We start from the raw sequence: 49,660 nt of genomic DNA, 5'->3' as shown, positions 1-49,660 counted from the left end.
GCCGTGGCTGCCCTTCAGAACCGGGGCATTAAGGTTGCCATGATCACCGGCGACGCCCGCCAGGTGGCCCAGGCCGTGGCCGAAGAGCTGCACATTGACGAGGTCTTCGCCGAAGTGCTCCCGGCGGACAAGGACAAAAAGGTCGCCGAACTCCAAGCGCGCGGGCTGAAAGTGGCCATGGTGGGCGACGGTGTCAACGACTCCCCGGCACTGGCCAGGGCCGAGGTCGGCATCGCGATCGGAGCCGGAACGGACGTAGCCATGGAATCCGCCGGGGTGGTGCTGGCCGGCAATGACCCCCGCGCGGTGCTGTCCATGGTGGACCTGTCGCGGGCCAGCTACGCGAAGATGTGGCAGAACCTGATCTGGGCCACCGGCTACAACATCCTCTCCGTCCCGCTGGCCGCCGGTGTGCTGGCCTTCGCGGGGGTCGTATTGTCCCCCGCGGCCGGCGCCGTACTGATGTCCGTGTCCACCATCGTGGTGGCGTTGAACGCCCAGCTGCTGCGCCGCGTGAAACTCAATCCCGCCCAGGTGCGTTGAACCAGAGAACCACCCGACAAAGGCCAAGTCGTTAGGCCTAACCACAAGCCGTTAGGCTTGAACCAGCAGGCCCGCCCACACGAGTAGGAGGAGCGCCGTGGCAGCAACAGCATCCAACCCCTTCAGGGCGCTCCTGCTGCGTGCAGGGCTGCTGACCGGGCTGCTGGCTGTCATCGCCGGGATTTTCGGGATGCACATCATGTCAGGCGCCCACACCATGCCCGCGGCAGCCTCTGCCGGCACGGACATGCCCCTGACCCAGATCCAGGGCTCCCATGCCGACCGTGGGGACCATGGGGACCACGCGGCAGCCCAATCCCCCACTACCGATGCTCCGGCGGCAGCGGCGTCCGGGACGGCGTCCGCATGCGCGGCCGACGGCAACTGCCCGGCCATGTCCGCGATGGATGTGGTCTGTGTCCTGTCCCCTGCCAGCCCCTCCCTGTCGGCGCCGCTGCCGGGCACCACGCCCTTCCCGGCTCTTGACGTCACCGGCGGCGCCCTGGTCACCACCAGCTATTCCTATCTGCCGGGCAGTCCTTCCCCCGACGATCTTTGCATCAGCCGGACGTAAACTGCTCTGCGCCGTGTCCTGCCCGGCGCACCCTGCGTACCCGGCGCACCCTGCGCAGCAACCCGGCGAACGCCGGGGCCGCCAACCGGCCCACACTCCCCTTGCACACATCCGCAACGGCGCCAGACGCCGGCTGATCCTTCGAAGGACCCTGATTTTAATGAAAAAGACCCTGACCATTTCCGCCGTTTCCATCGCCGCAGCGATTGCCCTGGCCGGCTGCTCCACCGGTACCGCCGGTTCCGACGGAAGCAGCACGCCGGGCATGAACCACGGTAGCTCCGGAATGTCCTCCAGCTCGGCACCGGCGGCTGCCGACGTCAATGAAGCCGACACGACGTTCGCCCAGATGATGATCCCGCACCACGCCCAGGCCGTGGAAATGTCGGACCTGATGCTGAAGAAGGAAGGCATCCCGGCGGCCGTGACGGACCTGGCCACCAGAATCAAAGCTGCCCAAGGGCCCGAAATCGAGAAAATGACCGGCTGGCTCAAGAGCTGGAACCAGCCCACCGAAATGCCCTCCGGCATGGCCGGCGGGCACAGCATGTCCGGCATGATGGGCGAGGAGGACATGACCGCCCTCGATGCAGCCCAGGGCACTGAGGCGGCCAAGCTGTTCCTGACCCAGATGATTGCCCACCACGAAGGCGCCGTCATGATGGCCAAGACCGAAAGCGCCGACGGCAAGAACCCCGAAGCGGTCCAGCTGGCCAAAGACATCGTGACCGCCCAGGAAACCGAAATCCAGGAAATGAAGGGCCTGCTGGCCACCCTGTAGCAGCAGCCCCGAGGCACCGGCCCGGCCACGGGCCGGTGCCTCATCACCCACACTTTCCGTTCCGCCACTTGGAGTTTCCCATGCCCGCTGGTTCTTTCAACCGTTACCGTCCCGCTGCGGCCGCCGCCGCGACCGCACTTCTGCTCACCATCGCCGCCTGCACGCCCGCTTCGTCTCCCACGACGGATGCCGGTTCCACCGGCGCGTCCTCATCAGGGGCAGGATCGCCCCTGCCCAGCAGCCACATCCACGGCCTCACCGTGAACCGCGAAACGGACCAGGTTCTCCTGGCCACCCACGATGGTCTGTACGACGTCACCGCACAGCCCGCCGCCAAAATCGGCGGCACCAACGACCTGATGGGCTTCACTGCGGGCCCTGACCAGGGCGTGTTTTACGCCTCGGGCCATCCCGGGCCAGGCTCAGACCTGCCTAACCCTGTGGGCCTGATCAAATCCACCGACGGCGGCGCGACCTGGGAGCAGCTCTCCCGCCAGGGTGAATCGGACTTCCACGCACTCACGTCGGCCAAGTCCGGCATCGTTGCCTTCGACGGGTCCCTGCGCACGAGCCCGGACGGGAAGACCTGGTCAGCTGTCGCCGCCCGGTTCATCCCGGCGGCCCTCGCCGCGGACCCGTTTAGTGACACGGTCCTTGCGACCACCCGCGACGGGGTGCAGCGCTCCACCGACGGCGGCAAGACCTGGGCGCTGGCGCCGGCCGCCCCGGTGATCCAGTTCGTGACCTTCGCCAGCCCCACCGAAGCCATCGGCGTGGAACCGGACGGTTCCGTCCATTATTCGGCCGACGGCGGGGCCACCTGGTCCCGGACGGGACGGATCGAAGGGGAGGTGCAGGCGATAGCGGCGGTGGAGGGTTCGGGCGCGAACCCCTGGGTCTGGGCCGCCACCTCCACCGGGCTGGTCGTATCGACGGACGGCGGGGCCACCTTCCGGCCCTCGGACGCCGGCTGACCCGACTGCCTCAAGGATCTGAGATGAACCCGCCAACTATCCAGATGGACCGGCGACGCTTTCTGGGCCTTTCGGCCGCCGGTGCCGCCGCCGCCTTGGCCGCGTGCTCAGGGCCGGGCAGGGTCCCTCCACCAAACCGGGTGATGCCGGACGACCCGGTGGTGGCCGCGTACGAAGCGCAGCGACTGCATACCGGAACAACACTGAACCAGACGCTGGAAACGGGGGCGTTTGAAAGCAATGTGGCCGGGAAACCGGTCACCACTTGGGGGTACAACGGCAGCCTGGCCGCGCCCGAGATCCGCGCGCGGGTTGGGGACCGGCTGAACGTGGCGCTGACCAACAAACTCAACGAGCAGACCAGCATCCACTGGCATGGCCTCGCGCTGCGGAACGACCAGGACGGCGTCCAGCACATCACCCAGGAGCCGGTGGCCTCAGGGGCCGGGTTCAGCTATGACTTCCGACTCCCCCATCCGGGTACCTACTGGTACCACTCGCACATGGACATGCAGCGTGAACGCGCCCTGTACGGAGCGCTGATCGTTGAGGACCCCGCAGAGCCGCTCACCTATGACAAGGACTGGGTCATCGTCCTCGATGACTGGATGGACGGCATCACCGGAACCCCGGACGACGTCGTCAACGAACTTTCCGGGGGTATGTCCGGAGGATCGATGAGCAGGGGTATGAAGCACATGCTCATGGGCTCCCGCAGCGACTTCCTCGGCGGAGACGCAGGCGACGTGAGCTATCCATACCACCTCTTGAACTCCAAAGCACCGGACCAGGCCCAGATCCTGCCGGCCACGGCGGGTCAGGTCATCAGGCTGCGGATCATCAACGCCGCCGGGGACACCGCCTACCGCGTCGGTGTTCCCGGTCAGAAGATCACCGTCACCCACACCGACGGGTTCCCCGTCCTACACCAGGACGCCGACGCGGTGGTTCTCGGCATGGGCGAACGCATCGATGCCCTGCTGACAGTTGCCGAAGGGTTCACGCCCCTGTTGGCCCTCCCTGAAGGGAAAACCGGGCAGGCCCTCGGCTTCGTCAGCACCGGCACCGGCAAGCAGCCGCTCCCGGCGGTGCTGCCGAACAGGCTGGAAGGGACGGTCCTGGACGGCGCCCAGCTCCAAGCCGACCCCAAGGCTAACCTCCAGGACCGCACGCCGGACCGAATCCACGAGCTCAGACTCACAGGCGGAATGGAAAACTACGACTGGGGTATCAACGGCCGCCGCTTCGAGATGATCAACCCTTTCGAGCAGGCGTTCGACATCAAGGAGGGCGAACGCATCGAAGTGAAATTCATTAATGACACGGACATGTGGCACCCGATGCACCTGCACGGTCACACCTTCCAGGTCGGTCCCGGCGGCGCACGCAAAGACACGGTCATTGTCCGCCCAAACGAGACCGTGACCGTGATCTTCGATGCCGACAACCCGGGCCAGTGGCTGGTTCACTGCCACAACGCCTACCACGCCGAACGCGGCATGATGGCGCTCTTCTCCTACATTAAGTGACCCGCATCCGTGAGACCCCGCCCGCATCTCTCCGGGAGCACACTCCACAGCAAAGGAATGTCCGCATGAGCAGTACCAAGAAGCGACGCACAGAACACCAGGCCATCGTTGCGGCCGTCCAGGCAAAGCAGCGGACCAAACAGCGCCGGTTCAATATCCTCCTTTATGGCAGCTTCGGCCTGGTGTCGGCCGCCATCATCACCGCCGTCGCCGTCGCCGTCACCGGTTCCATCCAGGAACGCAACGCCGCCGCCGAAGCCGCCAGGAAACCCATCGACGGGATCCAGACGTTTGCTGACCTGTCCCGGAACCACGTTCAGAACGCTGTTGACTACCCGCAGCAGCCCGGCGTCGGAGGAGACCACGCAGCCGCCTGGGCCAATTGCGGCATTTACACCGAGCCGGTCAGCGAACAACGGGCCGTCCATTCCTTGGAACACGGGGCCGTCTGGCTCACGTACAGCCCGGACCTGCCGCCGGACGACCTCGGGAAGCTGACCGACCTTGCCAAGGACAGACCCTACGTCCTGCTCAGTCCGGACAGTGACCAGTCCGCGCCGGTCACTGCCACCGCCTGGGGTGCCCAACTCTCGCTGCAGGACGCCAGTGACACACGGGTCGCATCATTCATCAGCGCATATGCGCAGTCCCCTGATGCCCCGGAGCCGGGTGCAGCCTGCTCCGGAGGCATTGACGGCTGAGCTGCGGGCGGCCGGGCGGCTCAGAGGAACGTGGACGGGTTAACGGTCTGGCCGTTGACCATGACCTCGAAATGCAGGTGGCAGCCGGTCGAATTTCCGGTCGTGCCCACTCCTGCGATCTGCTGGCCCTTGGCCAGGACCTGCCCGACGGAAACGCCGATGTTGGCCAGGTGGTTGTAGGTGGTCTTCAGGCCGTTGCCGTGATCCACAACGATCCGGTTACCGCCGCCATACTGGCTCCACCCGGCCTCGGTGACGGTACCGGCGCCCGCGGCGAAAACCGCCGTGGTGCAGGCTCCAGTCAGATCTATTCCAGTGTGCATTTCACCGGCCGCCCCGGTGAGCGGACTGACCCTGTACCCAAACGTGGAGCTGACGTTCATCGAGGCAAGCGGGGCCCGCAGACCCGTAGCAGCGGGGGCGGGGGCTTCGGCGGCCGGGATCGCGGGCGCCTGGACGGTTCCGGCCGGCTGGGCTGCGGGTGCCGCTGGAGGTGCCGGCTGGGAGGTGACCTCCGGACTGTCAAAGGCCAGTCCCGCGGTGGCCGCTGCCGCGACTGCGGGTTCGGCGGCCACAGCTGCAGTGGCGGCAGGCCGGTCCTGGGCTGCACCCAGGGCGCCGGGATCAGCCTGCGCCGCGGACAGCACGGTCAGGGCAATCATTCCGGTAACGGCTGCCGCCACGCTGAACTGCTGGCCGCGGAGCCGGAGGCTTGGTTCATGGCAGGCAGCACGCAGCCGGGCTGAAGACGATGATGCAGGAAGGGCACGGCGACGGCCGTGCTTGAGGCGGGCAGACAAAATAGTGGTCCTCTCGGCGCCGGCGAAGTTAGCTGTCGGATTCGGACGAGTGGACTGTCCGGCTGCCCTGCGGACGCCCTTAGGGCAGTCGCAGGGTCGGCTTCACCCCAAGGTGCTCCATGGCACCGTCTGTGGGTCCTCCGCCCCCGCCTTGAGAAAGAAGTTCATGGACCGCCGGCGGGGTTTGGCGAAGCGGTCACACCCATACCCACTGAGGGCATGTACGTCCTCAAGTCTAGAGAACGACACGCATAAGTTACAAATTCGTTATGAAACCTTGAGGTCCTTGCTCCGGAAACAGGTATAAGCACGGGGTAGCTGGCCCGTCCGGGGTCGCGTTACGCTGTGGGAAGACCGGGCTGCCCACCAAAAAGGGAGTCGAGAAACGAACTGCCACAGGGCCCCTGCAGCAGCACACGCGAGCCGGTCCGCTGCATGATGTTCCCGCCGCTCAAAACCTTGGAAGAGAGAGAACAATGACTCACGCCAGCGCCCACAAAATGCTCGACGCTTACCCGAAGGATCTGGGCAGCATCGACCAGCACAAGCTCGCCGAATGTATCGCCGCCTGCTTTGAATGTGCGCAGGCGTGTACCGCCTGCGCTGACGCGTGCCTGAGCGAGGACATGGTGGCGGAGCTGACCAAATGCATACGCACGAACCTTGACTGTGCGGACATCTGCGCCGCCACCGGCAACATCGTGTCCCGCCACACGGGCTACGACGCCAACGTCACCCGGGCCGCATTGCAGGCCTGCGCCATCACGTGCAAGGCCTGCGCCGACGAATGCGAACAGCATGCCGGCATGCACGGCCACTGCCGGGTCTGCGCAGCGGCTTGCCGCCGCTGCGAAGCCGCCTGCAACGAACTCCTCGCCTCGCTCGGGTGAGTATGTACATCGTCAGGAGCCGCCTCCTCCGCTCCCGGTATTTGCGTGAGGCGGAGGCTGCAGCGCGGTCATGGTCACTTTGACCAGCCGAAGCACCGCATCCCGGGACGTCAGGGCGCTGGCCGCTTCAAGAGCGTGAAGGCAAAAAGCAGCGAGTTCGTCCGGCGCGACATCCTGACGGAACCTGCCCGCCTCGGCACCCTGCCGCAGCAGGTCTGCCAGGAACCCCCTTAGGTGCTGCTGGGCAAGCCCCACATGGGCTCCCTGATGAAGCCGCACAAACTCAGCGGTCCCAGGGCCGGAGTGGGAGAGGAAAGCGTAGGCCTCCAACACGGACTCCAATTGCTGGCCCGGTCCCACCGCGCGGTTCCGGACCTGGCTCAGATGTTCCAGATGCGAGTTGATCTGACGCTCATGCCAGGCAGTGAGAATTGCTTCCACATCCGGGAAGTATTTGTACAGAGTGGCTCGACCGATCCCGGCTGCCTGCGCAATCTGAGACATCGTGACTGGTGCCAACCCTCGGTCCGCAACCAGCGACGCAGTGGCATCCAGGATGGCCGCACGGACAGCGTCACGGTGAGTCTCGATGGTCTCATTCCAGAGCTTGGGCATTCACGAAGCATACAACACGACACGCAATGAACACATCGTTATACTCGATACATAGTGTCTTGCAAAAGAAGCAATTGATGCCCCTGATACATGCACTGGAAAATGAGGACACCGATGACTGACCACCCAGAAGACCGACCCGCCGATTCCGCCATGGGTGGCAAGCTCAGCACCCGCCCCGCGCGTCCCATGCCCCGGTGGGTGAAGGCTTTCATCATCGCCGCTGCCGTGCTCGTGGTGGCGTTTGCTGTTATCCATCTCAGCGGAGGCGGAATGATGAGCCACACGCCGTGAAAGTGATGTCCCCGGGCCTGCGTAAAGTTGCCCTGACCACCCACATTGCCTGCTCTGTCGGCTGGTTGGGCGCCGTCGCGACGTTCTTGATTCTCGCGATCGCGGGGCTGACGGCCACCGATGCCGCGCTGGTCCGGGCAGCGTATCTCGGAATGAACGTCATCGGCTGGACGGTCATCTTTCCGCTAAGCCTGGCTTCACTGCTCTCCGGAATAGTCCAGGCCCTCGGGACCGCTTGGGGCCTCTTCCGGCATTACTGGGTCCTGATCAAACTCCTGATCACGTCGTTGGCGAGCGTCCTGCTGCTCGTGCATCTGCAGCCAGTGACCCGGATGGCGGAGATCGCATCAGCCTCGGACCTTGGGTCCATGGACATGACAGGGATACGGATCCAACTCGTCGCGGACGCCGGCGCAGCTCTGATCGTGCTGCTGGTAGCCACAGTGCTGTCTGTCTACAAGCCGCGCGGCCTCACCCGGTACGGGCAGGCCCGGACAGAAAAGCAGCACGCCCCCGCGCGGCCGTCCTGAGGTTGAAGAAGTCCGGATCCGCGCCGGGGCCGACCGTCAGGCACCAGGAAGGGCCGGCCCGCACTCCGCGGACCGGCCCTACCTGTTGCTGTTCATTGCCGCCTTCAGGCCAAGCAGGGCACTGGGGTTTTAGCCTTGCTGGGGCCCGCAGGGCGGGGAAGTGCGCGCTTAGCGCAGGACGCCGCAGGCGGCGGGGTCAGTGGCCTCTGCCGGGAGGTCCGGGTCAAGCTCACTGGCACCTTCAGGATCGCTGAAGTTGTAGGTTCCGTTGCCGTCGTAGTCCTGCCCGTGAATCACCAGGACGCCCTCGCCTTCGCGGACGGAGTCAGCGATCTGCTTGGCGGTACCGAGCCCGCCGGCACCGGGGTAGCCGGTCCCGGCCACATCAGTAAATTCGATGTTGTCCCGGCTGTAGTCATAGCTGCCGTCCTGGGAGACGGGGAACCGGGAAACGTCCAGGAAACTGGCGGGGGTGGTGTCACCGGTGGTGTTGAGCGAGACCACAACCGGGCCGTAGGCCGGAACACCCTCGACAGTATTCAGCCGTCCGTCACCGTTGCTGTCCAGCGCCAGCGTGGGGCACTCGTTCAGGGCCTGATTGCCGTAATGGATGTGCTGGGCGTGCGGGGCATCGGGCGTCAACCCGGTGGCGTGGACCTCGATGTGCTGGATCTTCTGGTTGCGGACAACAGCAGTGGCTGTGCCCGAAGCCCCGGAGCCATTAAGCTCCGTGAGTGTGGCTCTCAGCGTGACTGTCTTCTCCTCGGACTTTGGGCTCTGGGCCATTACCGGCATGGCACCCAGCGACGCAGCCGCCAGCAGTGCCACACCTGCACCACCAAAAGCTAACTTTGTATTCCGTTTCACGATTCACTCCTTGGTTAGCGCCCACAGGGGAATCCCGGTGGTCAAGTGTGATTCGTACCACCATGCCTCCAAGGATGGGTCTTCACTCGAAAAATCACGACGGCGGCATCCGGTGCTGGGGGCGTCGGCACCCGCACGTGTTAAGTTGAAAGACACGACGGGCCGCACCGGTCCGGCGCATCGGCTGGAAAGAGAAGTTCCGTGGAATCCCCCGCATCTGCCCCCGCACCCGTGAGGATCCTGACGGTCTGCACCGGCAACATCTGCCGCTCCCCCGTGGCTGAACGGCTGCTGCAGGCCGGGCTGGACCAGGTGAGGCAGGGCGGATTTGAGGTCACCAGCGCCGGAACCCGGGCCATGGTGGGCGATCCGATGCAGCCGCTGTCCGGTGACATTGTGCGCACTTTTGGCGGGAACCCGGACGGTTTCGTCTCGCGGCAGCTGACCAGCAAGATCCTGCGCGGCGTGGACCTGGTACTCACCATGACCTCCGGCCACCGCGGCGAAGTGCTCCAGCTGGACGCCTCCCTGCTCAAGCGCACCTTCACCATCCGCGAGTTCGCCCGGATGCTCGACGTCCTGGACGAGCGTGCGGACAGTGCCGCAAACGTTCCGGTATCGGCCGACGGCGGCAATCCCCTCAGTGCCAACACCGCCTTCTGGCGTGGGCTCCCCGCGCGCGCCGCGTCCGTCCGGCACCTGTCACTGCCGGCGGATTCGTCGGAGAACGACATCATCGACCCCTACCGGCGCAGCCCCGAGATCTACCGCCAGATGGAGGACGAACTGGCCCCTGCCATCGTTTCCATCCTGCGGCACGCCCGGCTGAACGTTTCCGCTTAAACCGGCGCGCCGCCGTCGTACGTTACGGCTCGGAAACGACACGCTCCGCGTTGTAGCCGGAACCGGGTCCGAGGGCGGACACTAAGTCATGGTGAGCACCCCAAACGGTCCTGATCCGATCGGCCCGGCCCCTTCCGGCCCCGAGCCTGCTGCGCCTGCCGCGCGGAAACGGCGCCGCGTGATCGCGGCGGTGCTGTCGCTGGTACTGGTGGCCGTCGTCGCCGTGTCCGCGCTGCTGTTCACCAAGCCTGCCGCGGAAGTTGCGGCCCCGGTGCCCACCATCACTGACACCGCCACCCCCACTCCGTCGGAGACGACACCGCCACCGCCCCCGGCACCGGCCCCTCCCCCGCCGCCCGAACCCATCGCGGAACTCCCCGCCGCGCCCATGAACATCCTGGTAATCGGCAGCGACAGCCGCGCGAACGCCCGGGAGCAAGCAGCCCACACCGCAGCCACGGGCGAATCGCAGGACCACCGCGCCGACACGCTCATGCTGGTCCATGTCCCGGCCGACCGCCGCAGCGTGCACGTGGTCTCCCTCATGCGGGACCTGTACGTGAGCATCCCCGACTACGGCTTCTCCAAGATCAACGACGGCTTGCAGGTGGGCGGAATCCCGCTGGCCACGCGGACGGTGGAGTCCCTGATGGGGACCCGCATCGACCACACCGTCATGCTGGATTTCAACGGGTTCAGGACGCTCACCGACGGGCTGGGCGGAATTGACGTGAACGTCACCGTGCCGTTCCAATCCACCCACGAAACGCAGCACGTCTTCACACCGGGAGTGAACCACCTCGACGGCCAGGCGGCACTGGAATTCGTCCGCGAGCGCTACGCCTTCGTCGACGGCGACTTCCAGCGGGTCCGGAACCAGCAGACGTTCCTCCGCGCCATCCTTGCCCGGCTGACCAGCGACGGCGCCCTGCACGATGTGACTGCGGTGCGGGCCCTGGTGAATTTTGCGGGAGGTTACCTCACGGTGGACCAGGGCTTTGATCCTGTGGGCGTGGCAATCCTGGCCTACGGCATGCGCGGCATCGACCCCAACGCCGTGGTGAGCCTGACCCTGCCGACGGCCGGGGTGGGCACGGCACCAGGAGGGGCGTCGGTGGTGTTCCCGGACTATGGCGGGATCGCCCAGGTGGCCGCGGCAATGCGCGAAGGCCGGCTGCCCGAGTACGCGGGCGGGTAGTACGCCGGGGGTGAATGCCTGGCACCAGCGGGCGGGCACCAAGTGAAACGGCCCCCGGCTGTGCCGTGGGCCGTTTCACTTGGTGACTTAGCTCCGGGTGGGGTCCGGGCGCAGCGGTGCGGGCCCCGGATCCGGGACGGGCAGTGGGCCGGGAGGTTCCGGCGTCGGGATGGGGCTGGGCCTGTCCGGTCCCGGGTGGCCGGGATGGGTGGGGTCCGGGTTAAAGGGGTCCGGGCCTGGTTCCGGCGGGAACGGCTCTGGTTCGTGCACTGGCGGGATGGTCATGGAACTTCCCCTCTCACGCTGGGCGGGTACGTCTTTGCGTGATCAGGATACGCCTGCCCGCCATCAACGCTCTCTCACATCCTGCAGAATTTTCCCGAACGCTCTCTCACTCCGGCTGTGAGTGCGTTCTTGATTGGCCTGCTTCTAGGCCGGACGGCGCAGTCGGACCGGGCGGGAAACCGGCGCCTTGGCTGTTTGGTCCGCTTCCTGCATCCGCGGGACGGCAAACGTCACAACCAGGCGGGCGTTCGCGTCGTCCGTGGACCTGATGGTCAGGCTTCTGGTGCCGGGCGGCACGGACGGGGTGAATACCTGCAGGTTCCGCGAGCCCACACTGGCCGAATCCCGCAATGTGTAGAGCGTGCCCCAATGGTCCTCGATGGCAATTTCCGGGATGGCCCTCCCGGCAGCGGATTCCACGTGGATGTTGGCCACCAGGCACGTGCTCCAGACTTCGACGGAGAGCACCGTGAACTCAGCGCCCCGTGTCAGGTGCAGGCCGTACGTGGGCGGCAGGAGCACCTTCCGGAGGATGCCTTTCGGAATTAGGTTTCGCATCATCGCCCCCAAAAATTACTAAGAGTGCTTACAATTAGCCCTCGATAATGACGCCCTGTCAAGGTCCCGCTCCGCGTTCTGTGGCAACCCCGCAAAAGCACGGCCAGGGGCACAAAAAAGTGGTCCCCGGCGAGGCCGGGGACCACCGTATCGGAAGGGTCGCCCGCAGACTGCCGATGCGCTGACTGGCGCTGTGGCGTGCCGAAACGGCTAACCGCCCTAAGAGGCAGATGAAAAAGAACGCGTCCGGATCCTCCCGGTAATGCCGTTCTAGCACCCGGCGGAGAACGGTTCAAGGGGTTCCGGCCGGTAACTTAGCGGCCGGTCCGAACGCTCTCTCACTTGATGCGGGTTTTCCAGCGACGCTCTCTCACCGGCGGCCGCATCGCTGGCGGGAACTGCGAGAGGGTTTGGCTGTTGGGCACCCAAAGTGAGAGAGCGTTTGGCGGGGCTACCCCGGTAGCGAACGGCGGCCTTTTTGTCGGCCCGGCTCTATATATTGAAGGCATGACCCAGACTCCGCTGCAGGATTCCGCCAGTTCGTCCGCCCCCGCTTCCCCCGCGCCCCCCGTGGCCAAGAAGGTCCCGCACCAGCGGACGCACCATGGCGACACTTTCGTGGACAACTACGAGTGGCTGCGCGAGAAGGAATCTGCCGAGGTGGTTGAGCACCTGAAGGCCGAGAACGCCTACCAGGAGGCGGTCACCGCCCACCAGGAGCCGTTGCGCGCGGCCATCTTCCAGGAAATCAAGGGCCGCACCCAGGAGACAGACCTGTCTGTCCCGAACCGCAAGGACGGGTGGTGGTACTTCAGCCGCTCGGTTGAGGGCAAGGAGTACGGCATCCAGTGCCGCGTCCGCGCCCAGGACACCGGCAACCCCGTGGCCGACTGGACTCCCCCCGCAGTGGAGGCCGGCGTCGAAATCCCCGGCGAGGAAGTGCTGCTGGACGGCAACATCGAGGCCGAAGGCAAGCCGTTCTTCTCGGTGGGCGGCTCGGCCGTCACGGTGGACGGGCACCTTTACGCCTATGCCGTGGACAACGCCGGCGACGAACGCTTCACCCTCCACGTCAAGGACCTCCGCACGGGTGAACTCCTACCGGACGTCATCGAGAACATCTTCTACGGCGTCAGCTTCTCCCCCGACGGCACCCGCATTTTCTACACCGTGGTGGACGATTCGTGGCGCCCTTACCAGGTCAAGTCCCACGTCCTGGGCACGCCGGTCACCGACGATGAGGTGATTTACCAGGAGGACGACGTCGCCATGTGGCTGGGCTTTGAGCTCTCCTCTGACAGGCGCCACCTCGTGCTGGGCATCGGCTGCTCCGAGTACAGCGAGACCCGCCTGCTGCGTTTCGATGACCCGACGGCGGCCCTGACCACAGTGATTTCGCGGGACGAGCGCGTCCTCTACGAGGCCGAGCCGTTCCTGCTCACCGGTCCTGACGGCGAAAAGTCAGAACGCATTCTGCTCACCCACAACCGCGGTGCCATCAACTCCATGGTCTCCGTGATCGACCCCGCCGAGCTCACCAAGCCGCTGGCCGAGCAGAACTGGAGCACCGTCGTCGAGCATTCCGACGACGTCCGCGTCAACGGTGCCGGCGTCACCTCCACGCACCTGATTGTGTCCGTCCGCAAGGACACCATCGAACGCGTCCAGGTGATGGGACTGGCTGGCCTCGGTACGCGCGCACAGGAAGCCCCGGTGGAACCGGCGTTCGACGAGGAGCTGTACACGGCCGGCGTCGGCGGTTCGGACTACGAGGCCCCGGTCATCCGGCTGGGCTACACGTCCTACTTCACGCCGTCGCGCGTCTACGATTTTGTGCTGCCCACCCCGGCGCAGCCCGCCGGCGAACTGCTGCTCCGCAAGGAAAGCCCGGTGCTGGGCGGCTACGACGGTAGCGACTACGTGGCCACCCGCGAATGGGCCGACGCCGCGGACGGCACGCGGATCCCCCTGTCTGTGCTGCGGCACAAGAGCCTCAAACAGGATTCGACGGCGGCGGGCCTGGTCTACGGGTACGGCTCCTACGAGCTGAGCATGGACCCCGGTTTCGGCATCGCGCGGCTATCGCTGTTGGACCGCGGCGTGGTGTTTGTGATCGCGCACATCCGCGGCGGCGGCGAGCTGGGCCGGCACTGGTACGAGGACGGCAAGAAGCTCGCCAAGAAGAACACCTTCACCGACTTTGTGGACGCCACCGACTGGCTGGCCAAATCCGGCTGGGTGGATCCGTCCCGGATTGCGGCGCTGGGCGGCTCGGCGGGCGGCCTGCTGATGGGTGCCGTGGCCAACCTCGCACCGGAAAAGTACGCCGCAGTGGTGGCGCAGGTGCCGTTTGTGGATGCCCTCACCACCATCCTGGACCCGGAGCTTCCGCTGTCCGCCCTAGAGTGGGAGGAATGGGGGAACCCCATCACGGACCCGGACGTGTACGCCTACATGAAGTCGTACTCGCCGTACGAGAATGTGCATTCAGTCGCGTACCCCAAGGTGGCCGCGGTGACCTCGTTCAACGACACCCGGGTGCTATACGTGGAGCCGGCCAAGTGGGTCCAGGAGCTGCGGAACAAGACCACCGGCACGGAGCCTGTGGTAATGAAGATCGAAATGGACGGCGGCCACGGCGGCGCGTCCGGGCGCTATGTCCAGTGGCGCGAGCGGGCGTGGGACTACGCGTTCCTCGCCGACTCCCTCGGCGCGGTTGAATTGCTCCCCGGGGCCGGGCTCAAATAACCCATTGGAACCCTGGATCTCGACAAGCTCGATCACCGGGCCAAATCCGGTGGTTGAGCCTGTCGAAACCCGGATCGCGCGACTCAGCCGTCATCCCTGCCGTATTCGGGGTGCTCGGCCAGCAGTTCGGCCAGTGTCTCGAGGTTGGCACGGACGGTCCGGGCCTGGGCTTGTTCCACGAACCGGTCGGCCAGTTTGCCGAACACCCCGCCCAGGCCGGATGCCGCATCGATCCGGAAGTTCAGGCGGGTCCCGTCACCTTCAGGTTCCAGGACATTGGTTACAGTGAATTCCAGCTTTCCTTCCACCGAGCGGGATACAAAGCGGGTTGGAGGCTGGAATTCGATGACCTCCGTTGTCCAGTCGAATTTCCTGCCCACCACCTTGCTGGCGCCCTTGACCCGGGTGCCGACTGCAACAGGCTCGGTCCCGACCGTTTCGGCATGGACCGCCGAGGAGTCCCAGACTGGAATGTTTTCGCCCTTTGACAGGAAATTGAAGACTTCCTGTGGCGGGCGGGCAATGTAGACGTTTTCTTCCACGGTGGGCATCGGATTCTCCTTGGACACGCCTGTTGCCAGCGCGGCATGGCCGGCAGCTAGGCACAACGCCAGTTTGGCCTTGGCCCAGCAGGCAGTCAATGGCCTGAGATAACCCACCGGTTGCTCCGTAACCGCCGTTTTCAGGGGTCAAAAGGGCCGTTACGGAGCAATCGATCGGATCTCGACGGGCTCGATCACCGGGAGCGCGCGCGCCATTCGTCCTCGAGGATCGCGTAGCCCAGCTCGGTGGCCCACTGGCCTTTGTAATGCCACTTGTCCACCAGCCGGGCCTCCAACCGCATGCCCAGCCGTTCGCACAAGGCGGCGGAGGCGGTGTTCAGGGCGTCGAGCTTTGCCTCGATCCGGTGCATCCCCAGCTCCCCGAACCCCAGCTTCAGCACCGCATCCGCGGCCTCGGCCCCGTAGCCCTTGCCCCGCGCAGCCGGCGCCAGGCTCCACCCGACTTCGCCCTGCCCGCTGCCCGACAGCCACTTCAGCACCACCTCGCCGAGGAGTCCCGGGCCGTCCACGGCCTCGATGGCCAGGCAGATCCAGTCGCCCTCCTTCTCGAAGACGAAGTTGGCGTACTTGCCCACGGACTCCATGCACTTGGTGTAGCTCTTGGCCTCCCCCGGCAGGAAGCGGGCCGTTTCGGGCAGCGAATGGTAGGCATGGAAGGCGTCCAGGTCCGCAGCTTCGAACCGGCGCAGGATCAAACGCTCGGTGCGGATGGGCAAAGTGATCTCAGGCATGGACTGAGGCTACCCCGCAGCCCGGTGATCGAGCTTGTCGAGATCCGGGTTTCGACAGGCTCAACCACCGGGGGTGGACAAGCTCGATCACCGGGTTTCGACAAGCTCAACCACCAACGACGGCGGCAGTTGCCTCTGCGATGGCGCGCTCCTCGTCGGTGGGCACCACCAAAACGGGAATGACGGACGCTGCCGAGGAAATCACCCGCGGTTCCTTGGACCCCAGACTATTCAGGCCGGCGTCGAGCTCTATGCCCAGTGCGTGCAGCCTGTCAGTCACGAGGGCGCGGAACTGGTGCGAGTTTTCGCCGATCCCCGCCGTAAACACGAGGGCCTTGGCGCCGCCGACGGCCACGTGGTACCCGCCGATGTACTTTGCCAGCCGGTAGGACGTGACCGCGAGCGCCATCGAAGCCTTGGCATCGCCGGCCTCTGACGCCTCCACCACCGAGCGCATGTCGTTGTTCCCGGCGAGCCCCTTCAGCCCCGATTCGCGGTTGAGCATGGTGTCGATGTCCTCCGGCGTCCACCCGTTCCGGCCCAGGAATACCAGGATGGAGGGATCGAGGTCGCCCGAGCGGGTGCCCATCACCAGGCCCTCCAGCGGGGTGAAGCCCATGGACGTGTCCACCGAATGACCGCGACGGATGGCCGTCACGGAGGCGCCGTTCCCCAGGTGGGCGATCACGCCGTCGAACTCGTCCAGGGGCAGATCCAGCAGCGCGGCGGCGCGGTGCGTGACGTACTCGTGCGAGGTGCCGTGGAAGCCATAGCGGCGGATGCCGTGGTTCGTGTAGAGCTCGTCCGGGACCGCGTAGCGCCAGGCATGCTCGGGCAGGGTGCGGTGGAAAGCGGTGTCGAACACGGCCACCTGCGGCAGGTCCGGCCACTTCCTGCTGATGGCGCGGATGCCCAGGACGCTGGCGGGGTTGTGCAGCGGCGCCAGCGGATTGAGCCGCTCGATGGCGCGGGTGATCTCGTTGTCGATCAGCACCGGCTCGGCGAACCGCTCGCCACCGTGCACCACGCGGTGGCCCACCGCCGCCAGCTCGAGGTCTCCGAGCTCGGCATGGATCGCGGCATCCACCAGTTCCAGCGCCTCCGCATGGTCCCGGGGGCCCTCGATTTCGCCGTCGCCATCACCGCCGTTGCCCATGCCGATCTTCTCGATCAGCCCCTCGGTCAGCACAATGCCGGCGGCCACGTCACGGACCTGGTACTTGAGCGAGGACGAACCGGAATTGATAACGAGCACAAGCATGGGGCCTCCTGAAGCCTTGGTGCCGCCGGGCACAGCTGACGAGGGGTGTGCCCGAGCCTGGCGCAGCGCTCCCTGGGATCCACTCTATAAGTTGCCGCTTGGATACTTCGGTTGCAAATGCTAATGATTCTCATTAGAGTGATCGGCATGCATATCACTGTGATCAGCTCCCTGGACGCCCTGTGCCGCCAGCAAGCCTGCCAAGACGCGGCCGCGGCCAATCCCGGCGCCGTGGTGGTCCTGCACGACCTGTTGGAGAACGGCGTGGTCATCCGCAGGATCTCCAGCCAGTCCCAATGCAGTTTACTTAGCACGGGTGTGTTAATGTTTCGGCATGGCGCGTAGTGGATGGGTGACCCCGGAGGGTCCGGAGCGGTTGAGTGACCACGTTTCTCTTGGTGTTTTGACGCGGGTCTTCCCGGCTGATGTGGTCGACGCGGTGATCGGGCGTACTGGGGCGTTGGAGCAGCGGAATCGGTTGTTGCCGTCGCGGTTGATGGTCTATTACGTGATGGCTTTGGCGTTGTTTTCCAATGGTTCGTATGAGGAGGTCATGCGGTCGTTGCTGGCCGGGATGGAGTGGCTGGCGGGCCGTTTCCGTGAGTGGACGATGCCGACGAAAGCAGCGATCTACAAGGCGAGGAACCGGTTGGGGTCCGCGGTGATGGTGGCGTTGTTCGCCGAGGTCGCGAAACCGTTCGCAGTCCCGGGCGGTCCCGGGTTCTACAAGGGGTGGCGGCTGATGTCCGTGGACGGGACCACCCTGGATCTGGCCGACACCCCCGCGAACGAGCGCGCGTATGGGCGGCCGGGGACGAAAACGGAGTTCAAGAGCGCGTTCCCGCAAGCACGGGTGCTGGGCCTGGTGGAGTGCGGCACCCATGCGGTCACCTCCGCAGTGGTCTCGGGCTGCCACACCTCCGAACACGACATGTATCCGGCCCTCCTCGCAGACCTGGCCAAGGACATGCTGGCCATGGCCGACCGCCGATTCTTCTCCTACACCGCTTGGAAGGACAGTGCCGCGACGGGGGCGGCGTTGTTGTGGCGGATGAAAGCCAACAGCGTGCTGCCCGTTCTTGAGGAGTTCGAGGACGGGTCCTACCTGTCGGCCGTGTATCCGTCCACCAAAGACCGGCGCCAGGACAGCAACGGGATCCCGGTCCGGGTGATCGAGTACGAGGTCACCACCGGGGAGGAGATCAGCACGTTCCTGCTGATCACCACGATCCTGGACCCGGCCGCTGCTTCCTCCGAGGACCTGGCCGGCCTATATGCCCGCCGCTGGGAAATTGAGTCCAGCTTCGACGAACTGAAAACCCACCAGCGCGGCCCCGACATCGTCCTGCGCTCCAAAACACCCGACGGGGTGCTCCAGGAAATCTACGGCTACCTGTGCGCGCACTACGCGATCCGGTCCCTCATCGGCGCCGTCGCCGCGGAATTCGACGAAGACCCCCTCCAGTTCTCGTTTACACGCACCCTCCGGGCCGCGCGGCGATCCCTCGCCGCGCGCCCGGCTTTTTCCCCCTCACAGGCTGACTGAAGCCTTCACCATCTTCTGCCGGGAAATCCTCCACGAACTCCTGCCCCCACGCCGACAACGCACCGTCCCCCCGCGCCATCAAACGCAAAATGTCCAACTGGCCCCTCAAACGAACACCAAAAACCACAAAGTAAACGGCATTGCAGCCAGTCCGGACTTGTGGAGCGCGCCGAGACGCAGCTGGAACACGGCTGCCTGAGCTGCACCGTGCGGCTGGACCTCGTGCCCACCATCGAGCGGCTGCTGGAACGCGGGGAGACCCAGGCCATCATCGGGCTCCCTCCGGCCGTGTCCGCGGAGGCCGCGATCGGCGCCCTGCGGCGTGGCCTTTCCCGCCCGGTGACGATTGATTCCGCTGTCCTTGCCTGCGCCCCTGACACGCTGGAGGACCACATTTGGGACCACCACACCCTGTTTGAGTCCGGGTTCACGCCGGTCCCGGAGGACCAGCGCACGGCTGGTGAATTCCTTATCGGCGAGCTGTCGTTCAATGACACCGTCCTGCTGGCGGAGGTGGACCTGTTTCCGGCCGACCCCGCCCTGCGGGTTCGCGGCGTGCAACTGGTCAGGGAACTGGCCCCTCACGCTGACGTGGCGGAAAACGCCCGCCTCATCCGCCCAGGCCGCCACAACTACCATGACGCCCTGAGCCGGACGGTCCCCGGTTCGGTGCGGATCCCGGCGTCGTCCTCAACGTCACCGTTCACTACCGTCACCCACCGGGCCCAACGGCCTCTGCACCCTGAGCGGTTCCGGCACGCCCTGGCGTCCCTCGCGGAAGGGTGCTGCTGGTTGCGGGGACGCCTGTGGATCGCCGCCGCACCGCAGTGCCGGATCGCCATCCAGGGCATCGGCCCGCGTGTCTGGCTCGAAAATACCGGACCGTGGCTGGCAGACCAGGACGCCGGTGCGGCGCCCGATCCCCTCAACCATGTGGACGCCCACCTGGACTGGCATCCGGAACACGGGGACCGCGGAAGCGTGCTGGCCGCGACCGGAGAGGGCATGGACCCGGCGGAAATTGCGCAGCTGCTCTCCGCCTGCGAACTCACCGACGCGGAAATGGAGGCCGGGTTCGCCGGTCTGACCGACCCGTTCCAGCTCGACCCCGCCCCGTTCTGAACGGCCCATCAACCGCCACTAAAATAAGGAGCAAGCCCATGAAAGTCAGAAATTCCCTCCGCGCCCTGAAGAAGGTTCCCGGCGCCCAGATCGTCCGACGCCGGGCCGCACCTTTGTGATCAACAAAAAGAATCCGCGGATGAAGGCCCGTCAGGGCTGAGGCTGCGGACCGGCTCACCCCGCGCCTGCCGTTGCGTCAGCCGCGGCAGGCGCTTAGAGTCGGCGGACACGTTGCACTACCCAGAGAGGGACTTCCATGCCGAACGACACCACTCAGCCCGACAACACCGAACCCGAGACGGAAGAACCCGCCTCGGGCACCAAGGACCCCACCGTCGTCGAGGGCGCCAACCCGGCCCTGGACGACACCGGAAGCCCCAAGGTCGACGAAGTGGGCGAGGCTGCTGAGCAACCCAAGGATCCGCAAAACCTGGACCTCACGCCCGAAGGACTCTCCGACGAGCCGGCCAAGGAAGAAGACCCGGACAGCGTGGCCAAGCCGGAAAACAGCTAACCAGCGCGGCTCCGGCACCGGTGATTGAGCCTGTCGAAACCGGGTCGAGGGGTTTCGACAAGCTCAACCACCGGTATTAGGCCCCTGCCGGGGACGGCACCTGCGCCTGGATGGCCGTGATGGCCACCGTGTTCACGATGTCCTCCACGGTGCAGCCGCGCGAGAGGTCGTTGACCGGCTTGCGCAGGCCCTGCAGGACGGGCCCGACGGCGACCGCCCCCGAGCTCTGCTGCACCGCCTTGTACGTGTTGTTGCCGGTGTTCAGGTCCGGGAAGATGAACACGGTCGCCTGTCCTGCCACCGACGAGCCGGGCATTTTGGACTCCGCGATGGAGGCGTCCACGGCGGCGTCGTACTGGATGGGGCCTTCGACGGCGAGATCCGGGCGGCGTTCACGCACCAGTTCGGTGGCCTGCCGGACTTCGTCCACGGCCTCGCCGGAGCCCGAGCCGCCGGTGGAGTAGGACAGCATGGCGACGCGCGGCTCCACCCCGAACTGCACGGCGGTTTCGGCGGAGGCGAGGGCGATGTCCGCGAGCTGCTCCACGTTGGGATCGGGGTTCACGGCGCAGTCGCCATAGACCAGCACCCGGTCCGGCATGAGCATCAGGAACACGGAGGACACGATCTTCACGCCGTCGCGCGTTTTGACGAACTCCAGCGCCGGGCGGATGGTGTGCGCGGTGGTGTGGGCGGCGCCGGACACCATGCCGTCCACCACTCCCAGCTGGACCATCATGGTGCCGAAGTAGCTGCCGTCCTGCATGATTTCCAGGGCCTTGGGCAGGTCCACGCCCTTGTGCGCGCGCAGCTCGGCGTACTTCTCCGCGAACCCCTGCCGCAGTTCCGAGGTGGCCGGGTCCACGATGTTGATCCCGGCGAGGTCGATGCCGTTGGCCGCTGCCAGCTCGCGGACCTGCGAATCCGGTCCCAGCAGGGTGAGATCGCAGACATCGCGGCGGTGCAGGATTTCGGCGGCCTGCAGGATCCGGACGTCCGTTCCCTCCGGCAGCACCACGTGCCGGCGCTGCCCCCTGGCCCGCTCGATGAGGTCGTGCAGGAACCGCAGCGGGGTCATCCGTTCCAGGCGCGGCAGGTGCAGGCGCTCCACGAGCTCGGCCTCATCCACCCGCTTGGACCACAGGCCCAGCGCGGAGGCCACCTTGCGGCGGTGCCCGGACCAGATCTCGCTGCGGACCTCGGAGACCCGCTTGGCGGTACTGTAGGTGTCCTGGCTGGCGGCAAACACCGGGAACGGCGCCTGCGCCAGGAGCGGGTAGATGTTGGCGTCCGGGGCCAGCCCACCGGTCAGGATCAGCGCGGACGGCACCGGGAACTCCGGCGAGAACGACGACGCCAGGCAGGCCACCATCACGTCCGCGCGGTCGCCCGGAACGATCACCAGGGCACCCTCGTCCAGCACATTCAGGAAGTTGCCCACATTCATGGCCGCCACCTTAATGTCCCGCACGTCGCGTTCCATATCCGCGAGGCCGGCGATCTGGCGCACCCCGAGCGCCGCAGCAACCTCGCCGGTGGTGGGCCGGGCGATCTCCTCCAGCTCCGGCAGGACGTACACGGGCCGGTTGGATGCACCCGGTTTGATGGCGGCCGCGATTTCCTCCACCAGGTCCGGGTCAGCGCGGTTCACCATGATGGCCAGCAACGTGCACTTTTCCGCCACCAGCTCCTTGCGGGCAACCTCGACGGCGGCCGCGGCCTCCAAGACGCTGAGCCCCTTTGCGCCCACCACGGCAACCACCGGCGCGGCCAGGTTGTTGGCCAGCCGGGCGTTGAGGTCAAACTCGACGGCGGCGTCCTGGCCGGTGAGGTCCGTCCCCTCCACGATCACCACGTCACAATGCTTGGCAATCTCGGCGAAGATCTCCACGCAGCGGGCATCGATGTCAGCGCGTTTTCCGTCTGCCAGGAGGGCACGCACTTCGGTGGACGTCAGGCCGCCACGGCAACGGTCGTCGTCGAGCGCGAAGCGTGATTTCATCAGCGCCACCATGGGGTCGTTGGCGGCGTCCGGGCCGTGGACCACCGGTTTGAAGAAGCCGATCCGGTCCGCGTGCCGGTGGAGCGTGTCCGCGAGGCCCAGGGCCACGAGCGATTTGCCCGATCCCGGAGTGGTCGCGCTGACGTAGATGCCTTTGGCCATGGTCCGCCCTTTGCTGTGCGTGGTGCCGGTCCCTCCATCCTTGCACTTCCGTGCCGGGGGTCCCACCGAATCAGGGGTACCCACAGACCGGTATGGCCTTGACACCGGACCCGCATCTGGGATTACCTAATGAACATTCGGTAAATAAAGCTGGAGGCAATGACGCATGGCTGAAGCAGCACTCTCCGGGGCCACCCACCCCATCCTGGAAAACGACTACGCCTCCGAATGGATGGGCATCGAAGTCCTCGCCGTCAGCGACGGGCACGCCACCATCCGCATGACGCTCCGGCAGGAAATGCTCAACGGGTTCGGTATGGCCCACGGCGGAATGATCTTCGCCTTCGCCGATTCCGCGTTCGCCCTGGCCTGCAATCCGGTCAATCCCACCCCCGAAGAGGCCGACAGCATCACCGTTGCCGCCGGCGTCGACATCAACTTCCTGAAGCCGGCCTACCGCGGCCAGGTGATCACCGCCGTCGCGGACCGCCGGTCCAGCTCAGGGCGCAGCGGGCTCTACGACATCCAGATTTTCGCGGCCGACGCCGACGCGCAGCCCGGTGCGCAGCCCGATTCGCTACCCAGTTCCGGCAACCCGGGGGAACTCATCGCCGAGTTCCGCGGACGCAGCCGCACCATCCCCAAGAAGTAGGACACCATGACCCTCCACGCCCCCGAAACGCCCCTGCCTCAGTCCACCGCCCCGGGCACAGATCCCATTCTGGACCGCGAAGAAACCATCTCCCGCGACGAACTCGAGGCCCTTCAGCTCACCCGCCTGCAGCACACCGTGGCCTACGCCTACGACCGCGTGCCGCTCTACAAGCGCAAGTTCGACGACGCCGGCATCCACCCCGCCGACCTCCGCGAACTCAGCGACCTCGGCAACTTCCCCTTCACCACCAAGGAAGACCTGCGCGCCGAGTACCCGTTCGGCATGTTCGCCGTGCCGCAGAGCGAAGTAGCCCGCGTGCACGCAAGTTCGGGCACCACGGGCCGGCCCACCGTCGTCGGGTACACCAAGCAGGACCTGGCCGACTGGGCCAAACTGGTGGCGCGCTGCCTCCGCGCGTCAGGCGTCCGGCCCGGAATGAAGGTCCACAACGCCTACGGTTACGGCCTGTTTACGGGCGGTTTGGGCGCGCACGCCGGCGCCGAAGCGCTGGGCTGCACCGTCATCCCGATGTCCGGCGGGCAGACCGAACGCCAGATCCAGCTCATCCAGGACTTCCAGCCGGACGCCATCCTGGCCACGCCCACGTACCTGCTCACCATCGCCGATGCCATGGCGCACATGGGCATCGACCCGACGTCGACCTCCCTCAAGTACGCGGTCCTGGGCGCCGAACCGTGGACGCAGGAGATGCGGCACGAACTCGAAGTCACCATGAACATCAAGGCCTGCGACATCTACGGCCTGTCCGAGGTGATGGGCCCGGGCGTCGCCGGCGAAGCCGTGGAAACCCAGGACGGCAGCCACATCTGGGAGGACCACTTCCGCCCCGAAATCATCGACGCGTTCAATCCCTCAGTGGGCAAGGAAAACGTGCTGCGCGACGGCGAACATGGCGAACTGGTCTTTACGTCGCTCACCAAGGAAGCCCTGCCGATCATCCGCTACCGCACCAAGGACCTCACCCGTCTGCTGCCCGGCACCGCCCGCCCCGCGCACCGCCGGATGGGCCGCATCACCGGCCGTAGCGACGACATGATCATCCTGCGCGGCGTGAACCTGTTCCCGTCCCAGATCGAGGAAATCGCGCTGCGCATCCCCGAGCTCAGCCCGCACTTCCAGCTCGAACTCACCCGTCCCGAAGGCCAGCGGATGGACCAGCTGACGGTCAAGATCGAGCGCCGGGACGCGGTGACAGTTGAGCAGAGTACGACGGCGGCACGCACCTTGCAGGAGCAGATCAAGATCCACGTGGGTTCTTCGTGCGCCGTTGACGTGGTGGAGCCGGGTTCACTGGAGCGGTCAAACGGCAAGCTGCGGCGGATCTACGACCTGCGGCCCAAGGCGTAGGGCCCAGTAGCGTCGTGGGCGAACGTGTTGGGCTGCGGCGCTGCAGGGATTACCGAACGTTCGTGGGAAAATAGCCGGTATGCCCACTACAGCAGTCCCCAGCAAGCGCGGCCGTCCCGGTTACGACCAGCAGTCGGTGCTGCTCATCGCCGTCGACGTCTTCAACCGGCACGGCTATGACGCCACTTCCATGGGGATCCTGGCCGAGAACCTGGGCATCTCGAAATCGGCCATCTACCACCACGTGCCATCCAAGGGCGACCTCCTGAAGCTCGCCCTTGACCATGCGCTCGGTGGCCTGGAATCAATCCTCGAACAGCCCGGGGCGCAAAGCGGCGCGGCGGACGCACGGCTGGAATTTGTCCTGCGGCAGACTGTTGCCGTGCTGGTGGAGCGCCTGCCGTTTGTCACGCTGCTCCTGCGGCTGCGGGGCAACACTGACATTGAACGCGACGCCCTGGAACGCCGTCGCGCGTTTGATCACGAGGTGGCCGCCCTCATTTCCGCAGCCCGCGACGAAGGCTCGCTGCGCCAGGACATCGATCCGCGCACCGTCACGCGCCTGCTGTTCGGCACCATCAACTCAATCGTGGAATGGTACAAACCGGGCGGCTCCCTCACACCGGAAAAACTGGCCGACGACGTCATCACCATCGCGTTCGACGGGCTCCACGCGCAGCACTAGGGGAATGCTGCGACCCGCCTATGCGTCAGAGCTGGTATTCGGCCTGCATGCCCAACGTCTCGTGAACGCAGAGGATGTTGTGCTCCGTGTCCATGAACCAGGCGCATTTCTCGGAGTCCGTGGTGCAGATGTGGTTCTCGGTCTTCAGGTTGGGCAGGTCGTAATCCTGGAAACGGACGCCCCTGGCCTCCATGTCCTGCACGATCCGCTCAATGTTTCGCACCTCGAAACTGAGGGCGGTGTGCTCGGAGTGCTTCCCGTCCGAGACCGGCAACAACTGCAGCATCGGGCCGCCGTCGCTACCGAGTAATTCGCTTCCATTGTCTGTGATTCCGCGGTGCGGGAGGCCCAGTTTTTCGGTGTAGAAACTGCGGGCACGCGCTGCGTCATCGACAGGCAGGATGGTTGTGGCTGTGTTCAGGGCTAGGTTCATTTCGCCACCTCCTACGGTGGAAATTTTACGCCGCAGCAACCCGGAAAGATCCAAACGCCCTCTCACATAATGCGGGAAAAACCCCAACGCTCTCGCACCAGTGCGAGAGCGTCGCCGGAAACCGTACATTAAGTGAGAGAGCGTCCGGGGTGGGGCTACTTTTCGACGAGGGTGAGGACGTCGTAGGTGGCCACGATGTCGTCGTTCTGGTTGGTCAGGAGCGCGTCCCAGGCCACCTCGCCGTACTCGTCGGTTTCGCGCGGCGTGATCTTCTTGGCCGTCAGGGTGACCCGGATGGAATCCCCGGCAGCCACAGGTGTGATGAAGCGGAGGTTCTCCAGGCCGTAGTTGGCCAGGACCGGGCCCGGCGCCGGTTCCACAAACAGCCCGGCGGCCCAGCTCAGCAGCAGGTACCCGTGTGCCACGATGCCCGGGAAGAACGGGTTGGCTTCGGCCGCTTCCTGGTTGGTGTGGGCATAGAAGGTGTCGCCGGTGGAGTTGGCGAACGCCGAGATGTCCGCCAGGGACACTTGACGCAGGTCGGACCGGACGGCGTCACCGATCCGCAACGAAGCAAGCGACTTCCGGAACGGGTGCGTTCCCTCGGTCTCCACGGTAAAGTTCCGGTCCGCCCCGGCGTGCCAGAGGCCGGTGACGGCGGTGAGCATGTTGGGCGAGCCCTGGATGGCGGTGCGCTGCATGTGGTGCATGACCGAGCGGATGCCGCCCAGCTCCTCGCCGCCGCCGGCGCGGCCCGGCCCGCCGTGGACCAGGTGCGGCACCGGCGAACCGTGGCCGGTGGAGCTGCGGGCGTCCTCGCGGTTGAGCATCAGGACACGGCCGTGGTGGGCGGCGATCCCGGTGACGAGTTCGCGGGCTACGGCAGGATCGTTAGTGCACACCGAGGCCACGAGGGAGCCGCCGCCCCGGGCGGCGAGGCGGACGGCGTCAGGCAGGTCCTTGTATCCGATCACGGAGGCCACCGGGCCGAACGCCTCCAGCGAGTGGATCGCGTCAGTCTCCGCGTCAGCCCATGTCAGCACCACCGGCGACATAAAGGCGCCGGCATCCACTACGCCCGTGGCGCCGCCGGCAGAGGTGACCGACGGCGAATCCAGCGTCCCGTACGCGAGCTCACCGCCGGCGTCGAGCATTGACTGCACCGCGGCGCGGACGTCGGTGAGCTGCTCGAGCGACGCCAAAGCGCCCATCGTGACGCCGTCGGCGCGGGGATCCCCCAGCACCACCCGCTCATCCACGCGCTTTCCGATCGCGGCGATCACCGCCGGCACCAGCTCCTGCGGGACGATGGCGCGGCGGATGGACGTGCACTTCTGGCCCGCCTTGACCGTCATTTCGGTGACCACTGACTTGATGAAAGCGTCGAATTCCGGGGTGCCCTCCACCGCGTCGGGCCCCAGGATGGCGGCGTTGAGGGAGTCCGTTTCGGACGTGAACCGGACGCCGCCCTGCACCACGTTGGGATGCGATTTCAGGGACAGCGCGGTGGACGCGGAGCCGGTGAAGGCCACCAGGTCACGGTAGTCCAGCACGTCCAGAAGGCCGCGGACAGAGCCGGAAATCAGCTGCAGCGAGCCCTTCGGCAGGATGTTGGATTCGATGATCGCCTTCACCACGGCCGCGGCCACATACCCGGTGGGGGTGGCCGGCTTGACGATGGTGGGGACCCCGGCGATGAATGCTGGCGCGAGTTTCTCCAGCATGCCCCAGACCGGGAAGTTGAACGCGTTGATCTGCACGGCGACGCCGGGGATGCGCGTGTAGATGTGTTCGGCCACGAACGACCCGTCCTTGGACAGCACCTCCATGGGACCGTCCACCACTACCTGCGAATTGGGCAGCTCGCGCCGGCCCTTGGAGCCGAACGTGAAGAGGACGCCGATGCCGCCGTCGATGTCGATCATCGAGTCGATCTTCGTGGCACCGGTCTGCGCCGAAAACGTATAGAAATGCTCGCGCCGGGCGTTCAGGTACTGGGCCAGCTCCTTGAGCTTGAGCGCGCGCTGGTGGAAGGTCAGCTTGCCCAGTTCCGCCTGTCCCGTGGTGCGGCCGTAATCCACGACGGCGGCAAGGTCCAGGCCGTCGGTGCTCACCTTCGCCAGGACTTCTCCGGTGCTCGCATCGCGCACGGGGACAGCGGACGCTGCCGAACCGGCGTCGGGAGTCCACCAGGAATCCTGGATGAAACTGGGAACGGTCTGGACGGTGTCGACTGTGGTTTCTGCAGTGGTGGTCATCGTTGACGGGTCCTTCCAAGGCGGGGACAAAACGCGGCCAGGGCTTTACTGACCGTCCGTTCGGTAATATGTCTACAGTACATGACTGTGCCGTACCGCACACTGGAAGTTCAGCCTCGCCAAAGGAGACCCATGACCGCCCTATCCCCCGACGCCGCTGCGCCGGACACCACCCCGGGCGCCACGCCGGGTGCCACACCGTGGAAGATCGTCCTCGGCGAGCTCGACGTGAAGATGGGCGTGAAAATCCTGGAGGAATCGGTCGATCGGGTGGTGGCAACGATGCCTGTGGAGGGCAACAGGCAGTCGTTCGGGTTGCTGCACGGCGGCGCGTCCCTGGCGGTGGGCGAGGCTGTGGGCTCCTGGGCGGCGGTCATCCACGCCAGCACGTTGGGGAAAACTGCCGTGGGGGTGGACGTCTCCGCGACGCACCACCGCTCCGCGCGCGAGGGCAAGATCACCATCACCGCCACGCCGATCTACCTCGGCGGCACCCTGACCACGCACGAGGTCCTCATCACCAACGACGCCGGCCAGCGCCTCTGCACCCTGCGCATCACCAACCTGCTGATGAAGCCGAAGAAGTAGCCGTTCCACCCCATGTAGGTCGCACGAAGTGTCGTTTTGAGCGGTCAAAACGACAGATAGCGCTACTCAGTTGGGGTGGGGCGCTGCCGCTTCCGCCGCCGCTTCGCCAACACCAGGAACACACCGCCGACGGCGAGCGCACCAGCCGCCAGGCCGGCGAACAGAATCAGCCCGGAGGCGCCGGTGTTGGCCAGGTTAGCGGCCCGGCTGTCACCCAGCGGACGTACGACGGCGGCGCTGTCACGTTTTGGGGGCAGCGCACCGTTCGCGGCTGGCACCGCAGCCGGGGGCTGAGATTGCGGGGCTGGCTGGGAGGGCTGGCTGACCGGGGTGAAGTCGAAGGCCACGGCTCCGGATGTGCTGAATCCGTTGACCGTTTCGGCCGTGAAACGCAGCGGGCCGGCCACCGCGGGGGCAGTAAAGGACCACGCACCGCCAGCATCCACGGGAACCTCAAGAGGCCCCTGCCCACTCACGGTGATCCTGACCTTCGAACCCGCCGCGACAGCCGACGCCGGAGCCGCGGCCACCATGCCGGTGACTGTCTGGCCGGCGTCGAACGTTGCCCCCGGCGCGGGCGACGTCACCGTCGGCTTGTTGAGGAAGAGTTCCAGCTGGTAGCCGGGAAGTACGGCCCATGAGTCCTGCAGCGTGGCGGCCACGGCGAAGTTTACCGGCGGCGCTTCGTTTGGTTTGGGTGCCTCTTCTCCTGCAGAGTGAGTGCCTACGGCGTAGTTGCCGCTGACCCAGGGCCCGCCGGAATCGCCGCCGCTGGACTGGACATCGAAGGACAGGAAACCGTTGAAGGCCCGCAGGTCTGTCGGATCCGTCGGATAGTTGAGCCCGCCTGCCACGTAGATCCCCACTTCGTCGATGGTTCCGCAGGACCACGCTGAGGTTCGGCCGGAGCGACAGACCGGCATGCCGATTACCGGGGCGGCCGTTCCGATGATCTTGACGTCCCTGCCGGCCTGCGAGGGATCGTTCCATGTGCTGGCGGCGGGCAGTGGATCGAGGTCGGCGCGAAGTTGACCAATAACGGCGATGTCCGTGCCGACGTTGCCGGGGTCATCATCGTTGCCAGGGCGCAGGACCGTGGTGTTTCCGGGTCCGCCGAACTGGCTGAACCCGAAGGTCCCCAACACGTCGCCACGGTTCCATTGCGGAAATTCCACGGTGGCCGTTGCCGCGGCCCCGTCATCCGTGCAATGTCCGGCGGTGAGGACGCCCGGCAGGCCTGCAGGGTCAAAAACTGAAAAGCCAGCGGAGCAGATTTCTCCGATGTCGGTGAAGTAGCCCTGGCCGCCGGAAAGGTCGGCCTGCGGCGCGAGCGGCGCCCCGGCGTCGAGCTGCACGTTGGCGTAGCGGGCCACAAACTCGGCGGGCGAGATCTTGCCGTCCGAGTTTGCGCTGGTGAGGCTCGATTTTCCGGCGTCGTCGGGCGAATCAGGCACTGTGGCCTCGGACCCGTTGATTCCGCCGGTACGAACTACGAACCTGCTGCCGGTGTACGCCACGGCCTGCAACCCAGCCGCGCCCACGTCGCGGAGGTACGCCTGGTACAGCTCCTGGGTGCTCCGGGCCAGTTCGGTGCCGGTCGCCGGAGTGCCGGTCGCCTGGGTGCCCGTCGCGGCCGGCGCGTCAGTGTCCTCAGTGGGAGCATCCGACGGCGGCGCGTCGGGTGCCGTTTCAAGGTCGACGGACGGGATGGTCGCGCTGAGCCGTGCCACCTCCGCTTCCAGCTCGGCCCCGGTGCCGGCAACCAAAATGCGGCCGTCGTGGATCCGTGTTCCGAGGTAGCCGGAGATATCCTGCAGGGCCGCCACAACGTCCGCGGCCTGCTTGCCCAGCTGGCCCGCAGCCGCGAACTCTTCGGGGGTCAGGCCAAGATCGCGGAGGGCAGCTTCCCGAAGGCGGGCGTCGCCGGGGTGGGCGTCGCTAGGCTGCGCGTCACCGCCTCCGGAACCTCCCGCCGTCGGGCGTTCCGCAGCGTCCGCCGACACGACGGCCGGCGAAGCAACGGCAGGCGAACCGGCCGGCAACGGCTCAACGGCCGGCTGCTCAACCGCCCAGGCCGGCACGGCCCCGAGCCCCACGGAAAGTGCCACTCCGGCAGCCGCTGCTGCTGCAAATACACGTTTCAAACTGTTTGCCGTCGCTTTCGTTCTATTCATCTGTATCGCTCCGCCGTGCCATATTCGCGGCGACCACCGCGGCCAGGCACAAAACTGCCCCGCCCACCATGAGGACGATCTGGCCCGTGAGCCACTCGCCGTCGACGGTCCCGTCGCCGAGCCCGAAGTTCTCCTCCATAGTCCCGAAATCTGAAGCGAGGACGGCCCAGGACGGCCCGGCCACAAGCATCACCACTCCCGACACCGCGAGCGACGCCGCCACATACTTCATGGAATTCATGGCGCCACCCGGCTGCCGAGCAGGCTCAGGCCGGCGCCCAGTTCGGCCTCGGACAGGCCGTTGTACAGCAGGAAGGTGCGCGTGTCCAACTCCCGGACAAACTCCACCACGGCCCGGCCGCGCCGCTCCAGCAGGGGTGTCAGTTCGGCGTCGTCGATGTAGCGTTCGCCAGCATGGGGCGGGCCGTGCGTCCGGAAGCGTTCGTTGATGCCTCGGGCGGCTTTGGCATAGCCGTCTGCAATGAGCTGGTCCGGGTCGCCGGCGAGGTCCTGCAGCATGGCCGCCACCATGCCGCTCCGGTCCCGGCCCGCGGCGCAGTGAATGACGACGGCACCGGCCTCGGCTGCCGCGACGGCGCGGAACACCGCCACGAACTTCTCCGGGTAGAGCCGGACGTTGTGCAGATAATGGGCGGGATCATTGAGGTACGGTCCGCCGACGGCAGTGAACCGCGGATCATCGGGTTCTTCAGTGGGTGCGGCGACGATCGTGACGCCGGACCAGGCCGCTTCGGTCACCGCAGGGTCGGTGTCCCGGCGATGCGCTTCACGGGAGTCACGGAGATCAATCACCGTGCGGACGCCGTCGTCGTACGCCTGCCGCCAACCTGCCTCGGTGAGCCATTCGCGGCGCCCCATCCGGTAAACGCGGCCGTCAACGTGCCAGGCATTCACGGCTCCGTCCCAGCTCACGGCTCCCCCTGTCGTCTCCACCCGGACAGCTAACCACACAGCCGCCACTACCCGCACGCGATGGGCGCGTAGTGGGGCAGGTAGCCGCACAGAAAATCGAGTACTCCGGGTCCGTGACGGGCTTGTGCGTGGGGCGTACGGTGGCTGTTACTTGCCTGTCTCACTTGTCCAATTGATAGTCAAAAGGGGAATTCGATGGCAACTTCAACAGTACGACGACGACGCTCGGCTTTTGCAGCAGGCCTCGCCACCATGGCAATGGCCTTGGGCTTCACGGCCATTCCGGCCGAAGCGGCGGCGCCGCCCCAAACCGACTATGTGGCGCTGGGTGACTCCTACGCCGCCGGGCAAGGCGCGGTACCCTACACGGACCGGGCGTGCTTTGTGAGCCGCATAGGGTATCCGGTCCTTGCGGACTACCTGCGGGACGTACATCTGAACGCGAATGCAGGCTGCTCCGGGTATACGGCCGGAACAGTCGCTGCCAACCTGCCGGCCAGCGTCGCCGGCGCCGAGGTCATCACCATTACGGTTGGCGCAAACGACGTTGGCACCACGGATATCCTCCTGGCCTGCCTCCCCGCCCCATCGTCAGCACAGTGCGGAGGCGCCCTCGGTGCCGCGCAGGCAAAACTGACGGACGGTACGCTGGCGACGTCCCTGCTGACCATGGTCGGCGTGGTTCGGTCCCAGGCACCCAACGCCAAGATCGTCCTGACGGGCTATCCGCGCCTCTTCGCCCCTGACCACCCGTTCGCCCTGGTGGTCAACCCCATGGTCGACGGGCTCAACGGTGTCATCGCAGGTGTCGCCGCCGGAACAGGATCCCAATTCGTGGACGTCACGAGCGCCTTTGCGGGCCACGGCGTGGGTTCCGTGACGCCATGGATCAACTTCAACGCCGCCAACATCCTGGACCCCGCCAATTTCCATCCCACCGGGGAGGGCTACCGCCGGGGCTACCATGCCTCACTGGTCAGCCAACGCGCCTTCGCTCCGAGCTAGCCCCTCCCGAGTTTTTGTCCAGATAACGCCGCTTTTGGGGCTGTTTGAGGGGTTTATCTGGACAACAACTCGGAGATCCGGCCGTCACGCGTGCTTGGCAAGTCTGTGCTCCAGCCCGTTCCGGACCATGGGCCACTCGTGCTCCAGGATAGAGAACACCACGGTGTCACGCAGGACGCCGTCGCTGGTCCGCCGGTGGCTGCGCAGCACGCCGTCCTGCTTCGCACCCAGCCTGGCGATCGCTTCCCTGGATTGGAGGTTCAGCCAGTGCGTAGAAAACTCCACGGCCACGCAGCCCAGGGTTTCGAACGCGTGCCGCAACAGCAGCAGTTTGGATTCGGGGTTGGTGCCGGTGCCGTGGACCGACGCGGCGTTCCACGTGTAACCGACCTCCACACGGGGCGTGCCGGCGTCGATATTGCAGTACGTGGTCATGCCGATGATCCGGCCCGGGCCGCCGGTGGCAGGATCGATCAGCCGCGTGGTGAACGGCAGCATGGACCCCTGATCCTGCATCGCCAGCCTGCGGTCGATCTCCGCCGCCATCCCGTCCGGCGCCGGGACAGACGTGTACCAGAGCTTCCACAGCTCGCCATCCTGCGCGGCCGCCACCAGGCCATCATGGTGATCCCGCTGCAGCGGCTCGAGAATCACGTGCCGGCCGGTCAGGGTGATGGGTTCAAAGAGGGTCACCCGGAAATCCTACTCAGCCCAGTCGAAGAATCCTTTGCCGGTCTTCCGTCCAAGCTCTCCGCGGGCCACCTTATCCCTGAGGATCTGCGGCGGCGCGAACCGCTCCCCCAGCGTTGAATGCAGGTACTCGGCGATGCCCAGCCGCACGTCCAGGCCCACAATGTCCGTTGTTCTCAGCGGGCCCGTGGGGTGCTTATAGCCCAGGACCATGGCGGCATCGATGTCCGCCGCGGACGCCACCCCCTCCTCCACCATGCGCATCGCCTCCAGCGCGATGGCCACACCCAGCCGTGACGAGGCAAAGCCCGGTGCGTCATTGACGACGACGGCGGTCTTGCCGAGTGCCTCGACCCACCGTTTCGCCGCCTCAGCCAGGTCCGGGGACGTCTGCTCGCCGAGCACCACTTCGATAAGGGTGGAGGCGGGGACGGGGTTGAAGAAGTGCAGGCCGACGAAGTTCTGCGGCCGCTTGAGTTCGCGGGCCAGTCCGTTGACGGACAGGGACGACGTGTTGGAGGCCAGGTAGGCGTCATCGGCCAGGCGCGCCTCGATGCCGCGGAGCGAGGTGACCTTCAGGCCCCACTCTTCGGGGACGGCCTCGACCACCAGCTGGCGGTCCTTGAAGTCGTCATAATCCACCGTGACAGCGAGCCGCGACACCATCTCATCAAGGTTGACGTCGGTGGCTCCACGTTCGATGCTCTTCGCGGCGGCGGATTCCACCCGTTCCCGGGCGGCTTCGGCGGACGCTTCGTCGCGCTCCACCACCAGGACGTCGGCACCGTTGATCAGGAAGGCGTGGGCGATCCCCGCGCCCATGCGGCCGCCCCCGAGGACGCCGACAGTGGAGGGAAGGTTCGGGTTCGTCATGGTTTCTTCTTCTCTGATTTCTTGTCGAGAAAAGCCTGCATTCGGTCAAACTTGGCCTGGGATTCAAAAAGGATCCCCTGTGCCAGCTGGTCAATCAAAGGGTGGGCTTCGGCCGGGGCGTGGAAAACGGACTTGGTGATCCGCACGGCCAGCGGATCCTGGCGGCCGATCCGGTCCGCCAGGTTGTGCGCGGCATCCATCAGGTCCGGTGCCTCGTGGATTTCGGTGATGAGGCTGGCAGCCAGGGCCTCCTCGGCCCGGAGGACCAGGCCCGCGAGCAGGATCTGCTTGGCCACCGGCTCCCCCACTAGCTCCTTGAGGCGCCAGCTGGCCCCGGCCGCAGCGAGGATCCCCAGCCCCGTTTCGGGGTTGCCGATCCGCACGCTGGGCGTTCCGATCCGGAAGTCGGCGGCGTAGGCGAGCTCGGCGCCGCCGCCCAGGCAGTAGCCGTCCAGCGCGGCAATGACCGGCATGGGCAGCTTAGCGATCCGCACGAAAATAGTGGAGTTAATGCCCTGCAAGGCATCATCGCGGCGCCGCTCGCGCAGCTGGGCGATGTCCGCACCCGAGGCAAAGACGCCGTCGACCCCTGCAATGATCAGGACTTTGGGATTCTGCTCCAGCGCAGCGCAGACCACGTGCAGTTCGTCCACCATCTGCTGGTCGATGGCATTCCGGACTTCCGGGCGGTTGAGGAGGACCACCACGCGGTCCTCCCGCTCCTCGACCAGGAGCGTGCGGAAGTCGCGGGTGCTCAAGTGTCCGTTCGCGCTGTCTGGAGAGGGGCTCAAGTGCCCGTTCGCGCTTTCCGGGGCGGGCATCAGACACGCTCCAGCAGCATCGCGGTGCCCTGGCCCACGCCGACGCACATCGTAGCCAGGCCGATTTTGGCGTCCTCGCGTTCCATCCGGCCCAGCAGGGTGATGGCAATCCGTGATCCGCTGGAACCGAGCGGATGCCCCAGGCTGATGGCGCCGCCGTCGTTATTCACCGTGTCCGGGTCCAGCCCGAGCCGGCGCATGCTCGCGAGCGACTGCGTGGCGAACGCTTCGTTAAGCTCGACGGCGCCCAGGTCACCCGCGCTGAGCCCGCTCCGTGCGAGCACTTTCTGCGTCGCCGGGACCGGGCCGATGCCCATGACTTCGGGTTCGCAGCCGGCGGAGGCGCCGTCGACGATCCGGGCCCGCGGCGTCAGGCCCAGCCGTGCGATGGCGGCCTCGGACGCCACGATGATGGCCGAAGCGCCGTCGTTCAGCGTGGACGAGTTCCCGGCCGTGACCACGGAACCGCCCCGAACCACGGGGCGCAGCCCGGCGAGGACTTCCAGGGTGGTGCCGGCACGCGGTCCTTCATCGGTGTCCACCACGGTTTCGGCCTTGCGGGATTGGACCGTCACCGGGACGATCTCGTCCCTGAAGCGCCCTGCGGCAATAGCGGCGAGGGAACGCTCGTGGGAGCGGACCGCGAAGGCATCGGCGTCCTCGCGGGTGATGCCGTCCATGCGGGCCACTTCTTCCGCGGTTTCCGGCATGGAGTAGGTCATCTTGCCGTCGCGGGCGAGCCCGCCCTTCTGGAAGAGGGGGTTGACGAAGCGCCAGCCGATGGACGTATCGAAGATCTGTCCCGGTTTGGCGAACGCCGTGGCGGGTTTTTCCTGGGCCCACGGTGCCCGGCTCATGGACTCCACGCCGCCGGCAATCACCACGTCCGCGGCGCCGGACTTGATCATGTGGCTGGCCTGGATGATGGCGCTCAGCCCCGACGCGCACAGCCGGTTGACCGTGATGCCGGGGATGTGGAGGGGAAGCCCGGCCAGCAGGACTGCCATCCGGGCCACGTTGCGGTTCTCCTCGCCAGCGCCGTTTGCGTTGCCCAGGATGACTTCCTCGATACTGTCTGGATCCAGCCCGGCACGGGTCACGGCCTCGCGAACCACCAGTGCAGCCAGATCATCCGGGCGGACCGCCGATAACGCACCGCCATACCTGCCCACGGGAGTGCGGACGCCGCCAACAAGAAAAGCCTCGACCATAAGAACAAATCCTTTACGCCAGGGAGCCGGAATCTTCGGGGCCGTCCAGTGACCGCCCTATTTACCGACCGTTCGTTCTATAAAGACTACACTCACAGGACAAGGACGCCGAGGTGCCCGGCCAGGAGCGGCGCCAGCAGGCTCAGCTGATAGTCGTCGATCACCACGCCGGCCAGGCTGCCGAGGCCGCTGATGGTCCGGAAGTCCGTGCCGCGAACGTCAAAGTCCTTTAGCCGCGAGCCTGTGAGATCCAGGGTGCCGATGGTGCAGTTCTTGAGCGCCACCCGCGTCCCGGAGGCGGAACCGAGGTCCAGTTCGCTGATGATGCAGTCGCTGATGACAACGTCCGTCAGCTTGGACCCGCGCAGATTCAGGAAGTCCAGCTTGCCGCCGTCGATCCGGACCGACTGCCAGCCCGTCTCATACAGCTCTGCCGAGCCCAGCCGGGGATTGTTCAGCTGCACGTCCCGCCACGTGGAGCGGGCGGCCCGGAACACCGGCGCGTACAGCTCGGACAGGATGCAGTCCCGGAAGGTGGCCCCGCGGAGCTGGGCGTCGTTGAAGGAGACGCCCTGGAACTCACACTCGGCAAAATCCGTGCCGCTCAGCTCCAGACCGTCGGCGGCCGCCCGGCTGTACCGGACGCCGTCGTACCTTTCACCACGCTGGAAGTCCGGGGCCGGATCTTCAGTCAGGTCCTCCAGGCTGACCGGCGAGAGCCGGGGAGCCGTTACCTTGTGGACCTTTGCCGCCACTAGAGGGATTCCGCTTTGGCCGCGATTTCCGCCAGGTCCTTGGTGAGCGCCTTGCGCGTCATGCTCATGCCCAGCTTGCCGAAGAGGGCCATGCTGACCTTGCTGAGCAGAGTGGGTTTGACGACGTCGGCGCCGAAGGTCAGCGTCAGGTCCGTCCCACCGTCGCGCTCGGCGAGGCTGAAGCGCGAGGTGTAGTCGGCGCCGCCCTGGAGTGCCTTGACCGTGGTGCTGCGGGGAGGATCAGCCTGCGCCACCCACATCTCCACAGTTTCCGAGCGGCCCATCATGGTCCGCGTTTCCTTCCAGCGCGTCCCCTCGCCATAAGGCCCGTCGCTGAGCATCTGCACGGCGTCGATGCCGGACAGGGTGGCGGCGGAACCCGGGATGTCCGAGATGACCGCCCAGACCTTTTCGGGCGTGGCATGGAGGTGCTGGGTCAGGCTTGTGCTGTGTTCCATGCATCGAGCCTAGCCGGGGGCGCTGACATTCGACAGGCAGCTAATATCCGAAAACCTCTTGAAATAGTAAGCATGCTTTGTGTTAGGCTGAAAAAGCATTGTTAGATCAACGGGACACGAAAGGCGGCCAGACTCATGGGCCTCGGAGACAAGATCAGTAACGAAGCAGAGCACCTGGGCGGCAAGGCCAAGGAAGCGGCCGGCAACGCCACGGATAACGACAAACTTAAGGCCGAAGGCCAGGCGGACCAGGTCAAGGCTGACGCCAAGAAGGTCGGCGAAAACGTCAAGGACACCTTCAAGGACTAGTCCTTCCGTATTCGAACGGCGGCGGATTCCCATGGGGGATCCGCCGCCGTTCTTGTGTCCGCCGACCGCCATCCGTTGCTCCCCACCGACCCCCTCGCCTCGCAAGCTCGGCCAGGGAACCCTGCCGGCGTGGGCCCGGGCGCCCTTTTGACGCCCCAAAAGGGCCCGTACGGAGCCGTCGATGGAGGGCTTGACCGTGGCGGCTACCCTTGGCCCATGACTTATGTGGACCTGAGTGCCCAGAGTGCCGCTGCCGGCGGTTCGCCTTCGCTCGGCGGATATCTCGCCACGCCTTCCGGGCAAGGTCCGTTTCCCGCGGTCCTGATGATCCACGAAGCCTTCGGCCTGAACGACCTCGTTCGCGGCCACGCAGACCGGATGGCCCGCGCCGGGTACCTGACGCTGGCGGTGGACCTGTTCAGCGACGGCGGCCCGCGCCGCTGCCTGGTCAGCACCATGCGGAGCATGCTCAGGGGAAGCGGCCGCGCGTTCACCGACCTCGCCACCGCCCGCTCCTGGCTGGCCACTTCGCCGCAGTCCACCGGCAAGACCGGGGTGATCGGGTTCTGCATGGGCGGAGGATTCGCGCTGCTGGTGGCCCGCGACGGCTTCGACGCGGCCTCGGTCAACTACGGCCGCCTGCCCGGCAATCTCGAGCAAAGCCTCCGCGGAGCCTGCCCCATCGTGGCCAACTTCGGCGGCCGCGACTTCACTCTCAAGGGCGCGGCCGGCAAGCTTGAGACCGCCTTGGAGAACCTCGGCATCGAAAACAGCGTCAAGGAATTTCCCACTGCGGGCCACGCGTTCCTCAACGAAATCGACCTGGGCCCGGCGGTTTTCCGGCCGCTGTTGCGGGTCATGGGCATCGGCCCCGACCCGGAGTCCTCCCCCGAAGCCTGGCAGCGGATCGAAGACCACTTCGCCCGGCACCTCAAGAGCGTGGACGCCAACCGGACCTGAGCGCTCCAGCCCAGTTTGTCCCCCGGGTTCCCGTCGGCCAAGCGCGACGCGCCGGACTCTTGGGCGCGCCGGGCAAAGCAACTGGGCAGGAACGCACACGGGTTTCGACATGCTCAACCGACGACGACGGCGGGCCGCCCCCGAAAGGGTGACCCGCCGTCGTCGGACTTCTTAGCGTCCGGCTGCTGAGCATCCGGCTGCTGAGGCGAAAAGACCTAGCAGAAGAGCTCGCTCTTGGGCTCGTTGTGCTTGACCTTCTGCCAGCCCAGCCACAGGACCAGGGCGAAGAACGGGATGGTGGCCAGGGTCCAGAGGCCGAGGTGGAATACCTCGCCGGTCTTGCTGGTCATTGTGTCGAAGCCGATGAGTACGGTGATGGCCAGCAGCGCAATGAGTCCGGCCCAGCTGCTCCAGGTTCCGCCGGGCGCGGGCAGGGAGGAGACCTTGCCCTTCTTGTGGCGCAGCGCGATCTGGCTGGCGAAGATGGCGCCCCAGGTGAAGATCACGCCGATCGATGCGGAGTTGAGCGCGAGGTCGAAGGCGTGTGAGCCGCCCAGCCAGATGTTCAGCAGGATGCCAACGAAGTAGACGGCGCCGATGGCCAGGATGGCGGCGTACGGCACGTGGCTCTTGGACATCCTGGTCAGCCACTCCGGAGCATGTCCATTGTTGGCCATGGTCCGGAAGATCCGGCCGATCGAGTACAGGCCCGAGTTGCAGGAGGACAGCGCGGCGGTGATGACGATCATGTTCATAACATCGCCCATCCAGCCGAGGCCCATCTGGCCGAACACGGTGACGAACGGCGAGGTGCCGGCCACGTACTGGTCAGAGGGCAGCAGCATCGCCAGGAGCGTCACGGAACCGACGTAGAACACCACGATGCGGAAGACGACGGCGCGGATCGCTTTCGGAACCTCCTTGGCGGGGTCCTGCATTTCACCGGCCGTGATGCCGACGAGTTCAATGCCGTTGTAGGCGAAAATCACGGCGTTCAGGACGAGGATCATCACCAGCGCACCCTTGGGGAACATTCCGCCTTCGGCTGCGAAGAGGTTGTTCACCGAGGCGTTGCCGTCGCCCACCTGCGCGTTGGTGACCACCATGAAGGTGCCCACGGCCAGGAAGATCACGATGGCGCCGACCTTGAGGCAGGAAGCCCAGAATTCGAATTCGCCGAACGCCTTGACGCTCATGAGGTTGACGCCCACGAGCAGCAGCAGCGCGGCGATGGCGCTGAGTTCGACAGGCACGTTGGGGAAGAAGAACTGGAAGTACAGTCCGATCGCGATGAGTTCAGCGATGCCGGTCATGGCCCAGTTGATGAAGTACATCCAGCCGGACAGGTACGCGCCCTTCTTGCCGAACATCTCACCGGCGTAGCTGACGAAGGAACCCGACGTCTGGCGGTACATGATCAGCTCGCCCAGGGCCCGCATCAGCAGATAGGCGATAACGCCGGCAATGGCGTAAGAGAAAATGAGCGCAGGGCCAGTGGAGGCCAGGCGTCCGCCTGCACCCATAAAGAGGCCGACGCCGATGGCGCCGCCCATGGCAATCATGGTGACCTGGCGTCCGCTCAGGGATTTTTTGTAGCCCTCGGCGCTGAGGGTGGAGTCGACGACGGCGGATTGCGCCGTCGGGCTCACGAGTTCTGTGGGGGTACTTTGAGGCACAACAATTCCTTGGGGGGTAGGGGATTGGCCGGCACCCTTGGCAGGGACTTCTCCATCCCGAAAATTCTGTTTCTTGATGTTTCAAGGAATTTTCTGTATGGAAAGTCACAGTACGTCGAAGTTCGCGCGGCCTGTCTATCCTACAAGACTCAAACCGCAGCAAGTGACGCGGGCTACACCCGGGCCCGGTTAAGCCAAACTATTGCCACGAATATGGGGATACTTCAGAACAATGTTCTGTTCGGCATCCTCCTGAACGCTGTACGTGCGCAAAGGTTCGGCGCCGGTGCTGGAGCAGCCGGTTTCCAGGCTGAACGCGTGCTGGTGCAGCGGGCACATCACCACCTCCCGGTCGATGGTGCCGTCCGCAATGGGGCCGCCGCGGTGGGGGCAGACCGCGGACAGGGCGCGCAGGGTTCCGTCCCGCAGCCGGAAGACCGCCACCTGCTCGCCGTCCACCCCGAAGGCCCTCCCCTCGCCGAACGGGATCTGGTCCACCGGGCCCAGGATGTGGCTGGTGGTGCTGACGGGCTCGGTGCTGATCGGATCGGCGTTCATCGGACCGGCACCTGGGGCAGGACCGTGAGCGGCAGGGAGGTGCGGAACTGGCCCGGCGTGAGTGGATCGTCGCGTTCACTCCACGGATCCACGTAGCTGTCCACGGATGCCTGCATGGCGGCGTCCAGTTGCGCGGCGACACCTTCGGAATCCTCCACGATGACCGCGCGGAGATGCTCGATGCCCACGCGCGGCACAAAGGAGTACGTCCGTTCCAGCCAGTTGGCCTGCTCGCGGTAGTACTGCATGAACCGGCCGGCCAGCAGCATGACCTCCTCGGGGTCATCCACGGTGGCCAGCAGGTCGCCCTTGCGGATGTGGGCGCCCGCCGCTCCCCCGACGTAAAGCTCCCACCGTCCGCCCTCCACAGCCACCACACCCACGTCCTTGACCAGCGATTCCGCGCAGTTCCGTGGGCAACCGGACACAGCCAGCTTCAGCTTGGCCGGCGACTCGATGCCCTGGAACCGGGACTCGATCTCGATGCCCAGCTTCGTGGAATCGCCGGTGCCGTACCGGCAGAAGTCCTTGCCCACGCAGGTCTTCACCGTGCGGAAGCTCTTGCCGTAGGCGTAGCCGGACGGCATGTCCAGGTCCGCCCACACCTGCGGCAGGTCCTCCTTGGGGATCCCCAGCAGGTCGATCCGCTGCCCGCCGGTCAGCTTGATCAGGGGAACGTTGTGCTTTTCGGCGACGTCGGCGATCCGGCGCAGCTGCTGCACGGACGTCACGCCGCCCTTCATCTGCGGAACGACGGAGAAGGTGCCGTCGCGCTGGATGTTGGCGTGTACGCGGTCATTGATGAAGCGGGCATCGCGTTCGTCGATGTACTGGTCCGCGAGCATCATCTTCAGCAGCGAGGCCAGGCCCATCTTGGACTTCGCATCCTCGGCGCTCCCCGGAGCCAGGGCCGTGAACACCTGGGACACGGAGCGCAGGCCCTGTTTCCGGATGGCGGCCATCAGGGCCGGCTTGTCCAGCGGGATCCCGGGCACGTAGTAGCTGGCGGCCGGGTCCTCCTCCACCGCGCCGTCCGCCGCCCACTCCACCACCTGCTTCACCAGGAGTTTGCAGGAACCGCAGCCTTTGCCGGCGCGGGTGGCGTCCATGGCGCCGGACACCGTGGTGCAGCCGCCCTTCACTGCGTCCACCAGGGCCTTCTTGCTGACGCCGTTGCAGTTGCAGACCTGGGCGCCGTCGTCGAGCTCGGCCACGCCCACCGCCTCACCCGGCCCGCCGATGTCGAACATCATGGCGATCCGCTCCTCCGGCAACGGCAGCCCGCGATCGTAGGCCTGCGTCAGGTAGGCCACCTTCCGGCTGTCGCCCACGAGCGTGGCACCCACCATCTTGTTGTCGCGGACCACGATGGACTTGAAAATGCCGCGGCTGGGCTCCGAGAAGACGATGTGCTCGTCGGTGTCGAGTTCGGGACCGTGCAGTCCCATGGATGCGACGTCGACGCCGGCAACCTTCAGCTTGGTGGCGGTCCGCGAGCCCAGGTAGGCCGACGATGTGTCGACGCCGGTCACGTGGTTGGCGAGCACCACGGCCTGTTCCCACAGCGGCGCCACCAGGCCATAGACCTCGCCGCGGTGCTGGACGCACTCCCCCACCGCATAGACATCGTCTTCATCCTGGACCCGCAGCCGGTCATCCACCACAATGGCCCGCTCCACCGGCAGCCCGCTCAGCACAGCCACGTCCACGTTCGGCCGGATGCCCGCGGCCACCACCACCATGTCGCAGGCGATGTCCTCCCGGTCCCGGAGGCTGACGCCGCTGACCATGTCCCTCCCGAGGACAGCAGTGGTACGGCTGGACGTGTGCACCCGGATACCCAGGGCCTCCACGCTCCTGCGCAGCACCGCGCCGCCGTCGGGCCCCATCTGCGCATTCATGAGGTGCCCGCTGGAGTGCACCACCTCCACGTCGATCCCGTGGCTTTTCAGGCCGTAGGCCGCCTCGAGGCCCAGCAGACCGCCGCCGATCACCACCGCCCGCCGGTGATGCTCCTGCCGGGCATGCTGGACCATCCGTCGGGTGTCATCGATGGTGCGGAACCCGAACACACCGTGCTTCACGGACCCGCCAGGTGTGTACAGCCCGTCCATCGGCGGCATGTGGGAGCGGCTCCCGGTGGCGATGATGAGGGTGTCGTACGGTGTCACGCGGCCGTCATTGGAAAAGACGTGCTTCGTGAACTTGTCGATTCGGTCAACACGGACCCCGGCGTGCAGCGTGATGCTGTTCTCGCGGTACCAGGGCAGGGCGTTCAGGAAGATGTCGGCGTCACTTTCCTCGCCGGAGAGGACGTGGCTGAGCATGATCCGGTTGTAGTTGCCGTACGGCTCGTCGCCGAACATGGTGATGGTGAACTGCTCGGCGCCGCCGCGGGCCAGGATCTCCTCCACGGCCCGGGCGCCCGCCATCCCGTTGCCCACCACCAGCAGCCGACGGCGTGGCGCGGCGCCTGCGTGCCTGCCCTGCGGCCGGTCCAGCATGCTGGTCATCAGTGTTCCACCATGCCCAGGTCCACCACCACGGATCCCCCAACACCATCCGGTGCGGCGAGGTAGAGCTCCACCACCGAGCCGCCGTCGATGTCCTCCACCACCCGCAGCGGCACATGGACATCGCTCTTGGCGCCGATGGGGAAATAGCGCATGGGCACGCCGTTCCGCATCAGCACCACGGTGATGAGTTCACTGCTGGAATTGCCGCCCCGGAAGTAGAGCGTTTGGTTGATGACGCCGTCCGGAACGTAGTGCGAGAGCTCGCTGTGGATGGGGACGGGTTTTTCCAGCCCCGCGCCCTCAAACGGGAAGATGCCCTGCAGGAAAAGGTTCTTGGTGATCACGGACAGATCCTTTCGGCCGGCGGGAGACTGGCATAAGGCCTATCTTCCGCCGCCGATGTTTCCGCCTGCCGGTCGGTGCGTAACTTTTCCATTGCGCAAATCTCACCGTTTTCCGGGCCTAGTGGGCGGTCGGACCGGCGTGCAGACCGCCGGGGCCCCCGCGACCGACTCAGGCCGGCGCCAGCACGCCCTTGTCCATCGAGTACCGGATCCAGCGCCCGGCGTCGTCCGTCCGCGAGTTGTCGGTCTTCTTCGCGCTCTTGGCGAACCAGTCCCGGAGGGCGCGGTCGTGGCTGACCATGACCAGGGTCCCGGTGAAGCCGGCGAGCGCCTCTTCGAGCTGCTCCACCAGGACCGGCGCCAGGTGGTTGGTGGGTTCGTCCACAATCAGTGTGCCGTAGCCGCCCAGCAGCAGCCGGGCCAGGGCAAGCCTGCGCTGCTGGCCCGCGGACAGGCTGCCTACAGGGACGTGGAACTCGCTGGTGCGGAACAGCCCCAGGCGCAGGAGTGCCTCGGCGTGCTCATCAATGTTGCCGCCGAGGCCCGCCGCGAAGGCCGGCAGCAGGCGGAGCGTGGGCCGTTGCGGCAGTTCGAGTTCCTGCTGTAGGTAGCCGATCCGCGCAGGCCGCTGAACCAACCCTTCGACGGGCTCCAGGGTTCCCGCCAGCACGGAGAGCAGCGTGGATTTTCCGGCGCCGTTCGGGCCGGTGATGAGGATCTTCTCACCCGTGCGGGCCGCGAAATCAGTAACGCCCAGGCGGCCGGGAACCGCGACGCCGCGGGCAACGAGGACCGCCGACGCGGTCAAGAGGGAGTCGTCCCCGGATGCGGTGGTCGCCACGGAGGCACCCGAAGGAACCTCCGGTTCCACGGCGAGCTCCGCCGCAAGCCGCAGCGGCACCGGCGGTCGGTCAATGGGGCTCGCTTCCAGCCGCCGGAGCCGTTCCTGCGCGTTGCGGACCTTGCTGGTGGCCGCTTTCTGCCAAGTGCCGGCCTTGAAGTCGAAGCCCATTTTGTCGTTGTCGCGCTTGCGGGCATAGCCCATCTTGTCGGTCACGGTGTCCGCCTGCCGCTGCTCCGCCTCCATCGCGTCGATCCACTCGTGGTACTGCTGGACCCAGCGCTGGCGTTCGGCGGCCTTCTCGCGGAGGTAGCCGTCGTAGCCGTTGCCGTAGCGGGTCACGGTACGGCGCTCGGCATCAACCTCAATCACGGTACTGGCCACCTTGCGGAGCAGCACGCGGTCGTGGGACACCACCACCACTGTCCCGCGATGGGCGGCCAGCCGGTCCTCCAGCCAGGCGGTTCCGCGGGCATCGAGGTGGTTGGTGGGTTCATCCAGGAGCAGGATGTCCGCCGGATCGGCCAGGACACAGGCCAGCGCCACGCGCTCCTGCTCGCCGCCGGAGAGCGATCCCAGCGTCCGCTTCCGGTCCAGGCCACCCAGGCCCAGCCGGTCGAGCGCCGCCTCCACACGGGATTCCGCGGCGTAGCCCTCGCGCAGCTGGTACTCGGTCTGCAGCCGGCCGTAAGTTTCCGGCTCGTCGTCCTCAGCATCGGCGAGGCCGGCCTCCAGCCGGTCAAGTTCGGCTTCGAGGGCGCGTAGCGAGGCCAGGGAAGCGTCGACGGCGGCGCCCACGGTGAAGGATTCGGGCAGGCCGTGCGTCTGGGCAAGGTAGCCCACGCGGCCGTGGCTGACCGCAGTTCCTTCGTCGGGCGCTTCCAGCCCGGCCAGGATCCGGAGCAGCGTGGATTTGCCGGCCCCGTTTTCGCCGACGATGGCAACATGCTCGCCGGCCGTGATGACCAGGCCGATTCCGTCGAGCAATTGCCGGTCGCCGTAGCCGTGGGAGACGCCGGAAAGGTTCAGGTGTTCAGTCAAGACAAGTCCTCGCAAGATTCCGCAGTGTGGCCGCCGGAACTGGTGCTCGACGGCGGCCCTGGATTCGGGGGAACAGTCCGGCATTGCCGGTCTGCTGCTCAGGACTTCATCGATCCAGCTTCCCCGCCGGAAGCCGCAGCGTCAAGCCGGGGCACCACCGGTGACACCATTATTCGCCAGAAATTATTGATGTGACACCAAAATGACGTCAGAATGGTGTCATGCAACTCAACCAATACGTATCCGCCGTCCAGCATCAGCTGGGCGTTGCCGCCGAAGCCGGTGGCCCTGAGGCCCGGGAACTCAGCGAACGCCTCACTGCCGCGCTTGACTCCACCGTCCGGCTCGTCCTCCTCGAAGCCCTCTCCGACGCCGCCAGCGAGATCACCCTCGAGCTGGCCCCGGCGTCGGTGGAGGTACGGCTCCGGGGCCGCGATCCGGAGTTTGTGGTCACCAGCCCGCCCGCCGCCAGCGACTTCGAAGCGGTGACGGAACGCTCCAGCCAGCCGGCCCGGCAGGCCCCGGAAGAGTTCGACGGCGCCAGCACCTCTCGCACGACGCTCCGCCTTCCCGATCACCTCAAGCAGCAGGTTGAAGAGGCCGCCGGCCTTGAAGGCCTGTCCGTAAACTCCTGGCTGATCCGGGCCGTCGCGGACGGCCTCAACGGGAACCAATCCACCCAACGGACCATTCGCCGCGATCCCGGCGAGCAGAACTTCACAGGATGGGCACGCTGATGACAACCTTCGAGACGCCCCAACCAATCGCCGTCGTGGTGGACGTGTCCGTCCGTGCCGACATTCTGATTGTTGCCGGCAACCGCACCAACACCGTAGTCAACATCCGGCCCCGCGAGGCAACCCGGGCCCTGGACATCAAGGCGGCGGAGCAGACCACCGTGGACTACACGGATGGACGCCTGCAGGTAAGGCTGCGACCCCAGCGCCGCCACACCTGGTTCAGCGACGGCGGCGCCGTGGACATCGCCGTTGAAGTGCCCATCGGCTGCAGCCTGGAGTTGAAGTCCGGAATGGGCGACCTCCGTTGCGAGGGCGAATTCAGCTCCGCCGAACTGAAGACGGACATGGGCCACGTCCACCTCGACCACTGCACGGAACTCCGGGTCCACACGGGCATGGGCGACGTGACCATGGAACGTGTCGCCGGGCGGGCCGAAATCAAGACCGGCTCGGGCAAGATTCGGATCCGGGAAATCGACGGGACCGCCAGCGTCAAGAACGGCAACGGCAGCACGTACATCGTGGATGCCGCCGGTGAACTCAAGGTCAGTGCCGCCAACGGCGACGTCTCCCTGGAACGCGCCGGCAACACCACCACCATCAAGGCCTCCAACGGCGACATCACGGTCGGCGAGGTGGCCCGCGGAACCCTCACCCTCCAGACCGCCGCAGGTTCGTTGGCCATCGGCGTCCGCGAAGGCAGCGCCGCATGGCTGGACCTCAGCACCAAGTACGGTCGCGTCCACAACGGACTCGATGCCACCACCGGGCCAAGCGAGACGGACGCCAAAGTGGAGATCCGCGCCCGCAGCGCCTACGGCGACATCACCGTGCGGCGCTCCCCCGTTCCCACCCGGTAAACCACACCAGGTCGGGCCCCACACAGGCAAGACCTCAGCAAAGGAACAACGCGGGGTCACTTAACGCCCATGTTTCCCCTCGTATTGGGCAGTAAGTGACCCCGCGTTGCCGTGGATTCCCGGGCCTAGCCAACCAGAAGTGCGGCGGCCTTCCTGCGGCGGGCCTTCGCCAGCCGGGTGCCGATCAGTCCCTGCCGGGGGCTGAACAGGTAGACGGCGGCGAACACCACACCCTGCGTGAGCACCACCATGGCGCCCGAAGCCGTGTCCAGGTAGTAGCTGAAGTAGATGCCGGCGATGGAGCACACGGCTGAAATCACCGGGGCGATGACCAGCATCCGGTTGAAGCGGTCCGTGAGCAGGTAGGCCGTGGCACCGGGGATGATGAGCATGGCCACCACCAGCACCACGCCCACGGTCTGCAGAGCCACCACCGACGTCAGCGCCAGCAGGCCCATAAGCAGCGCCCCTAGCCGTTTCGGGGAGAGCCCGATCGCGTGGGCGTGGGTGGGGTCGAACGCGTAGAGGGTCAGGTCGCGGCGCTTCAAGATCAGGATGACGAAGGCGACGACGCCGAGCACCAGCACCTGGATCAGGTCCGGGATGCTGACGCCCAGGAGGTTGCCGAAGATGATGTGGTTCAGGTCCGTCTGGCTGGGCGTGACGGAGATCAGCACCAGGCCCAGGGCAAACAGCGAGGTGAACACAATGCCGATCGCGGCATCCTCCTTCACCCGGCTGGTGTTGCGGACGACGCCGATCAGGGTCACCGCGATCAGCGCGAACACCAGGGCGCCGAGCGCAAACGGGGCGCCCACAATGTAGGCCAGCACAACGCCGGGCAGCACGGCGTGGGAGACGGCGTCGCCCATCAGGGACCAGCCGATCAGCACCAGCCAGCAGCTGAGCACGGCACAGACGACGGCGGCGAGCGCGGTGGTGATGATGGCGCGGACCATAAAGTCGTAGCTGAGTGGTTCGAGCAGGATGTCGAGGAGTTCCATGGGTCAGCCCCTGCTCTCGGTGCCGGCGTGAGTGGCCGCGCTGGCGACGGCGGGATGGTCAGGTTCCGGGAGGTCGCGGTTCAGCACATCCAGGCCGAACGCCATGGCGAGGTTCTCCGGCTGCAGCACCAGTTCCGGGGCGCCGTGCATCAGGACCCGGCGCATGAGGAGCACGGCTTCGTCGCAGAGTCCGGGGAGCGCGTGGAGGTCGTGGGTGGAGATCAGAATGGTGCAGCCGTCGGAGGCGAGCTCACGCAGCAGCCGCGTGATGGTGGCCTCGGAGCGCTTGTCCACGCCGGCGAACGGTTCGTCCAGGAGCATCATGGTGGCGCCCTGGGCGATGCCGCGGGCCACAAAAGCACGCTTCTTCTGCCCGCCGGACAACTGCCCGATCTGCCGCTCGGCAAACTCGCCCAGTTCTACGCGGTCCAGGGCCTGGTCGACGGCGGCGTGGTCGGCCTTGGAGGGGCGCCGGGTGAAGCCCTGGTGCCCGTAGCGTCCCATCATCACCACATCGCGGACGGACAGCGGGAACTGCCAGTCAACGTCCTCGCTCTGCGGCACGTAGCCGATCCCGCCCTCCTTGCGCGCCCTGGTGGGTGACTGTCCGCCGATCAGTACGCGGCCGGCGTCGGGCTTGATCATTCCCATGATCACCTTGAACAGGGTGGACTTCCCGGACCCGTTCATGCCGATCAGGCCGCAGATCCGGGCGGCGTCCACGGTGAGCGACGCGGAATCGAGCGCCAGGACCTCGCCGTAGTGAACGGTGACGTTTTCAACCAGGATGGCCGGGGAGCTCATTACTTCGCCCCTGCTGAGGCGCCGGTGGACGTGCCGGCTGAGGTGCCGGCCAGGGCCTTGGTGATGACATCGGCGTCGTGCCTGATCAGGTCCAGGTAAGTGGGTACGGGACCGTCGGCTTCGGACAGCGAATCCACGTAAAGTGTGCCGCCGAACTTCGCTCCGGTGGCGCCCACCACCTGCTGCATGGGCGCATCGGACACCGTGGATTCACAGAACACGGCAGGAACCTGGTTGGCCTTGACGTACTCGATGGCGCGCGTGATCTGCTGCGGCGTGGCCTGCTGTTCGGCGTTGACCGCCCAGATGTAGACCTCCTTGAGCCCGGCATCGCGGGCCAGGTAGGAGAAGGCTCCTTCGCAGGTCACCAGGGCGCGCTGGTTCTCCGGGAGGCCGGCCAGGCTTGCTTTCATCTCGTCCTGCACACCCTGCAGTTCGGCCTTATACGCGTCACCGTTGGCTTGGAATA

The 49,660-nt window shown here is 66.2% G+C and carries 53 protein-coding genes, 1 pseudogene and 1 riboswitch (1 of these 55 running past the window's edge); of the genes and pseudogenes, 26 read left to right on the top strand and 28 right to left on the bottom strand.

Annotated elements, in window-relative coordinates:
- The 6 genes from ACVWY0_RS08885 to ACVWY0_RS08860 form a co-directional block, all read left to right on the top strand.
- Positions 1-543: HAD-IC family P-type ATPase (locus ACVWY0_RS08885; RefSeq protein WP_485836368.1), on the top strand; the 543-nt coding region annotated here is incomplete at its 5' end.
- 97 nt (positions 544-640) lie between these two features.
- Positions 641-1,117: a hypothetical protein gene (locus ACVWY0_RS08880; RefSeq protein WP_485836367.1), complete on the top strand. Its 477-nt coding sequence runs from the start codon at positions 641-643 to the stop codon at positions 1,115-1,117.
- Between the two features lie 160 nt (positions 1,118-1,277).
- The gene (locus ACVWY0_RS08875) at positions 1,278-1,898 is read left to right on the top strand and encodes a DUF305 domain-containing protein (protein ID WP_485836366.1); all 621 of its coding nucleotides are present in this window, start codon (positions 1,278-1,280) and stop codon (positions 1,896-1,898) included.
- A gap of 80 nt (positions 1,899-1,978) precedes the next feature.
- Positions 1,979-2,872: a F510_1955 family glycosylhydrolase gene (locus ACVWY0_RS08870; RefSeq protein WP_485836365.1), complete on the top strand. Its 894-nt coding sequence runs from the start codon at positions 1,979-1,981 to the stop codon at positions 2,870-2,872.
- Between the two features lie 23 nt (positions 2,873-2,895).
- Entirely contained in the window at positions 2,896-4,401 is a 1,506-nt protein-coding gene (locus tag ACVWY0_RS08865) for a multicopper oxidase family protein (RefSeq protein WP_485836364.1), read from the top strand.
- Positions 4,402-4,466: 65 nt separating this feature from the next.
- The gene (locus tag ACVWY0_RS08860) at positions 4,467-5,102 is read left to right on the top strand and encodes a thioredoxin-like domain-containing protein (RefSeq protein WP_485836363.1); all 636 of its coding nucleotides are present in this window, start codon (positions 4,467-4,469) and stop codon (positions 5,100-5,102) included.
- A gap of 20 nt (positions 5,103-5,122) precedes the next feature.
- Here the strand turns inward: ACVWY0_RS08860 and ACVWY0_RS08855 are convergent, their stop codons facing one another.
- Positions 5,123-5,902, bottom strand: coding sequence for a M23 family metallopeptidase (locus ACVWY0_RS08855; protein WP_485836362.1), 780 nt, complete (start codon positions 5,900-5,902; stop codon positions 5,123-5,125).
- 5 nt (positions 5,903-5,907) lie between these two features.
- Positions 5,908-6,075: riboswitch (cyclic di-AMP (ydaO/yuaA leader) on the bottom strand.
- Between the two features lie 303 nt (positions 6,076-6,378).
- Between ACVWY0_RS08855 and ACVWY0_RS08850 the strand changes: the two genes are divergently transcribed.
- A complete protein-coding gene (locus ACVWY0_RS08850) occupies positions 6,379-6,792 on the top strand; it encodes a four-helix bundle copper-binding protein (protein WP_485836361.1) in 414 nt (137 codons plus the stop codon).
- A 12-nt stretch (positions 6,793-6,804) separates the two neighbouring features.
- Here ACVWY0_RS08850 and ACVWY0_RS08845 read toward each other — a convergent pair whose 3' ends face one another.
- On the bottom strand, positions 6,805-7,407 hold the full coding sequence (locus ACVWY0_RS08845; protein WP_485836360.1) for a TetR/AcrR family transcriptional regulator: 603 nt from the start codon (positions 7,405-7,407) through the stop codon (positions 6,805-6,807).
- Positions 7,408-7,521: 114 nt separating this feature from the next.
- Between ACVWY0_RS08845 and ACVWY0_RS08840 the strand changes: the two genes are divergently transcribed.
- Positions 7,522-7,701 (top strand): hypothetical protein, encoded by a 180-nt coding sequence (locus tag ACVWY0_RS08840; protein ID WP_485836359.1) that lies wholly within the window; start codon positions 7,522-7,524, stop codon positions 7,699-7,701.
- Complete coding sequence (locus ACVWY0_RS08835; protein WP_485836358.1) at positions 7,698-8,231, top strand: DUF2269 domain-containing protein; 534 nt, start codon at positions 7,698-7,700, stop codon at positions 8,229-8,231. Before ACVWY0_RS08840 ends, ACVWY0_RS08835 begins: the two co-directional genes overlap by 4 nt.
- A 168-nt stretch (positions 8,232-8,399) precedes the next feature.
- Here the strand turns inward: ACVWY0_RS08835 and ACVWY0_RS08830 are convergent, their stop codons facing one another.
- Entirely contained in the window at positions 8,400-9,098 is a 699-nt protein-coding gene (locus tag ACVWY0_RS08830) for a hypothetical protein (protein WP_485836357.1), read from the bottom strand.
- A 201-nt stretch (positions 9,099-9,299) separates the two neighbouring features.
- Here ACVWY0_RS08830 and ACVWY0_RS08825 point away from each other — a divergent pair, with 201 nt between their 5' ends.
- Positions 9,300-9,941, top strand: coding sequence for an arsenate reductase/protein-tyrosine-phosphatase family protein (locus ACVWY0_RS08825; RefSeq protein ID WP_485836356.1), 642 nt, complete (start codon positions 9,300-9,302; stop codon positions 9,939-9,941).
- An 88-nt stretch (positions 9,942-10,029) separates the two neighbouring features.
- Positions 10,030-11,139 carry an LCP family protein gene (locus tag ACVWY0_RS08820; RefSeq protein WP_485836355.1) on the top strand — a complete coding sequence of 370 codons (1,110 nt, stop codon included), beginning with the start codon at positions 10,030-10,032 and terminating at the stop codon, positions 11,137-11,139.
- 87 nt (positions 11,140-11,226) lie between these two features.
- Here ACVWY0_RS08820 and ACVWY0_RS08815 read toward each other — a convergent pair whose 3' ends face one another.
- The gene (locus tag ACVWY0_RS08815) at positions 11,227-11,424 is read right to left on the bottom strand and encodes a hypothetical protein (RefSeq protein WP_252570151.1); all 198 of its coding nucleotides are present in this window, start codon (positions 11,422-11,424) and stop codon (positions 11,227-11,229) included.
- Between the two features lie 144 nt (positions 11,425-11,568).
- Entirely contained in the window at positions 11,569-11,982 is a 414-nt protein-coding gene (locus ACVWY0_RS08810) for a hypothetical protein (RefSeq protein WP_485836354.1), read from the bottom strand.
- Between the two features lie 507 nt (positions 11,983-12,489).
- Between ACVWY0_RS08810 and ACVWY0_RS08805 the strand changes: the two genes are divergently transcribed.
- A complete protein-coding gene (locus ACVWY0_RS08805) occupies positions 12,490-14,730 on the top strand; it encodes a S9 family peptidase (RefSeq protein ID WP_485836353.1) in 2,241 nt (746 codons plus the stop codon).
- 83 nt (positions 14,731-14,813) lie between these two features.
- Here ACVWY0_RS08805 and ACVWY0_RS08800 read toward each other — a convergent pair whose 3' ends face one another.
- The 3 genes from ACVWY0_RS08800 to ACVWY0_RS08790 all read right to left on the bottom strand — a co-directional run bounded on the left by ACVWY0_RS08800 (position 14,814) and on the right by ACVWY0_RS08790 (position 17,285).
- The gene (locus ACVWY0_RS08800) at positions 14,814-15,371 is read right to left on the bottom strand and encodes an SRPBCC family protein (RefSeq protein WP_485836352.1); all 558 of its coding nucleotides are present in this window, start codon (positions 15,369-15,371) and stop codon (positions 14,814-14,816) included.
- Between the two features lie 95 nt (positions 15,372-15,466).
- Positions 15,467-16,024 carry a GNAT family N-acetyltransferase gene (locus ACVWY0_RS08795; RefSeq protein ID WP_485836351.1) on the bottom strand — a complete coding sequence of 186 codons (558 nt, stop codon included), beginning with the start codon at positions 16,022-16,024 and terminating at the stop codon, positions 15,467-15,469.
- Between the two features lie 106 nt (positions 16,025-16,130).
- Entirely contained in the window at positions 16,131-17,285 is a 1,155-nt protein-coding gene (locus tag ACVWY0_RS08790) for an acetate kinase (RefSeq protein ID WP_485836350.1), read from the bottom strand.
- 147 nt (positions 17,286-17,432) lie between these two features.
- Here ACVWY0_RS08790 and ACVWY0_RS08785 point away from each other — a divergent pair, with 147 nt between their 5' ends.
- From ACVWY0_RS08785 to ACVWY0_RS08765, 5 genes and pseudogenes are all read left to right on the top strand, one after another.
- Complete coding sequence (locus ACVWY0_RS08785; RefSeq protein WP_485836349.1) at positions 17,433-17,630, top strand: hypothetical protein; 198 nt, start codon at positions 17,433-17,435, stop codon at positions 17,628-17,630.
- The gene (locus ACVWY0_RS08780; protein ID WP_485836348.1) at positions 17,620-18,831 is read left to right on the top strand and encodes an IS4 family transposase; all 1,212 of its coding nucleotides are present in this window, start codon (positions 17,620-17,622) and stop codon (positions 18,829-18,831) included. Before ACVWY0_RS08785 ends, ACVWY0_RS08780 begins: the two co-directional genes overlap by 11 nt.
- A gap of 159 nt (positions 18,832-18,990) precedes the next feature.
- Positions 18,991-19,953 carry a GTP-binding protein gene (locus tag ACVWY0_RS08775; RefSeq protein WP_485836347.1) on the top strand — a complete coding sequence of 321 codons (963 nt, stop codon included), beginning with the start codon at positions 18,991-18,993 and terminating at the stop codon, positions 19,951-19,953.
- Between the two features lie 38 nt (positions 19,954-19,991).
- Positions 19,992-20,113 (top strand): annotated as a pseudogene (gene ykgO, locus ACVWY0_RS08770) (type B 50S ribosomal protein L36).
- Positions 20,114-20,209: 96 nt separating this feature from the next.
- On the top strand, positions 20,210-20,467 hold the full coding sequence (locus ACVWY0_RS08765) for a hypothetical protein (RefSeq protein WP_485836346.1): 258 nt from the start codon (positions 20,210-20,212) through the stop codon (positions 20,465-20,467).
- A gap of 76 nt (positions 20,468-20,543) precedes the next feature.
- Here ACVWY0_RS08765 and pta read toward each other — a convergent pair whose 3' ends face one another.
- Complete coding sequence (gene pta / locus ACVWY0_RS08760) at positions 20,544-22,631, bottom strand: phosphate acetyltransferase (RefSeq protein WP_485836345.1); 2,088 nt, start codon at positions 22,629-22,631, stop codon at positions 20,544-20,546.
- Positions 22,632-22,797: 166 nt separating this feature from the next.
- Between pta and ACVWY0_RS08755 the strand changes: the two genes are divergently transcribed.
- The 3 genes from ACVWY0_RS08755 to ACVWY0_RS08745 all read left to right on the top strand — a co-directional run bounded on the left by ACVWY0_RS08755 (position 22,798) and on the right by ACVWY0_RS08745 (position 25,339).
- The gene (locus tag ACVWY0_RS08755; RefSeq protein WP_485836344.1) at positions 22,798-23,283 is read left to right on the top strand and encodes a hotdog fold thioesterase; all 486 of its coding nucleotides are present in this window, start codon (positions 22,798-22,800) and stop codon (positions 23,281-23,283) included.
- 6 nt (positions 23,284-23,289) lie between these two features.
- Complete coding sequence (paaK, locus tag ACVWY0_RS08750; protein WP_485836343.1) at positions 23,290-24,654, top strand: phenylacetate--CoA ligase PaaK; 1,365 nt, start codon at positions 23,290-23,292, stop codon at positions 24,652-24,654.
- A 79-nt stretch (positions 24,655-24,733) separates the two neighbouring features.
- A complete protein-coding gene (locus tag ACVWY0_RS08745; protein WP_056346431.1) occupies positions 24,734-25,339 on the top strand; it encodes a TetR/AcrR family transcriptional regulator in 606 nt (201 codons plus the stop codon).
- 25 nt (positions 25,340-25,364) lie between these two features.
- Here ACVWY0_RS08745 and ACVWY0_RS08740 read toward each other — a convergent pair whose 3' ends face one another.
- Together ACVWY0_RS08740 and paaZ are read right to left on the bottom strand one after the other, a co-directional pair.
- Positions 25,365-25,772, bottom strand: coding sequence for a VOC family protein (locus ACVWY0_RS08740; RefSeq protein ID WP_485836342.1), 408 nt, complete (start codon positions 25,770-25,772; stop codon positions 25,365-25,367).
- Positions 25,773-25,927: 155 nt separating this feature from the next.
- Positions 25,928-28,030 (bottom strand): phenylacetic acid degradation bifunctional protein PaaZ, encoded by a 2,103-nt coding sequence (gene paaZ, locus ACVWY0_RS08735; protein ID WP_485836341.1) that lies wholly within the window; start codon positions 28,028-28,030, stop codon positions 25,928-25,930.
- A 234-nt stretch (positions 28,031-28,264) separates the two neighbouring features.
- Between paaZ and ACVWY0_RS08730 the strand changes: the two genes are divergently transcribed.
- A complete protein-coding gene (locus ACVWY0_RS08730; protein ID WP_485836375.1) occupies positions 28,265-28,618 on the top strand; it encodes a PaaI family thioesterase in 354 nt (117 codons plus the stop codon).
- Positions 28,619-28,680: 62 nt separating this feature from the next.
- Here the strand turns inward: ACVWY0_RS08730 and ACVWY0_RS08725 are convergent, their stop codons facing one another.
- Genes ACVWY0_RS08725 through ACVWY0_RS08715 form a run of 3 tightly spaced genes read right to left on the bottom strand, consistent with a single transcriptional unit; the run spans position 28,681 to position 31,725 of the window.
- Positions 28,681-30,762 carry a S1 family peptidase gene (locus ACVWY0_RS08725; RefSeq protein ID WP_485836340.1) on the bottom strand — a complete coding sequence of 694 codons (2,082 nt, stop codon included), beginning with the start codon at positions 30,760-30,762 and terminating at the stop codon, positions 28,681-28,683.
- Between the two features lie 22 nt (positions 30,763-30,784).
- The gene (locus ACVWY0_RS08720; protein ID WP_485836339.1) at positions 30,785-31,033 is read right to left on the bottom strand and encodes a hypothetical protein; all 249 of its coding nucleotides are present in this window, start codon (positions 31,031-31,033) and stop codon (positions 30,785-30,787) included.
- Positions 31,030-31,725: a tyrosine-protein phosphatase gene (locus ACVWY0_RS08715; protein ID WP_485836338.1), complete on the bottom strand. Its 696-nt coding sequence runs from the start codon at positions 31,723-31,725 to the stop codon at positions 31,030-31,032. The genes ACVWY0_RS08720 and ACVWY0_RS08715 overlap by 4 nt, the downstream gene beginning before the upstream one ends.
- A 195-nt stretch (positions 31,726-31,920) precedes the next feature.
- On the opposite strand from ACVWY0_RS08715, the gene ACVWY0_RS08710 reads away from it, so the two are divergent.
- Positions 31,921-32,730, top strand: coding sequence for an SGNH/GDSL hydrolase family protein (locus ACVWY0_RS08710; RefSeq protein ID WP_485836337.1), 810 nt, complete (start codon positions 31,921-31,923; stop codon positions 32,728-32,730).
- A gap of 84 nt (positions 32,731-32,814) precedes the next feature.
- On the opposite strand, the gene ACVWY0_RS08705 is transcribed toward ACVWY0_RS08710, so the two are convergent.
- The 6 genes from ACVWY0_RS08705 to ACVWY0_RS08680 form a co-directional block, all read right to left on the bottom strand.
- The gene (locus ACVWY0_RS08705; protein ID WP_485836336.1) at positions 32,815-33,423 is read right to left on the bottom strand and encodes a GNAT family N-acetyltransferase; all 609 of its coding nucleotides are present in this window, start codon (positions 33,421-33,423) and stop codon (positions 32,815-32,817) included.
- A gap of 9 nt (positions 33,424-33,432) precedes the next feature.
- The gene (locus ACVWY0_RS08700) at positions 33,433-34,293 is read right to left on the bottom strand and encodes a 3-hydroxyacyl-CoA dehydrogenase family protein (RefSeq protein WP_485836335.1); all 861 of its coding nucleotides are present in this window, start codon (positions 34,291-34,293) and stop codon (positions 33,433-33,435) included.
- Positions 34,290-35,114, bottom strand: coding sequence for an enoyl-CoA hydratase/isomerase family protein (locus ACVWY0_RS08695; RefSeq protein ID WP_485836334.1), 825 nt, complete (start codon positions 35,112-35,114; stop codon positions 34,290-34,292). The genes ACVWY0_RS08700 and ACVWY0_RS08695 overlap by 4 nt, the downstream gene beginning before the upstream one ends.
- On the bottom strand, positions 35,114-36,325 hold the full coding sequence (locus tag ACVWY0_RS08690) for a thiolase family protein (RefSeq protein ID WP_485836333.1): 1,212 nt from the start codon (positions 36,323-36,325) through the stop codon (positions 35,114-35,116). The genes ACVWY0_RS08695 and ACVWY0_RS08690 overlap by 1 nt, the downstream gene beginning before the upstream one ends.
- 92 nt (positions 36,326-36,417) lie before the next feature.
- Positions 36,418-37,080 (bottom strand): pentapeptide repeat-containing protein, encoded by a 663-nt coding sequence (locus ACVWY0_RS08685; protein ID WP_485836332.1) that lies wholly within the window; start codon positions 37,078-37,080, stop codon positions 36,418-36,420.
- The gene (locus ACVWY0_RS08680; RefSeq protein ID WP_485836331.1) at positions 37,080-37,538 is read right to left on the bottom strand and encodes an SRPBCC family protein; all 459 of its coding nucleotides are present in this window, start codon (positions 37,536-37,538) and stop codon (positions 37,080-37,082) included. Before ACVWY0_RS08680 ends, ACVWY0_RS08685 begins: the two co-directional genes overlap by 1 nt.
- A 135-nt stretch (positions 37,539-37,673) precedes the next feature.
- Here ACVWY0_RS08680 and ACVWY0_RS08675 point away from each other — a divergent pair, with 135 nt between their 5' ends.
- A complete protein-coding gene (locus ACVWY0_RS08675) occupies positions 37,674-37,847 on the top strand; it encodes a CsbD family protein (protein ID WP_058931408.1) in 174 nt (57 codons plus the stop codon).
- Between the two features lie 216 nt (positions 37,848-38,063).
- Positions 38,064-38,807 carry a dienelactone hydrolase family protein gene (locus ACVWY0_RS08670; RefSeq protein ID WP_485836330.1) on the top strand — a complete coding sequence of 248 codons (744 nt, stop codon included), beginning with the start codon at positions 38,064-38,066 and terminating at the stop codon, positions 38,805-38,807.
- 215 nt (positions 38,808-39,022) lie between these two features.
- Here ACVWY0_RS08670 and ACVWY0_RS08665 read toward each other — a convergent pair whose 3' ends face one another.
- From ACVWY0_RS08665 to ACVWY0_RS08645, 5 genes are all read right to left on the bottom strand, one after another.
- Positions 39,023-40,483, bottom strand: a complete 1,461-nt coding sequence (locus tag ACVWY0_RS08665) for an amino acid permease (protein ID WP_485836329.1) — start codon at positions 40,481-40,483, stop codon at positions 39,023-39,025.
- Between the two features lie 189 nt (positions 40,484-40,672).
- The gene (locus ACVWY0_RS08660) at positions 40,673-41,041 is read right to left on the bottom strand and encodes a Rieske (2Fe-2S) protein (protein WP_252570228.1); all 369 of its coding nucleotides are present in this window, start codon (positions 41,039-41,041) and stop codon (positions 40,673-40,675) included.
- Positions 41,038-43,554, bottom strand: coding sequence for a nitrite reductase large subunit NirB (gene nirB, locus ACVWY0_RS08655; RefSeq protein ID WP_485836328.1), 2,517 nt, complete (start codon positions 43,552-43,554; stop codon positions 41,038-41,040). Before nirB ends, ACVWY0_RS08660 begins: the two co-directional genes overlap by 4 nt.
- Positions 43,554-43,901, bottom strand: a complete 348-nt coding sequence (locus tag ACVWY0_RS08650) for a molybdopterin oxidoreductase (RefSeq protein WP_111908939.1) — start codon at positions 43,899-43,901, stop codon at positions 43,554-43,556. Before ACVWY0_RS08650 ends, nirB begins: the two co-directional genes overlap by 1 nt.
- Positions 43,902-44,070: 169 nt before the next feature.
- On the bottom strand, positions 44,071-45,783 hold the full coding sequence (locus tag ACVWY0_RS08645; RefSeq protein ID WP_485836327.1) for an ABC-F family ATP-binding cassette domain-containing protein: 1,713 nt from the start codon (positions 45,781-45,783) through the stop codon (positions 44,071-44,073).
- 221 nt (positions 45,784-46,004) lie between these two features.
- Here ACVWY0_RS08645 and ACVWY0_RS08640 point away from each other — a divergent pair, with 221 nt between their 5' ends.
- Both ACVWY0_RS08640 and ACVWY0_RS08635 read left to right on the top strand, forming a co-directional pair.
- Positions 46,005-46,520, top strand: a complete 516-nt coding sequence (locus tag ACVWY0_RS08640) for a histidine kinase (RefSeq protein ID WP_485836326.1) — start codon at positions 46,005-46,007, stop codon at positions 46,518-46,520.
- Positions 46,520-47,383, top strand: coding sequence for a DUF4097 family beta strand repeat-containing protein (locus ACVWY0_RS08635; protein WP_485836325.1), 864 nt, complete (start codon positions 46,520-46,522; stop codon positions 47,381-47,383). Before ACVWY0_RS08640 ends, ACVWY0_RS08635 begins: the two co-directional genes overlap by 1 nt.
- A gap of 125 nt (positions 47,384-47,508) precedes the next feature.
- Here the strand turns inward: ACVWY0_RS08635 and ACVWY0_RS08630 are convergent, their stop codons facing one another.
- The 3 genes in view from ACVWY0_RS08630 to ACVWY0_RS08620 are tightly spaced (at most 3 nt apart) and all read right to left on the bottom strand, a layout consistent with a single transcriptional unit that may run on beyond the window.
- Positions 47,509-48,387, bottom strand: a complete 879-nt coding sequence (locus ACVWY0_RS08630) for a metal ABC transporter permease (protein WP_252570238.1) — start codon at positions 48,385-48,387, stop codon at positions 47,509-47,511.
- 3 nt (positions 48,388-48,390) lie between these two features.
- Positions 48,391-49,191, bottom strand: coding sequence for a metal ABC transporter ATP-binding protein (locus ACVWY0_RS08625; protein WP_485836324.1), 801 nt, complete (start codon positions 49,189-49,191; stop codon positions 48,391-48,393).
- A protein-coding gene (locus tag ACVWY0_RS08620) for a metal ABC transporter substrate-binding protein (protein WP_485836323.1) crosses the window boundary here: on the bottom strand, positions 49,191-49,660 show its 3' portion. 541 nt of this gene lie beyond the right edge of the window; 470 of the gene's 1,011 nt are visible here — the last part of the coding sequence; the start codon falls outside the window, past its right edge; its stop codon occupies positions 49,191-49,193. Before ACVWY0_RS08620 ends, ACVWY0_RS08625 begins: the two co-directional genes overlap by 1 nt.

Source organism: Arthrobacter sp. UYNi723 (assembly GCF_054057635.1).
Note: the sequence above shows the minus strand (reverse complement) of the source record. Positions and strands in the feature narration are given on the sequence as shown.

What these genes read in the sequence shown, in the direction of transcription:
- ACVWY0_RS08795 (WP_485836351.1), bottom strand. Translation starts at nt 16,024, where the DNA reads ATGCCTGAGATCACTTTGCCCATCCGCACCGAGCGTTTGATCCTGCGC.
- ACVWY0_RS08720 (WP_485836339.1), bottom strand. Translation starts at nt 31,033, where the DNA reads ATGAATTCCATGAAGTATGTGGCGGCGTCGCTCGCGGTGTCGGGAGTG.
- ACVWY0_RS08625 (WP_485836324.1), bottom strand. Translation starts at nt 49,191, where the DNA reads ATGAGCTCCCCGGCCATCCTGGTTGAAAACGTCACCGTTCACTACGGC.
- pta (WP_485836345.1), bottom strand. Translation starts at nt 22,631, where the DNA reads ATGGCCAAAGGCATCTACGTCAGCGCGACCACTCCGGGATCGGGCAAA.
- ACVWY0_RS08815 (WP_252570151.1), bottom strand. Translation starts at nt 11,424, where the DNA reads ATGACCATCCCGCCAGTGCACGAACCAGAGCCGTTCCCGCCGGAACCA.
- paaZ (WP_485836341.1), bottom strand. Translation starts at nt 28,030, where the DNA reads ATGACCACCACTGCAGAAACCACAGTCGACACCGTCCAGACCGTTCCC.
- ACVWY0_RS08755 (WP_485836344.1), top strand. Translation starts at nt 22,798, where the DNA reads ATGGCTGAAGCAGCACTCTCCGGGGCCACCCACCCCATCCTGGAAAAC.
- ACVWY0_RS08790 (WP_485836350.1), bottom strand. Translation starts at nt 17,285, where the DNA reads ATGCTTGTGCTCGTTATCAATTCCGGTTCGTCCTCGCTCAAGTACCAG.
- ACVWY0_RS08690 (WP_485836333.1), bottom strand. Translation starts at nt 36,325, where the DNA reads ATGGTCGAGGCTTTTCTTGTTGGCGGCGTCCGCACTCCCGTGGGCAGG.
- ACVWY0_RS08860 (WP_485836363.1), top strand. Translation starts at nt 4,467, where the DNA reads ATGAGCAGTACCAAGAAGCGACGCACAGAACACCAGGCCATCGTTGCG.
- ACVWY0_RS08840 (WP_485836359.1), top strand. Translation starts at nt 7,522, where the DNA reads ATGACTGACCACCCAGAAGACCGACCCGCCGATTCCGCCATGGGTGGC.
- ACVWY0_RS08845 (WP_485836360.1), bottom strand. Translation starts at nt 7,407, where the DNA reads ATGCCCAAGCTCTGGAATGAGACCATCGAGACTCACCGTGACGCTGTC.
- ACVWY0_RS08700 (WP_485836335.1), bottom strand. Translation starts at nt 34,293, where the DNA reads ATGACGAACCCGAACCTTCCCTCCACTGTCGGCGTCCTCGGGGGCGGC.
- ACVWY0_RS08820 (WP_485836355.1), top strand. Translation starts at nt 10,030, where the DNA reads ATGGTGAGCACCCCAAACGGTCCTGATCCGATCGGCCCGGCCCCTTCC.
- ACVWY0_RS08785 (WP_485836349.1), top strand. Translation starts at nt 17,433, where the DNA reads ATGCATATCACTGTGATCAGCTCCCTGGACGCCCTGTGCCGCCAGCAA.
- ACVWY0_RS08780 (WP_485836348.1), top strand. Translation starts at nt 17,620, where the DNA reads ATGGCGCGTAGTGGATGGGTGACCCCGGAGGGTCCGGAGCGGTTGAGT.
- ACVWY0_RS08670 (WP_485836330.1), top strand. Translation starts at nt 38,064, where the DNA reads ATGACTTATGTGGACCTGAGTGCCCAGAGTGCCGCTGCCGGCGGTTCG.
- ACVWY0_RS08810 (WP_485836354.1), bottom strand. Translation starts at nt 11,982, where the DNA reads ATGCGAAACCTAATTCCGAAAGGCATCCTCCGGAAGGTGCTCCTGCCG.
- ACVWY0_RS08680 (WP_485836331.1), bottom strand. Translation starts at nt 37,538, where the DNA reads ATGGAACACAGCACAAGCCTGACCCAGCACCTCCATGCCACGCCCGAA.
- ACVWY0_RS08740 (WP_485836342.1), bottom strand. Translation starts at nt 25,772, where the DNA reads ATGAACCTAGCCCTGAACACAGCCACAACCATCCTGCCTGTCGATGAC.
- nirB (WP_485836328.1), bottom strand. Translation starts at nt 43,554, where the DNA reads ATGACCAGCATGCTGGACCGGCCGCAGGGCAGGCACGCAGGCGCCGCG.
- ACVWY0_RS08675 (WP_058931408.1), top strand. Translation starts at nt 37,674, where the DNA reads ATGGGCCTCGGAGACAAGATCAGTAACGAAGCAGAGCACCTGGGCGGC.
- ACVWY0_RS08635 (WP_485836325.1), top strand. Translation starts at nt 46,520, where the DNA reads ATGACAACCTTCGAGACGCCCCAACCAATCGCCGTCGTGGTGGACGTG.
- ACVWY0_RS08640 (WP_485836326.1), top strand. Translation starts at nt 46,005, where the DNA reads ATGCAACTCAACCAATACGTATCCGCCGTCCAGCATCAGCTGGGCGTT.
- ACVWY0_RS08850 (WP_485836361.1), top strand. Translation starts at nt 6,379, where the DNA reads ATGACTCACGCCAGCGCCCACAAAATGCTCGACGCTTACCCGAAGGAT.
- paaK (WP_485836343.1), top strand. Translation starts at nt 23,290, where the DNA reads ATGACCCTCCACGCCCCCGAAACGCCCCTGCCTCAGTCCACCGCCCCG.
- ACVWY0_RS08695 (WP_485836334.1), bottom strand. Translation starts at nt 35,114, where the DNA reads ATGCCCGCCCCGGAAAGCGCGAACGGGCACTTGAGCCCCTCTCCAGAC.
- ACVWY0_RS08630 (WP_252570238.1), bottom strand. Translation starts at nt 48,387, where the DNA reads ATGGAACTCCTCGACATCCTGCTCGAACCACTCAGCTACGACTTTATG.
- ACVWY0_RS08805 (WP_485836353.1), top strand. Translation starts at nt 12,490, where the DNA reads ATGACCCAGACTCCGCTGCAGGATTCCGCCAGTTCGTCCGCCCCCGCT.
- ACVWY0_RS08660 (WP_252570228.1), bottom strand. Translation starts at nt 41,041, where the DNA reads ATGAACGCCGATCCGATCAGCACCGAGCCCGTCAGCACCACCAGCCAC.
- ACVWY0_RS08710 (WP_485836337.1), top strand. Translation starts at nt 31,921, where the DNA reads ATGGCAACTTCAACAGTACGACGACGACGCTCGGCTTTTGCAGCAGGC.
- ACVWY0_RS08870 (WP_485836365.1), top strand. Translation starts at nt 1,979, where the DNA reads ATGCCCGCTGGTTCTTTCAACCGTTACCGTCCCGCTGCGGCCGCCGCC.
- ACVWY0_RS08865 (WP_485836364.1), top strand. Translation starts at nt 2,896, where the DNA reads ATGAACCCGCCAACTATCCAGATGGACCGGCGACGCTTTCTGGGCCTT.
- ACVWY0_RS08875 (WP_485836366.1), top strand. Translation starts at nt 1,278, where the DNA reads ATGAAAAAGACCCTGACCATTTCCGCCGTTTCCATCGCCGCAGCGATT.
- ACVWY0_RS08745 (WP_056346431.1), top strand. Translation starts at nt 24,734, where the DNA reads ATGCCCACTACAGCAGTCCCCAGCAAGCGCGGCCGTCCCGGTTACGAC.
- ACVWY0_RS08730 (WP_485836375.1), top strand. Translation starts at nt 28,265, where the DNA reads ATGGGCGTGAAAATCCTGGAGGAATCGGTCGATCGGGTGGTGGCAACG.
- ACVWY0_RS08765 (WP_485836346.1), top strand. Translation starts at nt 20,210, where the DNA reads ATGCCGAACGACACCACTCAGCCCGACAACACCGAACCCGAGACGGAA.